This is a genomic window from Acinetobacter sp. OYA S30, from assembly GCF_033599315.1.
Classification (GTDB): domain Bacteria; phylum Pseudomonadota; class Gammaproteobacteria; order Pseudomonadales; family Moraxellaceae; genus Acinetobacter; species Acinetobacter baumannii.
Map to the genome: position 1 here is coordinate 57,672 of NZ_JAWVAV010000008.1, position 57,671 is coordinate 115,342.

The 57,671-nt window shown below is 38.5% G+C and carries 51 protein-coding genes and 1 pseudogene (1 of these 52 only partly in view); 36 read left to right on the forward strand and 16 right to left on the reverse strand.

Annotated elements, in window-relative coordinates; genetic code table 11:
* From R5R67_RS06225 to aroC, 4 genes are all read left to right on the forward strand, one after another.
* Positions 1-517 carry the 3' portion of a vWA domain-containing protein gene (locus tag R5R67_RS06225; protein WP_000498051.1) on the forward strand. The gene continues 671 nt to the left of window position 1, outside the view, so the window shows 517 of its 1,188 coding nt (coding positions 672-1,188); the start codon falls outside the window, past its left edge; its stop codon occupies positions 515-517.
* Positions 518-553: 36 nt separating this feature from the next.
* Complete coding sequence (gene trpB / locus R5R67_RS06230; protein ID WP_001164634.1) at positions 554-1,759, forward strand: tryptophan synthase subunit beta; 1,206 nt, start codon at positions 554-556, stop codon at positions 1,757-1,759.
* 236 nt (positions 1,760-1,995) lie between these two features.
* Positions 1,996-3,000, forward strand: a complete 1,005-nt coding sequence (gene prmB, locus R5R67_RS06235) for a 50S ribosomal protein L3 N(5)-glutamine methyltransferase (RefSeq protein WP_000441019.1) — start codon at positions 1,996-1,998, stop codon at positions 2,998-3,000.
* Positions 3,001-3,012: 12 nt separating this feature from the next.
* Positions 3,013-4,104, forward strand: a complete 1,092-nt coding sequence (aroC, locus tag R5R67_RS06240) for a chorismate synthase (RefSeq protein ID WP_000918444.1) — start codon at positions 3,013-3,015, stop codon at positions 4,102-4,104.
* A 98-nt stretch (positions 4,105-4,202) separates the two neighbouring features.
* Here aroC and R5R67_RS06245 read toward each other — a convergent pair whose 3' ends face one another.
* Positions 4,203-5,432 (reverse strand): GGDEF domain-containing protein, encoded by a 1,230-nt coding sequence (locus tag R5R67_RS06245; RefSeq protein WP_000775753.1) that lies wholly within the window; start codon positions 5,430-5,432, stop codon positions 4,203-4,205.
* A gap of 320 nt (positions 5,433-5,752) precedes the next feature.
* Between R5R67_RS06245 and R5R67_RS06250 the strand changes: the two genes are divergently transcribed.
* Positions 5,753-6,505 (forward strand): TenA family transcriptional regulator, encoded by a 753-nt coding sequence (locus R5R67_RS06250; RefSeq protein ID WP_000126114.1) that lies wholly within the window; start codon positions 5,753-5,755, stop codon positions 6,503-6,505.
* Positions 6,506-6,551: 46 nt separating this feature from the next.
* Here R5R67_RS06250 and R5R67_RS06255 read toward each other — a convergent pair whose 3' ends face one another.
* Entirely contained in the window at positions 6,552-7,691 is a 1,140-nt protein-coding gene (locus R5R67_RS06255) for a helix-turn-helix domain-containing protein (RefSeq protein ID WP_000367591.1), read from the reverse strand.
* 157 nt (positions 7,692-7,848) lie between these two features.
* Complete coding sequence (gene lipA, locus R5R67_RS06260; protein ID WP_000364555.1) at positions 7,849-8,835, reverse strand: lipoyl synthase; 987 nt, start codon at positions 8,833-8,835, stop codon at positions 7,849-7,851.
* Between the two features lie 364 nt (positions 8,836-9,199).
* Between lipA and R5R67_RS06265 the strand changes: the two genes are divergently transcribed.
* The 6 genes from R5R67_RS06265 to R5R67_RS06290 are packed head-to-tail and all read left to right on the forward strand — an operon-like array spanning position 9,200 to position 16,049.
* Positions 9,200-10,162: a thiamine pyrophosphate-dependent dehydrogenase E1 component subunit alpha gene (locus tag R5R67_RS06265; RefSeq protein WP_318754785.1), complete on the forward strand. Its 963-nt coding sequence runs from the start codon at positions 9,200-9,202 to the stop codon at positions 10,160-10,162.
* Positions 10,163-10,175: 13 nt separating this feature from the next.
* On the forward strand, positions 10,176-11,195 hold the full coding sequence (locus R5R67_RS06270) for an alpha-ketoacid dehydrogenase subunit beta (RefSeq protein ID WP_001133053.1): 1,020 nt from the start codon (positions 10,176-10,178) through the stop codon (positions 11,193-11,195).
* Between the two features lies 1 nt (position 11,196).
* Entirely contained in the window at positions 11,197-12,735 is a 1,539-nt protein-coding gene (locus R5R67_RS06275) for a 2-oxo acid dehydrogenase subunit E2 (protein ID WP_016654118.1), read from the forward strand.
* A 10-nt stretch (positions 12,736-12,745) separates the two neighbouring features.
* Complete coding sequence (gene lpdA, locus R5R67_RS06280) at positions 12,746-14,149, forward strand: dihydrolipoyl dehydrogenase (RefSeq protein WP_001287529.1); 1,404 nt, start codon at positions 12,746-12,748, stop codon at positions 14,147-14,149.
* A 26-nt stretch (positions 14,150-14,175) separates the two neighbouring features.
* Entirely contained in the window at positions 14,176-14,961 is a 786-nt protein-coding gene (locus tag R5R67_RS06285) for an acetoin reductase (protein WP_000238436.1), read from the forward strand.
* A gap of 29 nt (positions 14,962-14,990) precedes the next feature.
* A complete protein-coding gene (locus R5R67_RS06290) occupies positions 14,991-16,049 on the forward strand; it encodes a 2,3-butanediol dehydrogenase (protein WP_000642313.1) in 1,059 nt (352 codons plus the stop codon).
* 51 nt (positions 16,050-16,100) lie between these two features.
* Here the strand turns inward: R5R67_RS06290 and R5R67_RS06295 are convergent, their stop codons facing one another.
* Complete coding sequence (locus R5R67_RS06295; RefSeq protein WP_000637008.1) at positions 16,101-17,012, reverse strand: bestrophin family protein; 912 nt, start codon at positions 17,010-17,012, stop codon at positions 16,101-16,103.
* 69 nt (positions 17,013-17,081) lie between these two features.
* Positions 17,082-18,353 carry a sigma-54 interaction domain-containing protein gene (locus R5R67_RS06300; RefSeq protein ID WP_001096456.1) on the reverse strand — a complete coding sequence of 424 codons (1,272 nt, stop codon included), beginning with the start codon at positions 18,351-18,353 and terminating at the stop codon, positions 17,082-17,084.
* A 191-nt stretch (positions 18,354-18,544) separates the two neighbouring features.
* Between R5R67_RS06300 and R5R67_RS06305 the strand changes: the two genes are divergently transcribed.
* The 4 genes from R5R67_RS06305 (at position 18,545) to R5R67_RS06325 (ending at position 22,927) form a co-directional block, all read left to right on the forward strand.
* Complete coding sequence (locus tag R5R67_RS06305; RefSeq protein ID WP_000465459.1) at positions 18,545-19,240, forward strand: MBL fold metallo-hydrolase; 696 nt, start codon at positions 18,545-18,547, stop codon at positions 19,238-19,240.
* A 9-nt stretch (positions 19,241-19,249) separates the two neighbouring features.
* Positions 19,250-20,905, forward strand: a complete 1,656-nt coding sequence (locus R5R67_RS06315) for a bifunctional protein tyrosine phosphatase family protein/NAD(P)/FAD-dependent oxidoreductase (RefSeq protein WP_000421184.1) — start codon at positions 19,250-19,252, stop codon at positions 20,903-20,905.
* Between the two features lie 116 nt (positions 20,906-21,021).
* Complete coding sequence (locus R5R67_RS06320) at positions 21,022-21,813, forward strand: sulfite exporter TauE/SafE family protein (protein WP_000925653.1); 792 nt, start codon at positions 21,022-21,024, stop codon at positions 21,811-21,813.
* A 109-nt stretch (positions 21,814-21,922) separates the two neighbouring features.
* Positions 21,923-22,927 (forward strand): homoserine dehydrogenase, encoded by a 1,005-nt coding sequence (locus tag R5R67_RS06325; protein ID WP_000822388.1) that lies wholly within the window; start codon positions 21,923-21,925, stop codon positions 22,925-22,927.
* A gap of 32 nt (positions 22,928-22,959) precedes the next feature.
* Here R5R67_RS06325 and R5R67_RS06330 read toward each other — a convergent pair whose 3' ends face one another.
* Positions 22,960-23,877: a DMT family transporter gene (locus tag R5R67_RS06330; protein ID WP_001023744.1), complete on the reverse strand. Its 918-nt coding sequence runs from the start codon at positions 23,875-23,877 to the stop codon at positions 22,960-22,962.
* Between the two features lie 166 nt (positions 23,878-24,043).
* Here R5R67_RS06330 and R5R67_RS06335 point away from each other — a divergent pair, with 166 nt between their 5' ends.
* Entirely contained in the window at positions 24,044-24,898 is an 855-nt protein-coding gene (locus tag R5R67_RS06335; protein ID WP_000331404.1) for a helix-turn-helix domain-containing protein, read from the forward strand.
* Here the strand turns inward: R5R67_RS06335 and R5R67_RS06340 are convergent.
* Positions 24,895-25,290: a winged helix-turn-helix transcriptional regulator gene (locus tag R5R67_RS06340; protein WP_001983845.1), complete on the reverse strand. Its 396-nt coding sequence runs from the start codon at positions 25,288-25,290 to the stop codon at positions 24,895-24,897. The genes R5R67_RS06335 and R5R67_RS06340 overlap by 4 nt on opposite strands.
* Positions 25,291-25,385: 95 nt before the next feature.
* Here R5R67_RS06340 and R5R67_RS06345 point away from each other — a divergent pair, with 95 nt between their 5' ends.
* Positions 25,386-25,994: an FMN-dependent NADH-azoreductase gene (locus R5R67_RS06345; RefSeq protein WP_000771646.1), complete on the forward strand. Its 609-nt coding sequence runs from the start codon at positions 25,386-25,388 to the stop codon at positions 25,992-25,994.
* 83 nt (positions 25,995-26,077) lie between these two features.
* Here R5R67_RS06345 and chrA read toward each other — a convergent pair whose 3' ends face one another.
* Positions 26,078-27,427 carry a chromate efflux transporter gene (gene chrA, locus R5R67_RS06350; protein WP_001186397.1) on the reverse strand — a complete coding sequence of 450 codons (1,350 nt, stop codon included), beginning with the start codon at positions 27,425-27,427 and terminating at the stop codon, positions 26,078-26,080.
* A 241-nt stretch (positions 27,428-27,668) separates the two neighbouring features.
* Between chrA and R5R67_RS06355 the strand changes: the two genes are divergently transcribed.
* Genes R5R67_RS06355 through R5R67_RS06390 form a run of 8 tightly spaced genes read left to right on the forward strand, consistent with a single transcriptional unit; the run spans position 27,669 to position 34,880 of the window.
* The gene (locus tag R5R67_RS06355; RefSeq protein WP_000080814.1) at positions 27,669-28,412 is read left to right on the forward strand and encodes a GntR family transcriptional regulator; all 744 of its coding nucleotides are present in this window, start codon (positions 27,669-27,671) and stop codon (positions 28,410-28,412) included.
* Between the two features lie 28 nt (positions 28,413-28,440).
* Positions 28,441-30,174 carry a fumarate reductase/succinate dehydrogenase flavoprotein subunit gene (locus R5R67_RS06360; protein WP_000428985.1) on the forward strand — a complete coding sequence of 578 codons (1,734 nt, stop codon included), beginning with the start codon at positions 28,441-28,443 and terminating at the stop codon, positions 30,172-30,174.
* A gap of 20 nt (positions 30,175-30,194) precedes the next feature.
* Entirely contained in the window at positions 30,195-30,440 is a 246-nt protein-coding gene (locus R5R67_RS06365; protein WP_000864074.1) for a ferredoxin family protein, read from the forward strand.
* A gap of 19 nt (positions 30,441-30,459) precedes the next feature.
* Positions 30,460-31,890, forward strand: coding sequence for an ABC transporter substrate-binding protein (locus R5R67_RS06370; protein WP_001249633.1), 1,431 nt, complete (start codon positions 30,460-30,462; stop codon positions 31,888-31,890).
* Positions 31,891-31,924: 34 nt separating this feature from the next.
* A complete protein-coding gene (locus tag R5R67_RS06375) occupies positions 31,925-32,779 on the forward strand; it encodes an ABC transporter permease (RefSeq protein ID WP_000097139.1) in 855 nt (284 codons plus the stop codon).
* 1 nt (position 32,780) lies between these two features.
* Positions 32,781-33,620: an ABC transporter ATP-binding protein gene (locus tag R5R67_RS06380; protein WP_000117516.1), complete on the forward strand. Its 840-nt coding sequence runs from the start codon at positions 32,781-32,783 to the stop codon at positions 33,618-33,620.
* Positions 33,617-34,615: a HEAT repeat domain-containing protein gene (locus R5R67_RS06385; RefSeq protein ID WP_000011844.1), complete on the forward strand. Its 999-nt coding sequence runs from the start codon at positions 33,617-33,619 to the stop codon at positions 34,613-34,615. Before R5R67_RS06380 ends, R5R67_RS06385 begins: the two co-directional genes overlap by 4 nt.
* Entirely contained in the window at positions 34,599-34,880 is a 282-nt protein-coding gene (locus R5R67_RS06390; protein ID WP_001167101.1) for a gamma-butyrobetaine hydroxylase-like domain-containing protein, read from the forward strand. The genes R5R67_RS06385 and R5R67_RS06390 overlap by 17 nt, the downstream gene beginning before the upstream one ends.
* 39 nt (positions 34,881-34,919) lie before the next feature.
* Here the strand turns inward: R5R67_RS06390 and R5R67_RS06395 are convergent, their stop codons facing one another.
* On the reverse strand, positions 34,920-36,206 hold the full coding sequence (locus R5R67_RS06395) for an MFS transporter (protein ID WP_000222732.1): 1,287 nt from the start codon (positions 36,204-36,206) through the stop codon (positions 34,920-34,922).
* 519 nt (positions 36,207-36,725) lie between these two features.
* Between R5R67_RS06395 and R5R67_RS06400 the strand changes: the two genes are divergently transcribed.
* Positions 36,726-38,936 (forward strand): TonB-dependent siderophore receptor, encoded by a 2,211-nt coding sequence (locus R5R67_RS06400; RefSeq protein WP_000546103.1) that lies wholly within the window; start codon positions 36,726-36,728, stop codon positions 38,934-38,936.
* A 57-nt stretch (positions 38,937-38,993) separates the two neighbouring features.
* Here R5R67_RS06400 and R5R67_RS06405 read toward each other — a convergent pair whose 3' ends face one another.
* Positions 38,994-40,412, reverse strand: coding sequence for an aspartate ammonia-lyase (locus R5R67_RS06405; RefSeq protein WP_000980436.1), 1,419 nt, complete (start codon positions 40,410-40,412; stop codon positions 38,994-38,996).
* 413 nt (positions 40,413-40,825) lie between these two features.
* Here R5R67_RS06405 and R5R67_RS06410 point away from each other — a divergent pair, with 413 nt between their 5' ends.
* The 4 genes and pseudogenes from R5R67_RS06410 to R5R67_RS06425 all read left to right on the forward strand — a co-directional run bounded on the left by R5R67_RS06410 (position 40,826) and on the right by R5R67_RS06425 (position 43,868).
* The gene (locus R5R67_RS06410) at positions 40,826-41,011 is read left to right on the forward strand and encodes a hypothetical protein (RefSeq protein WP_000922092.1); all 186 of its coding nucleotides are present in this window, start codon (positions 40,826-40,828) and stop codon (positions 41,009-41,011) included.
* A 91-nt stretch (positions 41,012-41,102) separates the two neighbouring features.
* Complete coding sequence (locus R5R67_RS06415) at positions 41,103-41,324, forward strand: hypothetical protein (RefSeq protein WP_000668585.1); 222 nt, start codon at positions 41,103-41,105, stop codon at positions 41,322-41,324.
* A 777-nt stretch (positions 41,325-42,101) separates the two neighbouring features.
* A pseudogene (locus R5R67_RS06420) lies at positions 42,102-42,680 on the forward strand (LysR family transcriptional regulator); the annotation flags it as partial.
* Positions 42,681-42,971: 291 nt separating this feature from the next.
* Positions 42,972-43,868: a LysR family transcriptional regulator gene (locus tag R5R67_RS06425; RefSeq protein WP_001983834.1), complete on the forward strand. Its 897-nt coding sequence runs from the start codon at positions 42,972-42,974 to the stop codon at positions 43,866-43,868.
* A 60-nt stretch (positions 43,869-43,928) separates the two neighbouring features.
* On the opposite strand, the gene R5R67_RS06430 is transcribed toward R5R67_RS06425, so the two are convergent.
* From R5R67_RS06430 to R5R67_RS06450, 5 genes are all read right to left on the reverse strand, one after another.
* Positions 43,929-45,101: a thiolase family protein gene (locus R5R67_RS06430; RefSeq protein WP_000095308.1), complete on the reverse strand. Its 1,173-nt coding sequence runs from the start codon at positions 45,099-45,101 to the stop codon at positions 43,929-43,931.
* A gap of 65 nt (positions 45,102-45,166) precedes the next feature.
* Complete coding sequence (locus R5R67_RS06435; RefSeq protein ID WP_000414929.1) at positions 45,167-46,576, reverse strand: short-chain fatty acid transporter; 1,410 nt, start codon at positions 46,574-46,576, stop codon at positions 45,167-45,169.
* A 116-nt stretch (positions 46,577-46,692) separates the two neighbouring features.
* Positions 46,693-47,334, reverse strand: a complete 642-nt coding sequence (locus R5R67_RS06440) for a 3-oxoacid CoA-transferase subunit B (RefSeq protein WP_000312583.1) — start codon at positions 47,332-47,334, stop codon at positions 46,693-46,695.
* Between the two features lies 1 nt (position 47,335).
* Positions 47,336-48,040 (reverse strand): CoA transferase subunit A, encoded by a 705-nt coding sequence (locus R5R67_RS06445; RefSeq protein WP_001045563.1) that lies wholly within the window; start codon positions 48,038-48,040, stop codon positions 47,336-47,338.
* Positions 48,041-48,285: 245 nt separating this feature from the next.
* Entirely contained in the window at positions 48,286-49,167 is an 882-nt protein-coding gene (locus R5R67_RS06450; protein WP_000172956.1) for a LysR family transcriptional regulator, read from the reverse strand.
* Between the two features lie 226 nt (positions 49,168-49,393).
* On the opposite strand from R5R67_RS06450, the gene R5R67_RS06455 reads away from it, so the two are divergent.
* The 4 genes from R5R67_RS06455 to R5R67_RS06470 all read left to right on the forward strand — a co-directional run bounded on the left by R5R67_RS06455 (position 49,394) and on the right by R5R67_RS06470 (position 53,866).
* A complete protein-coding gene (locus tag R5R67_RS06455; protein WP_001121559.1) occupies positions 49,394-49,906 on the forward strand; it encodes a hypothetical protein in 513 nt (170 codons plus the stop codon).
* A 408-nt stretch (positions 49,907-50,314) separates the two neighbouring features.
* A complete protein-coding gene (locus tag R5R67_RS06460; protein WP_000263716.1) occupies positions 50,315-51,736 on the forward strand; it encodes a GntP family permease in 1,422 nt (473 codons plus the stop codon).
* A 33-nt stretch (positions 51,737-51,769) separates the two neighbouring features.
* Entirely contained in the window at positions 51,770-52,555 is a 786-nt protein-coding gene (locus R5R67_RS06465) for a 3-hydroxybutyrate dehydrogenase (protein ID WP_000163846.1), read from the forward strand.
* A gap of 324 nt (positions 52,556-52,879) precedes the next feature.
* On the forward strand, positions 52,880-53,866 hold the full coding sequence (locus tag R5R67_RS06470; RefSeq protein ID WP_001987950.1) for an AraC family transcriptional regulator: 987 nt from the start codon (positions 52,880-52,882) through the stop codon (positions 53,864-53,866).
* 69 nt (positions 53,867-53,935) lie between these two features.
* Here R5R67_RS06470 and R5R67_RS06475 read toward each other — a convergent pair whose 3' ends face one another.
* On the reverse strand, positions 53,936-55,279 hold the full coding sequence (locus tag R5R67_RS06475) for an MFS transporter (RefSeq protein WP_000848249.1): 1,344 nt from the start codon (positions 55,277-55,279) through the stop codon (positions 53,936-53,938).
* Positions 55,280-55,609: 330 nt separating this feature from the next.
* On the opposite strand from R5R67_RS06475, the gene R5R67_RS06480 reads away from it, so the two are divergent.
* Together R5R67_RS06480 and R5R67_RS06485 are read left to right on the forward strand one after the other, a co-directional pair.
* Positions 55,610-56,860 (forward strand): dienelactone hydrolase family protein, encoded by a 1,251-nt coding sequence (locus R5R67_RS06480; RefSeq protein ID WP_318754786.1) that lies wholly within the window; start codon positions 55,610-55,612, stop codon positions 56,858-56,860.
* Positions 56,861-56,872: 12 nt separating this feature from the next.
* The gene (locus R5R67_RS06485; RefSeq protein WP_001024684.1) at positions 56,873-57,658 is read left to right on the forward strand and encodes an SDR family oxidoreductase; all 786 of its coding nucleotides are present in this window, start codon (positions 56,873-56,875) and stop codon (positions 57,656-57,658) included.
* The last annotated feature ends 13 nt before the right edge of the window (positions 57,659-57,671 follow it).

Sequence of the window (57,671 nt, forward strand, 5' to 3'; positions counted from 1 at the left end):
CGTTCAAATGGTGCCAGAGCGTCGAAATCGAATCAAAGTGCTCATGTTGTTTGATGTAGGCGGTTCGATGGATGCACACATTGCCCAATGTGAAAAGTTATTTAGCGCAGCTAAAACAGAATTTAAAACGCTTGAATACTTTTATTTTCATAACTGTCTTTATGACTATGTTTGGAAAGATAATTACCGAAGAACAGCGACCCGCATGAATACGTGGGATTTGTTTCATACTTACGGACGTGACTATCGTGTAATTGTCGTAGGTGATGCCAGTATGGCACCGTATGAGCTGAAATCGGTAGGTGGCTCGGTTGAATATATGAATGATGAAACAGGTGAGGTTTGGTTGCGTCGCCTACGTCAACATTTTGATAAAACAGCATGGTTAAACCCTGAAACTGAAGGGTATTGGCATTACACTCAAACTATTGGTTGGATTAAAGAGATTTTTGAAAACCACATGTATCCAATGACTCTAAAAGGCATTGAGGACTTAACGCGTTACCTTTCTCGATAAACTTGATAACTTTAATAATTTAAAAAGAGGGATGATATGCAACATCAAATTAATGGTATTGCTTTACCAAATGAACAAGGATTTTTTGGTGAGTATGGAGGTCAGTTTATTCCTCCGCATTTAAAAGAAGCAATGGATGAAATTAATGTTGCTTATGAAGAAATTCGCCATACACCAGAATTTCAAAATGAATTAGCAGACCTCTTTGCAAATTATGTCGGCCGTCCAAGTCCTTTATTTCATGCAAAACGCCTTTCAGAACAGTTAGGTGGCGCACAAATTTATTTAAAGCGTGAAGACTTAAATCATACCGGTGCCCACAAAATTAACCACTGTTTAGGTGAGGCTTTACTTGCTAAGTATATGGGCAAAAAGAAAGTCATTGCCGAAACGGGTGCGGGTCAACATGGGGTTGCTTTAGCAACTGCTTGTGCTCTAGTGGGTATTCCATGTGAGATCCACATGGGTCAAGTTGATATTGAAAAAGAACATCCAAATGTGGTCAAAATGAAAATTTTGGGCGCTCATTTGGTGTCAGTAACTCGCGGTACAGCAACCTTAAAAGATGCGGTTGATAGCGCGTTTGAAGAATATTTAAAAGATCCTAAAAATTTTATTTATGCGATTGGTTCTGTGGTTGGTCCACATCCATTTCCTAAAATGGTTCGAGATTTTCAATCAATTATTGGTAAGGAAATTAAAGAGCAGACGCATCAACGATTTGGTAAAAAACCAGATTATGTTGTCGCATGTGTCGGTGGCGGTTCAAATGCAATCGGTGCGTTTACAGCTTTTTTAAACGATTCAGATGTGAAACTTGTAGGAGTTGAACCTGCTGGGCATGGGCTAGATACAAATATGCATTCGGCAACCCTAACATTAGGTAAACCAAGCCAAATTCATGGTATGGCATGTTATGTTCTTGAAAATGAGGCTGGTGAACCTTTACCTGTGCATTCTATCGCTTCAGGATTGGACTATCCTGGTGTTGGGCCACAACATAGTTTCTTAAAAGATTTAGGCCGTGTGGAATATAGCACTGCAACTGACCAAGAATGTTTAGATGCGTTTATGACCTTATCACGAGTTGAAGGTATTGTTCCTGCGCTTGAAAGCTCACATGCTGTCGCATGGGCAATACGTGAAGCGTCAAAGCTGCCGAAAGAAACCATGATCGTGGTGAATCTATCGGGTCGTGGCGATAAAGATTCTGATTATGTGGCAGAAAAACTTAAGCTTTAAACTAAATATACTTAAAGAGCGGCCCATTTCGAAAGGCCGCTTTTTTATTTTATAGACTAAATTTTACCCTACTTAAAAGTTCATTATTTCTTAATTAAAACAAAGTATTTTGTTTTTGAGCCATGACTGTTCGAGATAGATATGTAAAACACTGGTTCACAAGGCAAAGCGTTGCTTTGCACTACCTCACTCAGTAGAATAGTCACTTTGCAAAATTTGCCTTTGGAGACGCCTAAGTGGAGCGACCGACGATTAGCCCTGAACATTTACAGGAAGCTGCTGAAAATTTATCAACAATTCGAGATTTTATTCGTTTTGGGGTGTCAGCATTACGTCAATATGATGCACATTTAGGACAAGGTACTGAAGATTATTTCGCAGAAAGCTCTGCATTAGTTTTACAAACCTTATCTCTTGAATGGTCAGCAGATTCAGAGATTTTAGATGCGAAGCTTTTACCGAGTGAAAAAGCAGAATTCTTAAGCTTGTTGGAACGCCGTATTAATGAGCGTATTCCGACTTCTTATTTATTAAATTTAGCTTATTTCTTTAATAAGCCATTTTATGTGGATGAGCGCGTACTTATTCCTCGCTCACCAATTGCAGAGTTAATTGAGCAACGTTTTGCGCCATATTGTTTAGATGAAAATGGCCAAATGCGTGAAGCGCTTAATAACTTACCAGAAAATACCAAGCCTAAAACTCCACAACGTATTTTAGATATGTGTACAGGTTCTGGCTGTATTGCGGTAGCTTTAGCTTATGCTTATCCAGATGCAGAAGTAGATGCAACAGACATCTCTAAAGAAGCTTTAGAAGTAGCATCAATTAACGTTGAACATCACAATAAACAATACCAAGTTGCATTACTTGAGTCGGATTTATTTGAAAAAATTCCAGCTGAAAACCAATACGATTTAATTGTAAGTAACCCTCCGTATGTTGATGCCGAAGACATGGCTGACTTGCCGGAAGAGTTTTTACATGAACCTGAACTTGCATTAGCAGCAGGTCAGGATGGTTTAGACCTGGTTCGTAAAATGCTTGCTCAAGCGGCAGATTACTTAACGGAAGATGGTCTTATTGTTATTGAAGTCGGTAACTCTGAATGGGCAATGCGCCAAAACTTTAATACAGTTGATTTCAACTGGCTTACTTTCCAAAAAGGTGGTTCAGGTATTTTTGCTTTGACTGCTGAACAATGTCGTCGTTATAGAAAATTATTTGAAGAACAAGTTTAAGGAGTTGGACATATGGCAGGGAACAGTATTGGACAACTCTTTCGTGTGACTACATGCGGTGAATCGCATGGGGTTGGTTTAATGGCAATTGTTGATGGAGTGCCACCAGGCCTTGCATTAACCGAAGAAGATTTGCAAAAAGATCTGGATCGCCGTAAGCCGGGAACCTCGAAATTTGCGACTCAGCGTAAAGAGCCTGATCAGGTTGAAATCATTTCGGGTGTGTTTGAGGGTAAAACTACTGGTACGCCAATTGGTTTACTCATTCGCAATACAGACCAAAAATCGAAAGATTATGGAAATATTGCACAAACTTTTAGACCGGGTCACGCAGATTACACTTATACGCAAAAGTATGGTTTCCGCGACTATCGTGGTGGTGGCCGTTCAAGTGCTCGTGAAACTGCTATGCGTGTTGCAGCTGGTGCTATTGCGAAGAAATATTTAGCAGAAAAATTTGGTGTTCTGATCCGCGGTCATGTGACTCAAATTGGTAATGAAGTTGCTGAAAAACTAGATTGGAATGAAGTTCCAAATAATCCATTTTTCTGTGGCGATGTAGATGCTGTTCCTCGTTTTGAAGCATTGGTTACGTCTTTACGTGAACAAGGTACAAGTTGTGGTGCTAAGTTAGAAATTTTAGCCGAAAAAGTTCCTGTAGGTTGGGGTGAGCCTGTCTTTGATCGTTTAGATGCTGATATTGCACATGCAATGATGAGTATCAATGCGGTTAAAGGTGTTGAAATTGGTGATGGTTTTGCTGTAGCAGGACAGTTCGGACATGAAACACGTGACGAATTGACTAGCCATGGTTTTCTAGCAAATCATGCTGGTGGTATTTTAGGTGGTATTTCAAGTGGCCAGACCATTCGTGTGGCGATTGCACTAAAACCAACAGCAAGTATTACTACTCCGGGTAAAACGATTAACTTAAATCGTGAAGATACTGATGTGTTAACTAAAGGCCGTCATGACCCGTGCGTGGGCGTTCGAGCAACTCCAATTGCGGAAGCAATGTTGGCAATTGTACTAATGGATCATTTCTTACGCCACCGTGCTCAAAACGCGGATGTTGTTCCTCCATTTGCGCCAATTGAACCATAGTTAGTTCTAATCAGCGTATTAAAAAAGCCACATAATCAAAATTATGTGGCTTTTCTATTTTTATTGAAATCACATGATTACCTTAAAAAAATAAATCATTAAGTTAGATCTACAATTTGTTCTTCATTCAAGGCAATTTGATATTGATTACGGCCATTTGTTTTTGCCTGATAGAGCGCATGATCAGCACGACTAACAAAAGCAGAAATTGAATCATTTAAACGTGGAATTGTGGTCGCCACGCCAACACTAATAGTTACGTATGGTGAAACACTACTACATGGATGAACAATAGCAATTTTCTTAATTGCATTCATTAATCTTTCGGCCTGAATTTTGGCTTGTTGTACATTTGTCATCGGGAACAAAAGTAAGAATTCTTCACCGCCATAACGGGCAACCAAATCGCCACTACGAGCAGCAATTGAGGAAATTGCAGTCGCAATATCTTTTAAACACTGATCACCCTTGAGATGGCCTAAGCTATCGTTATATAGTTTAAAGAAGTCTATATCAACCATCATAATAGTAAGAGGAGTCTCATGGCGTAATGCGCGTCGCCATTCATTATCAAGTGTTTCATCAAGATAACGTCGGTTAGCAAGTCCGGTTAAAGCATCTTGTTGAGAAAGCAGTGACAGTTGTTGAGCTTGTTGCATGAGTTCAATACGGTTGAGCTCAATCATACAGTTTTGTAAATAGTTTTCACGGTGCTGACGGTCCGTAGCATAGGCAAGGGTCATGCCTAAGAAACTACTAAACGTATATGTACGGTTCAGGAAGGTCCAGTCTATGTCTCCGTTCAAATAGGTACTTACCAAAATACCAATAAGACCGCCGACCCATCCTGCAATAATGGCAGTATAAAAACGCATGCCTACCGCACCATAGATAATCACAATGGCATACATCATTGCAGCATGAAAAAGTACATTATCTTGGCCATTTTCTAAAACGTTAATTAAGATAAATGTTATGGCAACGGCAGCGGAAGAACCAATTCCTACATAATAATCAAACCACTGATTTAATTTTTTAATAAATGATAAAATCCAGGCGATTAAAACAATTATGCCTACCCAAGAATAATAGCTTAACCAGGATAAAACTTGTTCGGTTGGTAAAACTTGGTATATACCAAAGCTTAAAAATAAATATAATATTAAAATAATAGGTGCTCTATAGCGAAACTCATAGGCTGCACCATTTTGATATTGAAAACGATATATCGTTTCAAGTTGCTTTGGAAACCACACGAAATTTAATCCGCGTGTGGTTAATAAATCTATTTGTTCCTGTCCCAATATATTGGAACCTTGCAACTTCATAATTAATGCTCTCTATATTGGAAGTTGGCATAAAATGAGACTTGTTTTATTAAAGTTCCATCTAAAAGTATTGGTTATATAATGTGTGGTTTATTTAAAATAATAATACAGATTTTTTAAAAAAGTAATGATTTTTACGCCCCCTAATTGTGATAAAAATCACGACATTTCAATGATTAGCGTCACAATTATCTAAAGATTCGAAACCTTTGAGAAAAAATTACAAATGGTCGATTAAAGATTGTATCTTTATCATTTTCGGATAGACTTATAGCCGTGAAGTACAGATGATTGCTGTCATATAAATAGGAAAATTAGCAATGACTGCTCTAAATCAATATGGAATGAGTTTAGAAATTACGCCGCATAATGGATGGTCTCAGCGGTTTTGGGAGGATCTTTTACCAGTGAAGGAGCGGGTGAGTAAACATCCGTTTTTTACTGAAATGGCCAATGGGGGATTGAGCCTAGAAAGTTTCCGTTATGCTTTACTTAACTTCTATCCATTGGTAGCGCATTTCCCGTCATATATGGCTGGTGCGTTAGCTAAAGCAACTGCTTTTGCAGAACCTGGCGTTACTGAAACAAGAGATTGGTTAATTCAAAATATTAAGGTCGAAGAGCGCCATTTACAGTGGTATCGGGATTGGGCTAGAGGTTTTGGATTAACGGTAGAACAACTCGATAGTGTTCGCCCACCAGCTTCGATGAATGCGGTGAATCATTTTCTTTGGAATATGAGTCACCGTGGCAACTTGGCTGAATGTTTAGCTGCGACCAATTTGGCAATTGAATGGGCGACAGGTGACTGGTCTATTCAAGTCTATAAAGGCATACATGCTTATACGGATCATCCGGAAGTTACCATTGATAAGCGTTCTTTAGCCTGGTTACGTGCACATGCTCATTATGATGATTTACATCCTTATGAAGCCATGGAGCTGATTAAACGTTTGTGTAATGAACGTCCTGATTGGCAGCAAAAAGCATTTCATGCGGCGGAAGAAGGGCTGCGGTATTATGAATTAGCTTTAGACGATTGCTATAGAGTACAGCTTCAAGCCTCTGCTTGATCTCATCTTAAAAAGGGAGAATATTCTACATATTCTCCCTTTTATTTTATTCAAGCAATTTTAAGAGCTTTGCCCGATAAGGTGTTTCTTCAGGCAGAAGCTCAAGTAAGCGTTCAACGGCATCAACACGGTCGGGAACACGGCTAACCACACGTAATAGTTGGTCTACATCATCAATTTGATAAATCACATGACTCAAGCGGGCATCAAAGCAATCTCTCCAAGCACACAAAAATGGACTTTCTGACTTGGCTAAAAAACTACCTCTATACAGTGTTAAAGTGGTTGCAGTAAAACCTAAGTTTAGTGCTTGCTCAGCCATGAGAAAGTCACATTGAATTTCACAGTTAAGTCTATATGGTCGTGACTCGATCACATCGGGAATCAGGTTTCGAAGCTGTGAGAGCTCAGCTTTTAGTGTAGTGGTACTCACTGGTCGATCGCCATATAAGGCATAGTGAAGCTCTTCTAAGTTTATGCCTTCCGGACATAAAGCAAGAATACATAAAATTTCGATTTGGCGCTGCGTGAGTGTCAAGCCATGTTGATTGTATTGAACCTTAGGCGTGCCTAGCGCCTTAATATATAAAATGTTCTTTTGATGAAGTTGAATGGCTTGTTTTACAATATCGGCGCAGCGTTCAACAGCTAAAATTCCAAGTGAATTATGCTTTTGATATTTAGTTGATAAGTTCATAATGCCATAAAACTGGCCTGTATTTGCGTCAGTGATTGGGGCTGCATAACATACCCAGTCTCTAACGCTGTTCATCTGGTTTTCATGTGAATAAACACAGCTTGCAGAATGTGTATTTAGGGCAAGACCAATTGCATTTTGACCAACTGCTTGAGTTGACCATTGCCCACCTTCAACAAAATGGACTTGTTCAGCAGATGAACGCATAGGTGTACTACTCCATGTCCAGAGTAAAGTACCGTGAGGGTCAGTCACCCCAATTGCCATATCTGCATCTTCAGCAATGTGCATCAAATTTCTATGGCACTCTTGGATTGAACGACCAAATAAGGAATGTTGCCATTCCTGATCTAGATCAAATATAGGAGCCGCATCTAGATCGAGTGACGGCTTTTTTCCTAAACAAGGTGTTTCAGAGATTGTTTCCGGTCTAAAGAAAGACGGAAGGTTGTCTGTAGAAGGCAATAATAATTGTTTTGACATATCCATATCGAAGTTCCTTTATCGTTGAAATGGCGTATCCGTGGCCGCTCAACAGGTTTAGCTTTCTTATTGTGACTATTTCCTCGTTATTTCATTTACCTTAAATAATTTTAAACGGTTTGACTATTATCCTATTGGGTAAGTTTTGTTATTTCGCCTCGCCCTATGACAAAACATCCTCTCTTGAAAATGGCTTTGGTGCAGATTCACCGAAATATTGCCGATCGGCAAAATAGCTAGAACGGACCATTGGCGCACTCCAGATATTTTTAAAGCCTAAACGCTGGCCATGCTGAGTGTATCTTTCAAATTCTTGTAAATTCACAAACCGGTGAATAGGGGCATGTGATTTAGAGGGCTGTAAATATTGTCCAATAGTCACTAAATCTACATCATGATCTTTTAAATCGTTGAGTAGAGCAATAACCTCAGCTTCAATTTCTCCTAGCCCTACCATTAGGCCGCATTTAGTTTTGATATCAGGACAGTATTTTTTAAAACGTTTTAATAAATTTAACGAATGCTGATAGTCCGAACCGGGGCGCATCGCTTTATATAAACGCGGCACTGTCTCAATATTATGATTAAACACATCTGGTGGTGATAAGCTTAATGTAGAGAGTGCTGTTTCTAAACGGCCACGAAAGTCCGGAACTAAAATTTCAATCAGCGTATCTGGACAACGGTTTCTGATTTCTTCAATACACTTCACAAAATGTGCTGCACCACCATCGTGTAGATCATCACGGTCTACAGAGGTAATGACTACATATTTTAAGTTTAGGTTAGCGACCGTCTCAGCTAGATGTTTAGGTTCATTTTCATCTAAAGGCATTGGACGACCATGTGCTACATCGCAGAAAGGGCAACGTCTTGTACAAATATCTCCCATAATCATAAATGTTGCCGTACCACCACCAAAACATTCAGGTAGATTTGGACATGCGGCTTCTTCGCAAACACTATGTAGCTTTTGTTGGCGTAATAAATTTTTGATACGTTGAATTTCTTCGAAATCAGTTATTTTTGCTCGAATCCATTCAGGCTTTTTAGGTAATTCTTCGGTAGGTAAAATTTTAATAGGAATACGAGAAACTTTATCTATTCCTCTTAACTTAATACCTGTCTCTATTTGCCTTTTTAAGTCCATATATAAAATTCCATTTTATATTAAATAAATTTGCAACTAGACTAGTTATAATAAAAAACCTTATTTCTATAAATAAGAAATAAAGAATTTATTAATGCGTGTAGTGCACAGCAAATATTATAAATTAATAAAGGTTGGTTAAAGGTTTGTTTTACAAGTATATGAAATGAATTAAAATTTTTTAATTTTATTTTTGCGGTGTAAGTTTGTGATAAATAAAAATTAATAGCTAAAAAACTTATTTAAAACTTTTTAGTCTAATAGCATATTAAATTAAATTGAGCTTTATTATTTATAGCGAAATATATAACACTCGCTGAAACTTGGTTGATTTTTAATAATCAAGATAATAAAGGAAAAGGATATGCAATTAACGGAAGAGCAATTACTCGCAGCGTATAAACGCATGCGTGATATTCGTGAATTTGAAGATCGACTTCATGAAGAAAATACCAATGGTGATATTCCAGGCTTTATTCACTTATATAGCGGAGAAGAAGCTGTAGCAGTCGGGATTTGCGAAAACTTAACCGACAAAGACTATATCACTTCAACACACCGTGGACATGGACACTGTATTGTAAAAGGCTGTGATATTCACGCCATGATGCTGGAAATTTTCGGTAAAGATGACGGACTATGCCGTGGAAAAGGCGGTTCTATGCATATTGCCGATTTAGATAAAGGTATGCTCGGTGCCAACGGAATTGTGGGTGGTGGACCTCCTTTAGCTATTGGTGCGGCGTTGACAGCGAAAACCTTAAAGACTGGTGGTGTCGGACTGTCTTTTACAGGTGACGGCGGTTCAAACCAAGGTCTTACTTTTGAAGCAATGAACATGGCGGTTGTTCTTAAACTTCCAGTCATTTTCGTATTCGAAAATAACGGTTTTGGTGAAGGTACTGGTCATGATTACGCAGTAGGAAGTAAAGACATTGCTGGTCGTGCAGCAGGCTTTGGTTTACCGGCAGTTAAAGTTGATGGTACAGACTTCTTTGCCGTCTATGAAGCCGCTCAAACTGCCATTGAACGCGCGCGCCGTGGTGAAGGTCCAAGTGTGATTGAAACCATCACAAACCGTTTTTATGGCCACTTCGAAGGTGATCCTGGCTTGATTCGTTCTAAAGAAGAAGTCGAGTTCATCAAAGAAAATAAAGATCCTTTGAAAATTTTCCGAGAAAAAGTCAAAGGCAAAATTGATGAAGCCAAACTAGACGAGATTGATGCAGCTTCAAAGGCAAATGTTGATGATGCCGTTGCTAAAGCCCGTGCTGCGGCATATCCGAAACCAGAACAACTCCTTACTGACGTCTATGTCTCTTACTAAAGGAATAGTAAAGATGCCAAATAAAAGTTTTCGTAATGCAATTAAAGAAGCCATTGAATCAGAAATGCGCCGTGATCCAACCGTATTTGTTGTTGGTGAAGATGTTCGCGGTGGGCACGGCGGTAAAAACACTGAAGAAAACCAATTAGAAGGTTTCGGTGGTGTATTGGGCGTAACCAAAGGTTTATGGACAGAATTTGGTTCGGAACGTGTTATTGATACGCCAATTACCGAGTCTGCAATTATCGGTATGGCTGCTGGTGCTGCAGCAACAGGTTTACGTCCTGTTGCCGATTTAATGTTTATGGATTTCTATGGCGTGTGTCATGACATGCTCTATAACCAAGCCGCTAAATTCCGTTATATGTTTGGCGGAAAAGCAAAAGCACCAATGGTTGTACGTGGCATGATTGGCGCAGGTTTCTCTGCGGCAGCTCAGCATTCTCAGTCACCATATAACGTATTTGCCGCGGTTCCAGGCTTAAAAGTTGTAGTTCCATCTAGCCCATATGATGTGAAAGGGCTTTTAATTCAGGCTATTAGAGATGATGACCCTGTAGTGTTCTGTGAACATAAAATGCTTTATGACATTAAAGGCGAAGTTCCAGATGATGCATATACCATTCCTTTTGGTGTAGCAAATTACACCCGTGAAGGAACAGACGTGACCATTATTGCTTTAGGCCTGATGGTACACCGTGCCAATGAAGTAGCAGATAAACTAGCAAAAGATGGCATTTCGGTTGAAGTGGTCGACCCTCGCACAATTTCACCTCTGGATGAAGAAGGAATTTTAGAATCTGTTGCATCGACTGGGCGTGTGGTTATTGTGGATGAATCAGCGGCACGCTGTGGCTTTGGTCATGATGTTGCCGCCCTGATCGCGCAAAAAGGTTTCCACTATTTGAAAGCACCTGTTGAACTCGTAACGCCACCACATACGCCTGTTCCATTCTCTCCAGTTTTAGAAAAAGAATGGATTCCAAGTGTAGAGCGTATTGAGCAAGCTGTGCGAAAAACATTGGAGGCTTAGGATGAGCGAAATTAAAACGCTGGAGATCCCGAAATGGGGATTATCCATGGAAGAAGGCACGATCGCCCAATGGTTGATTAAAGAGGGTGATAGCTTTAATAAAGGCGATGAAATTTGTGAAATTGAAACCACAAAAATCGTCAATGTGTTAGAAGCGCCTTTTGCTGGAACGCTCCGTAAAATTTTAGCGAAAGATGGTGATACTTTACCTGTTGGTGGTCTTATTGCCGTATGTGCTGATAGTGAAGTTTCTGATGCAGAAATTGAAAAGTTTATCGCATCATTAGGTGGTTCAGCAGCTCAAGCACCTGAAGCACCTTCGGAACAAAGTAAAGCGGAAACATCTGCACCTGTTGCTGAAAAAACAGAACAACCACAGACTGTAGCAGCTAGTGCTTCAGCTCCTGCAAAGGTAGCGAAAGAGGACTACGCTGTACCAGAGTCATTACAAGGCTATCAAACATCTGATGAGTTGTTTGCAACGCCGCATGCCTTGAAGCTTGCAGAAAAACACAATGTAAACTTGGCAAAAGTCACAGGTTCTGGTCGTGAAGGACGTATTAGTGTTCAAGACATTCAGAAGGCTGTACAGGTTGCTGGTGGTCAATGGCCTGATGTTAAGCAGCAAACTCAAGCTAAAGTAGTTAAATCTACGGCCGATGATAGCCAAGTTTTAGCAACGCCTGTAGCACGTCGTTTAGCAAAGCAATGGGGCATTAACCTAAATGACTGCCGTGTTTCAGGCACTCGTGGCCGTGTCTGTAAAGAAGATGTTGAGGCAGTTTACTATCGTAATAACCCAACGTCGGTAAATGAACAATCTGCTCAATGTGCTGTTGCTCAACCACAATCAACCGTTACGACTGTGGCGATGAATGGTATGCGTAAAGCGATTGCTTCACGGTTACAGGCTGCAAAACGTAATGCACCGCATTTCCGCTTAGTGGTCGATCTCAACGTAGAGGCTTTGCAAAAACTACGTAAGCAGATTAATGAGACTGTTCCCCAAGTGAAACTTTCTATTAATGACATGCTAATTAAAGCAGCTGCCGCCGCGCTGATTAAAGTACCTGAGGTGAATGTTCAATTTGATGAGGCGACTCAATCAATTTTACAGTTCTCTCAAGCGGATATTTCGGTGGCCGTAGCGATTCCAAACGGTTTAATTACACCCATTGTAAAAGCAGCAAATCAGAAGTCTTTAGCACAAATTTCCGATGACATGCGTGATTTGGCAACGCGTGCTAAAACTGGCAAGTTACAACCTGACGAGTTTCAGGGAGGCAGCTTTAGCATTTCAAATTTAGGAATGTTAGGCATTAAACAGTTCGACGCCATTATTAACCCACCGCAAGGTGCAATTATGGCATTAGGTGCTTCGGAATCTCGCGCTGTTGTTGAAAATGGCAATGTAGTGGTTCGTGAGATTGTCACAGCGACGTTGTCATGCGATCACCGAGTTATTGATGGCGCAGTTGGGGCGAAATTCTTGGCCAGCTTTAAGCAGTTTGTTGAAAACCCTGCTTTAATTTTGGTGTAGGAGAACCCGCATGTCAGAAGCTCAATTTGATTTAATTGTGATTGGCGCGGGACCGGGTGGGTATGTGGCTGCAATTCGTGCAGCCCAGCTCGGGTTAAAAACCGCAATTGTAGAAGAGCGACATTTAGGCGGAATTTGTCTAAATTGGGGCTGTATTCCAACCAAAGCTTTGCTTGCAGGGGCAGAGCTCGCAACCCAGTTTAAACATGCCGGACAGTTTGGTTTTCAGGTATCCCAACTCGATTTTGATATCCAAAAGCTTGTGCAACATAGCCGACAAGTGTCAGCTCAATTAGTACAAGGCATCGATTACTTACTGAAAAAGAATCAGGTGACTGTTTTTAATGGTCGTGCTCAGCTTACGGCAAAAGAAAAACTTGAAGTGACAGATGCTCAAGGTAATAGTCAGGATTTGAGTGCACCACATATCATTTTGGCAACTGGGGCTAAAGCTCGACATGTTCCTCAACTTCCTGTCGATGGAATATATGTCTGGAGCTATAAAGAAGCGCTTGTTCCAGAGCAGTTACCGAAAAGTTTACTGGTTGTAGGTTCAGGTGCAATTGGTAGTGAGTTTGCTAGCCTTTATCAAGATTTGGGATGTCAGGTGACCCTTATTGATTTGGCTAAACAAATTTTACCGACCGAAGATGCGGAAGTTGCCCAATTTGTCAGAAAACAATTTGAACAAAAAGGTATGAAAGTCTTAACCGATGCTGTCGTTCAAAGTATTCAGATTGAAAATGAGCAAGTCCACTGTGTGGTTGAAACGGCAAATGATGTTCAAACTCTTGTTTTTGACCGCGTGCTTTCGGCAATTGGTGTACAGCCGAATACCACGGGGCTAGGACTAGAACGTTTAGGTGTAGAACTCAATCTACAAGGTTTTGTGGCAATTGATGACTATTGTAAAACCAACGTAGCAGGGCTTTATGCCATTGGTGATGTTGCTGGAGCGCCGTGTCTCGCTCATAAAGCAAGCCATGAAGCCATGATATGTGTCGAGAAAATTGCTGGTGTGAAAAACGTACATTCACTCGATCGTAGCCAGATCCCGGGTTGTATTTTTACACATCCACAAGTGGCGAGTATTGGTTTAACAGAAAACGCAGCAAAAGCTAAGAATCTACCTATACGTATTGGTAAGTTTTCTTTAACTGCAAATGGTAAAGCTTTGGCAATTGGAGATGCGTCAGGTTTCGTTAAAACGGTGATACATGCAGAAACGGGTGAATTACTTGGTGCACATATGGTGGGTCATGAAGTGACTGAACATATCCAAGGCTTTGCGATTGCCAAATATCTAGAAGCAACTGATGAAAGTTTAGCTCAAGTGATTTTCCCACATCCAACCTTATCAGAAGCCATGCATGAGTCCATTTTGGCCTCAATGCAACGAGCGATTCATATGTAGAAATTCTACATTTACAGGAGTTGAACATGGTTAAGGGATTAAAAAATAAAGTCGCTTTAGTGACTGGGGCAGCCCAAGGCATTGGCCGTGGGATTGCCCTGCGCTTGGCGCAAGAAGGGGCACATATTGCATTAGTTGATATGAAACAAGATCGACTGAACGATGTCCAGCAGGAAATTCAAGCTTTAGGTGTAAATGCGAGCACATTTATTGCTGATGTAAGTGACCGCGAGCAAGTGTATGCTGCTATAAATCATGCTGAGCAGACACTTGGTGGGTTTGATGTCATGATTAATAACGCTGGAATTGCACAAGTTCAAGCGATTGCTGATATCACACCTGATGAATTTCAAAAAATTGTTGATATTAATATTGGTGGAGTACTGTGGGGAATACAGGCTGCTGCTGCAAAATTTAAACAACGCGAACATAAAGGTAAAATCATTAATGCTTGCTCAATTGCAGGCCACGATGGGTTTGCTTTACTCGGTATTTACTCGGCAACCAAATTTGCGGTACGAGCACTTACCCAAGCTGCGGCAAAAGAATATGCCAGTCACGGTATTACGGTAAATGGATATTGCCCCGGAATTGTCGGAACGGATATGTGGGTTGAAATCGATAAACGTTTTGCTGAAATTACCGGTGCTGCAATTGGTGAAACTTATAAAAAATATGTGGAAGGCATTGCTTTAGGTAGAGCCCAAACACCAGACGATGTAGCCGCATTAGTTGCTTTTCTGGCAAGTGAAGATTCGGACTATATTACGGGTCAATCCATTTTAACGGACGGCGGAATTGTCTATCGCTAAAACAACATCCTGATTTGAGGGAGATAATAATGAAAGCAGCGCGTTTTTATGACAGAGGTGATATTCGTATTGAAGATATCCCTGAACCAGAAGTCACTCCCGGCACTGTAGGCATTAAGGTAGCTTGGTGTGGAATCTGTGGTACAGATTTGCACGAATTTATGGAAGGGCCAATTTTTATTCCACCGTGTGGACATCCGCATCCTATTTCAGGTGAATCTGCACCGATTACCATGGGACATGAATTTTCAGGTGTGGTTTATGCCGTAGGTGAAGGTGTTGATGATATTGAAATTGGTCAGCATGTCGTCGTAGAGCCTTATATTGTGGCCGATGATGTGCCGACTGGACCGGGTGATAATTATCATCTTTCTAAAAATATGAACTTCATTGGTTTAGGCGGTCGTGGTGGTGGTTTATCGGAAAAAATTGCAGTTAAACGCCGTTGGGTGCATCCAATTTCCAATAAAATTCCGCTAGATCAGGCAGCCTTAATTGAACCGTTATCGGTGGGTCATCATGCTTTCGTACGTAGTGGTGCAAAGGCTGGTGATATTGCACTGGTTGGCGGTGCGGGGCCAATTGGTTTATTGCTTTCGGCAATTTTAAAAGCGAAAGGTCTTAAGGTCATCATTACCGAACTAAGTGCCAAACGTAAAGAAAAAGCCAAAGAGTCGGGTGTTGCAGATTATATTTTAGACCCGTCAGAAGTTGATGTTGTTTCTGAGGTCATGAAAATTACTAATGGCGATGGTGTTGATGTTGCGTTTGAATGTAGTAGCGTTAACAAGGTATTAGATACTTTGGTTGCGGCAGTGAAACCAACAGGCGTGATCGTTATAGTTTCGATTTGGAGCCATCCAGCATCAATTAATGTGCATAGTGTGGTAATGAAAGAGCTTGATGTAAGAGGCACAATTGCCTACGTAAATGACCATCAAGAAACCATTAAACTGGTCGAAGAAGGTAAAATAAATCTGGAACCTTTTATTACACAGCGCATTCAACTTGATGATTTGATTTCACAAGGTTTTGAAACCTTAATTCATAACAATGAGTCAGCCGTTAAGATTATCGTACATCCATAAATAGACACTTAAGCCTATAAAAAAAGAGCGATGATTCGCTCTTTTTTTTTATTAAAGTAAATTGTTGTTTTTGGCTTCAATAATAGGGGGTAATGGCTGCCCTAAAGAGCTTAGAGACTCACGTTCAATCAAACGCACAATAGAATCGAGCGGTAAATCATTTTCTTGCAAACCAAAAGGTTCTTCAATTTGAGCACTTAAAGCATCTAAACCTAAAAACATATAAGCGATTAAACCCACAATAAGTGGTGTCCAAATGCCTAAAGCTGCTTCAAGGCTAAACGGTAATATGAAACAGAAACAATAAACGGCACGGTGCAAAAGTACTGAATAAGAGTAGGGCAAAGGCGTCCCAGCAATTCGGTCACAACCTGCTTGGATATTGCCTAGCTCAACAATATGTCGATTTAGCGTGCTATAGATAATGTCACTAATTTCACCATCTTTGAGTATTTTAACTAAATCTTTTTGAATATTTTCGAGTACAAATTGCGGCGCATTAATATGCTCATTTAAATAATTAAGTGAAGAGTTATTTAAATAGGCATGTTCAAGAAATTTTGTGGGTTCGACTGTTTGTTGACGCAGTCGATCACGCAACAAGTTACTAAAAATTAAGACCTGATGAATTAAATGTTCACGTTGTTCATTAGATAAAACATGGCTATCTCTAACTATATGTCTGGCATTGGCAATTAAAGCCCCCCAGAGCTTGCGACCTTCCCACCATCGATCATAACATGCGTTATTTCTAAAACCTGTACAAATCGAAAGAATCACACCAAATATTGTAAATCCGATCGCGGGTACGGTAGGAATTTGAATCCAATGATAATAAGAGAGCCAGACCACACAGGCTGAAATAAGTACAACAAAACTCAGTGCAGGCAAAACCTTCGGTAAAATTGTTCCTTTCCAAGCAAATAAGAGTTTAAATACATTGCTTTTATCACGAACAATCATATAAAGCCTTTGAACTAACGAACCTAACTAAGTGCAATATGATACGCCTTAGATGAGCTAAATACCTAGCTAAAGCTTATGCTTTTGTCTATATCGCCAAAGCGTGGTGCGGCTAATTCCAAAAATATTCGCGACCATATTCAAATTATGGTTATATTTTTCTAAAGCAGCTTGTACATTTTCAGGGGTAAGCTCTGTATTTGACTCCGGTAATTTAACGTAATCTTCAGCATTTAAGAGTTCATTTGGTAAGTCTTCGACCTCAATTTCATCTTTACCATTTGCCATGGTTAAAGCATAAAGCAGGGTGTTTTTTAACTCACGAACATTTCCTGGCCAGTCATAATTTAAAAGAACTTGCATGGCTTTTTGATTGACGTGACGAGGCATTGTGTCGAGTTGGGTTGAGCTCTCTTTTAAAATTTGATCGACAATAAGAGGAATATCGACTTTTCTCTCTCTGAGTGGTGGTATGAAAATTGGAATTACGCGTAGACGGTAGAGTAGATCATGACGGAAACGCCCAGCCTTAGCCTCTTCGCGTAAAGCTTTATGTGTTGCTGTAATAATTCGGACATTGGCCTGAATTGGTTTTTCTCCGCCTACAGGAGTAAATTCACCTGTTTCTAACACCCGTAATAATTTAGCTTGAAGCTCTAAAGGAATCTCGGCAATTTCATCTAGAAACAGTGTTCCACCTGCGGCACGTTCAAACACGCCTTTATGGTCGCGAATTGCTCCTGTAAAAGCACCTTTCACATGCCCAAATAGTTCACTTTCTAGAATATTGGCATTGAGGGCTGCACAGTTAATCGCTACAAAAATCTTATTTTTGCGTTGGCTATAATCATGAATTGCTTGTGCCACCAGTTCTTTACCGCTACCAGATTCGCCGCGGACGAGCACTGGAAACTCAGTAATTGCCACTCGTTGAATAATTGAAAACATACGAGTCATTTCTGGTGAACAACTATTGAAAACTTTAGCCAAGTCTTGCAATTTTTCTGTTAGCTCTACTTCATCAACAATATCATTCTCTATGCTAACGGGCTGTAGAATATGCAATTTCCCGATAATGCGATGCTCCGCGATGTAAATATCATGTTCTTGATAGATAAATCGCTTTCTCATTTTAGGAGTATTGATCTCAAGATATTGATTGTGATGGTCTTGAGTAAGCGCTGCCATGCTCTCTACAGAAATGTCATCTGTATTAAATTTATAGTGAATTGCTTGAGTCGTTGTGTCTGCTAAAAACAGGCTCGCATTTGGGAAAAGAGCCTTAAGCTGCTCAAATAAAATATAAAAATTCTGTTCTGACTCAAAATTTAGCTTTGCCATTTTATATGTTTCACAATCGTTTCATTGAAACATACTTGAGTTTCATAGGAACATCAAGCTGAGTTCATTTTCTAAGTTTAGTTTTACTTATTATTTTAAGTTTTTGATTTTTATATTTATTATTTAATTTTAAATAATTGGCATCTTATTTGCAAAATATAGGAAAGAAATAAATTATTAGGGTATAAATCATGTTCTTTAAGCAGTTTTTTGAGCAGGAAAGTTCGACTTATACATATATGCTTGGGTGTGAAGAAACACGAGAGGCTGTTTTAATTGACCCAGTCGCATCAGATATTGAGATTTATGCAAAAGAATTAGAGCAGCATCAATTTACGCTCATCTATACCTTAGACACTCATGTTCATGCAGACCATATTACCGCTGCAAATTTACTTCGTGAACGTTTCCATTGCAAATCGGTTTTACACCGAAACTCAGAAGTAAGTTGCGGAGATATTTTAATTACTGATGGTTGCATGCTTAAAGTTGGCAACCTCAGTATTGAAGCGCGTTACACACCAGGTCATACCAATGCTTGTACGAGTTACCTAGTTGGAAACATGATTTTCACTGGTGATGCATTATTAATTGACGGCTGTGGTCGAACTGACTTCCAGCAAGGTAATGCAGGTACACTTTATGACAGTATTCATAAGCAACTTTTCAGCCTACCTGACGACACTATTGTATATCCGGGGCACGATTATAAAGGTCGTCTATCTTCAACGATTGGTTATGAACGCTTAAATAACTCACGTCTGGGTCAGAATCGTTCACGTGAAGATTTTATTAAATTAATGAATAACCTAAATCTGCCATATCCAAAACAAATCGATAAAGCACTACCTGCAAATCAGGCTTGCGGCTCAACTTCACAATCATAAGGTGGCAATATGGAACTTAAACGAGTTAATCAAGAATTTTATGTTGCTGACCAGATTACTGCTGACGATATCGCAAAAATTGCAGACCAAGGAATAAAAACTCTGATATGTAACCGTCCAGATGGAGAAGGTGCAGACCAACCCAATGTGATTGAAATTGAAGAAGCAGCTCAGCGACATAGCCTAAACGTAATCTATCAGCCCGTTATCAGTGGCAAAATTACTGATCAACAAGTTACCGAGTTTAAGCAGCTTTATCAGAATGCTCAGAAGCCCGTTTTAGCATATTGTCGCTCTGGTATGCGTGCAATCAGTTTGTGGGCTTTGGCTGAAGTTGCTCCACAAGATGCAGCACTGTTAGTTGAGTCGGGTAATAAGCTTGGGTTTAACTTAAAAGGCTTAGTGCCACGTATTTTAAAACGTGATCATGAACCAGCCACAATTCCTTGTTATAGCGTTGTGATTGTTGGCGCTGGGGCAGCAGGAATTTCTGTAGCGTCTAGTCTTTTATCTCGTGAACCTCATTTAGATATTGTCATTATTGATCCCGCAGATACACATTATTATCAACCGGGCTGGACCATGGTTGGTGGCGGTATTTTCAAACCACAAGTAACCGCACGCTCAATGACAAATGTGATACCTTCAAAAGTAAAATGGATGAAAGCTGCGGTTGCCGGATTCGACCCAGAGCATAATCAGGTTATTTTGGAAGGATGCCAACCTATTCAATATAAAGCTTTGGTCGTGTGTCCTGGTTTAAAACTCAATTGGCATGGCATTGAAGGCTTAGTTGAAACCTTAGGTAAAAATGGGGTGACGTCTAACTATCGTTATGATTTAGCGCCGTATACATGGGAACTGGTGCAACAGCTAAACGGTGGAAAGGCAATCTTTACCCAGCCACCTATGCCGATTAAATGTGCCGGTGCTCCTCAAAAAGCAATGTACCTTTCAGCGGACTACTGGTTAAAGCAAGGCAAACTTAAAGATATCTCTATCCATTTTTATAACACTGGTGCTGTTTTATTTGGTGTGAAGGAATATGTACCTGCACTAATGCAATACGTTGAAAAATATGGTTCAGAACTTCATTTTAACCATCAACTTGTCAAAGTAGACGGGCCTGCAAAGAAAGCATGGTTCAAAGTGGTGAATGATGAAAATGCAGCATTGGTCGAGACTGATTTCGATATGTTGCATGTTGTTCCACCGCAACAAGCGCCTGATTTTATTCGTGCAAGTACTCTTACTGATGAAGCCGGCTGGGTGAGTGTGAATCCTCAAACCCTACAACACACACAGCACGCCAATATTTTTGCTTTAGGTGATGTGATGAATGCGCCTAATGCCAAAACTGCTGCTGCGGCACGGGCACAAGCTCCGATCGTTGCGGTTAATGTTATAGCCCAGCTCAAAGGTGAGCAAAACTTCTGCGAGTACAACGGCTATGGCTCATGTCCACTTACGGTAGAACGAGGAAAAATCGTTCTGGCTGAGTTTGGCTACGGCGGCAAATTACTTCCAAGTTTTCCAAAATGGGTAATTGATGGGCAAAAACCTTCTCGTTTGGCTTGGCTGCTTAAAGAGCAGATTTTACCGCCGATTTATTGGCAAGGCATGCTTAAAGGCCGTGAGTGGATGGTCAAACCTGAGCGAGGATAAACAAAGCAATGCTTTGTCCTGAGAAGCGACTAAAGCTTCGCAAGAAGACGAGATCTATTCACTCATTAACCAGCAGTCTACTGCAAACGATGTATATGCAATTTTAGGCTTTTAATATGTTATTACTTGTCGTTGAAGGCATTGTGATTGGCTTTTTACTTGGTCTTACTGGTGCGGGTGGTGGCATTCTTGCTGTACCCGCGCTTATGACCAGTCAAGGCTGGAGCGTGGCGCAAGCTGCGCCAATTGGGTTATTGGCAGTTGCGCTATCTACACTCATTGGAACTATTGAAGGCTTATTTAAAAAGATAGTTCGTTATCGTGCTGCAATCTGGATTGCCTTAATTGGTGCTCCTATGGCACATATCGGCATTTTAATAGCTAACACGATTTCACCTATTTGGCTCATGTTAATGTTTAGCTTGGTCATGTTTACAGTGGGCTATCGACTTATCAGTAACCGAGTTTCAGATTTTCATAACCCGCCGTGTCAGGTCAACCCAAGTACGGGACGCTTTATCTGGAATTTTAAAACTGGTGGTGTGCTTGCAAGCATCGGGATTATTGCTGGGCTTTTAACGGGGATGTTAGGGGTTGGAGGCGGCTTTGTAATTGTACCCGCGCTTAGAAAAGTCACAAATTTGGATATGCATAGCATTGTTGCAACCTCACTTATGATTATTTTCCTGATTAGTGGCATGAGTATTGTGATGCATATTGCAGAGGGCTTTCACTATCCAGTCGCCATTACTAGTGCGTTCGCGCTCGCATGTGCATTCGGTATGTTATTAGGACGCCGAGCTATTCGGTTTATTCCGTCTGCAATTGTACAAAAGGTCTTTGCTTTAATGGTTTTTGCTGTCGCAATTTATATGGTTATTAAGATTGTTAATCTAACAAATATCTGAGCGATATAGTATTTTAACCTTCTCTATAAATAGCAATTTTTCCAAGATGAGATATTAAAATTATCTTTGGAAAATTGATTTAAACCATTTAAATTTTTGAGAAAGTGAAATGAAGCGAATTAATGTAGCAATTTGTGGTTTTGGACGGATTGGGCAACAAATTGCAGAGCTTCTTTTAAATCGATCGACATACTATAAACAAAAATATCAAATTGATGCCCGTTTAGTGGGTGTCTGTAACTCATCATCAGGCTTAATTGATCAAGAAGGTTTACAAGCTTCAAAGTGGCTAGATAAAACACAATATCAAGCAGGCCTAACAGAGCAAAAGTTTTTAGAACAGGTTCAAGCAGATGTCATTATTGAAACTGGACCAAGTGATTATGTTACCGGTGGGAAAGGCCTATTTTATTTAAATTATGCTTTAACACATAACATGAATGCGATTGCGGTATCTAAAGGTGCTTTAGTCGTAGAAGGCAAAAAAATAATTAGCTTGGCACATCAACATAATAAAAAACTATTTTTTAGCGGTGCCACTGCTGCAGCTTTACCGACGGTTGATTTGTTTGAATATAACTTGGCGGGCTGCCAAATTTTAGAAGTTGAAGGTGTGTTTACAGGCACCACGAATTTTATTTTGAATGATATGTTGCAACATGAATGTGCATTTACAGAATCTCTTGAAAAAGCTCAAGCAAAAGGTATTGCGGAACCTGACAGTTCTTTCGATGTAGATGGATGGGATACTGCTGCAAAAATTACGATACTAGCCAATACTGTTTTAGGAGCTGATGTAAAAATTCAGGATATTCCAAGACAAGGAATTAGTCATGTTACGGCTGAACATATTCGTGATTGGAAAAAAGAAAATGTAATTCCTCGTCTGGTTGGTTTTATCCATATTAAAAATCAGCAAATTCAAACAGGTGTTGAATTAAGGTTAGTCCCAGCAAATCATCCGTTTGCTCATCTGCAAGGTTCTAATAAATGTATTCGGGTGTTAACGCAAGAAATGGGGGAATTTGTTGTCAGTGGAGGGGCATCTGCGCCCTTAGCCACAGCCGCTGCAGCTTTAAAAGATTTCGAGTTGATGCTAAAAACGGGCTGCTAAAATTAATTATGATTTATAAAAAAAGCAGGCCTTTATGCCTGCTTCTCACAATTTTTTTGACTGCTAAATAACTTCTTTCCAATTTCAAACTTACTAAACATTAAGTAGTTACCAAGTAAGATGAGTAAAATTCCAAATACAGCATTTAAAGTCCACTCATATCCTTCAAAGAAAGTAGAAACTGTTAAAGCAACTAAAGGAAAGAGCAACGTGCTATAGGCTGCTTTGGCTGCACCAATTCGTCCGACCAGAGAAAAATAAGCTGAAAACCCAATAACCGTGCCAAATACAGCTAAGTATAGTACCGAGCTTAAAAATGGGAAATTCATCGGCGGCATTAAATCTTGTCCTGTAAATAATGCCAGAATTAACATCACCAATGCACCATAAGTCATTGCATAACAGTTTGTTGAAAAGATATTTAGGCCACGTTTTTGGTGTCTAACACTAATCATGTTCCCTAAAGAAAAACCGTAAGTGCCTATTGCACATAGCCCAATACCCATTAATAGCTGCGCATTAAACTGGCTATTAATCAGGTCATGCCAAAACAGTAAAACAATACCACTTAGGCCCAAAAGTGCAGCTGGTGCAAAGTTTGGGGAAGGTTTCTGCTTAAAAAAGATAAGCGCATTAATGGCATTAAAGAAAACGGCCATCGAAAAAATGACAGACTCTAAACCGCTATTTACATATTTAACGGCGGTATAAAAACAAATAAAGTTTAGACCAAAAACACAAAGTCCTTGCAGCATACAGAACAAATGATCTTTTAAAGCAATTCGCTGTAATTTTCCTGAAAATAGTAAAACAACCCAAAGTAATAAGGCTGAAATAGCAAAGCGCCATAAAATTGCGACAACGGGTGTTGCATAATGGCTTTGAACGGCAATTCCAATCCATGTTGTTCCCCAAATCAACACCACCGCAACATAGAGTAAAATATTCATAACTTCATCCTCGATTACCAAACTTAAGTATCTAGGAATGCTTCATTTTTCACGTATATATTCTTGTGTTGTACATGCAAGATCTTGCGTTTTTTATAGATCTAAACTAGCTGAATTTTGCTGAATATGGTTAACTTAAGCTCAATCATATTCGTTTTAATTTTGCATGGCTTATCAAACTTTAGAACAGCTACAGCAGTCTAAAGCCAAGCTTCACGAAACTGTGGTGCTTGATGAAAATATGCAACTTGCATTTTGGTCTAATCAGCAAGATCGTGTAAGTGTCTGTAGCAATCACCACACTTTAAGTCTTTATATTCAAGATGGTTATGAAAGCTATCAAAAAACACCTGCGGGCTGGAAAAATGGCGGTGGACCAGGACGTTTTTGCCTATTGCCCGAGCATCAGGAGTCGACTTGGGACATACGTGGTGGGCTTAAATTTGTCCACTTGTACTACACCGATCAACATTTGCGTGATGTTGCTGAAAAAATATGGGACAAAGAGCCGAATCAAATTGAACTAAACGAAGTTGTATTTAATGATGATGAACGAATTCGGGCGTTATATCAATTTTTCTTGTTAGATTGCGATTGGCAAGATTCTTCAAATCATTTGCAAATGAGTACAACGGCAAGTTTATTGTTGAATCACTTAATTCGAAAATATAGCAGTGTTCAATGGCAACAGCCTACTATCAAGGGTGGGCTGGCACCTCATAAACTCAAATATATTCAGGAATGGATTGAAGATCATCTAGATCAGGCACTCACTTTGTCTGATTTGGCGAATGTTGTGAATTTAAGCGAATACCATTTTGCTCATATGTTTAAACAGTCCATGAATATGGCGCCTCACCAATATGTCATGCAAAGACGCTTAACCAAGGCCAAGGGGCTAATTCAGTCATCTCAGCTTTCTTTGCAAGATATTGCCCTAGTATGTGGGTTTAGTTCAGCAAGCCATTTAAGTCATCGCTTTAAACAATTTTATGGCATGAGTCCTTCGCAGTTACGTTAAGTGTCTAATGTAATTGGTTTCTCCTGAGCTGCGTCAAATGCAGCTCTTGCCGCATCAATATCTGCAATATGCTGCTGAGCCCATTGGCCTAAAGCAATTACAGGTTCTGTAAGTGAATGGCCCAGTGGAGTTAATTCATATTCAACATGAGGTGGAACTACAGGATAAACCGTACGTTTAACCAACCCATCTCGTTCTAAACCACGCAAACATAATGTAAGCATACGCTGCGATATTCCATTGATACGTCTCTTTATTTCAGAAAAGCGATGAGGATGTGATGCAAGTGTCATTACAATGAGTATACTCCATTTCTCTCCAACTCTAGCCAACACTTGACTGACTCTTTGGCAATCTGAACTCTGGATATCATGAGGTATGGTTACAGTCATATTACTTGGTTCCCTAAATGTGCCTTCTTGTACATAAGAATAATAGTAGTAACATAATTAGCTCAAGTAACAATTTTATACTGTAGGTATAAGCGATGAAACTACTTCAAATTGACACAAGTATTTTAGGTGAGCAGTCTGTTAGCCGCCAACTCACCTCATCTGTTATTCGTCAGCTCAGCACAGCTTATCCAGATGCAGAAATTATTCATCACGATTTTGCTTTAGAGCCAATTCCTCATTTGTCTGATGCTGAGTTTTTAGCATGGCAAGGTGTTGAACCTAATAATGAAACAGCGCAACAACGTGTTGCAAGAAACACCCAATATTTGGATGAGTTCTTATCGTCAGATATCGTTGTAATTGGCGCACCTATGTATAACTTTAGCTTCCCATCACAGTTAAAAGCGTGGCTTGACCGTCTATCTGTTGCTGGTAAAACATTCCGTTACACGGAAAACGGTCCTCAAGGTTTAGTAGAGGGGAAACGTGTCATTATTGCTTCTTCGCGTGGAGGTGTGTATTCAGAAGATTCACCAGCCGAAGCTTTAGACTATCAAGAAACTTATATCAAGGCGTTTTTCAATTTTATTGGGGTGACTGATATCACTTTTGTGCGCGCCGAAGGGATCGCTTTCGGCCCAGAAGCACGTCAAGCTGCCTTAGATAATGCAGCAGCGCAAATTGCCCAGTTAGCGGGTTAAAAATATAAATAGCCGAACAGTAAAGGAACTGTTCGGCCTTATTGAGATTATGATTTTGAAAAATCAATTCAATCAGTAAATAACTAAAAGAAAGTGACTGCGAGCCCAACCAGTGCCGAAGCAAAAATGACATACAGCACGTTAATGTTAAATCGGAATAAAGCAATAAATGCAGCTACAGTAATGAGGGCCGCGACAATATCAAAATGGCCTGAAAAACCCTGTGGCCATAACACATGGTAACTAAAAAATAGTGCTAAATTTAAAATGACACCGACCACAGCTGCAGTAATGGCGGTAAGGGGTGCAGTAAATTTAATTTCGTTATGTGTAGATTCAATAATCGGTGCACCCGCAAAAATAAAGACAAATGAAAATAGAAAGGTAAACCAAGTCACAATAACTGCACCGAGTGCTCCAGCAAAAAATAAATGCTCAGAGCCAAGTAATGAATGATTAACGCCTCCTAAAAAACCAACAAAGGCAACGACCATAATTAGTGGACCGGGTGTAGTTTCACCAAGTGCCAATCCATCAATCATTTGTGTAGGTGAAAGCCATCCAAAATGATTGACAGCCCCTTGATAGACATAAGGTAAAACCGCGTAAGCGCCCCCAAACGTAAGCAGCGCAGCTTTAGTGAAAAACCAAGCCATTTGGGTATAGGAATGATGCCATCCAAAATATGCGCCTAAAGCTAAAATTGGCAATAACCATAAAGCGATTGCCACAAAAATAAGTCTGGCTAACCGTGACCAATGGAATTTAGCGTGCTCTGGTGTTGGGGTATCATCATCAATATATGCCGGACCATAATCTTTTTGACTAGCTTTATGCCCACCCGCGGAGGAAAATAGTTCTGGGTACTTTTTACTCGCTAAATAGCCAGCAATACCTGCTGATAAAACGATAAGCGGGAAAGGAAGCTTTAAGACAAAAATGGCAAAAAACGCTGCAATTGCGACGACCCATAAAAACTTATTTTTAAGCGAACGACTGCCTATGCGGTAAGTTGCATGAAAGACAATTGCAGTGACGGCAGGCTTTATCCCGTAAAAGATACCTGCAATAACAGGCACATCTCCAAATTTTATATAAACCCAAGATAGTCCAATTAAAATAAATAAAGAGGGCAATACAAATAGAATACCTGCAACCAATCCTCCCACAGTTCTATGCATAAGCCAACCAATGTAGGTTGCTAACTGCTGCGCTTCAGGTCCGGGTAACAACATGCAGTAGTTCAGTGCATGTAAAAATCTTTTTTCTGATATCCAGCGCTTTTGTTCAACCAGTTCCTGATGCATCACAGCGATTTGTCCAGCTGGCCCCCCAAAGCTAATAAAACCAAGCTTGAGCCAAAATAAGAAGGCTTGCCAGAAGGTGACTTGTTCCACTGAATCATCAGGGGTATTTAATTGTTTTTGTTGCATATTATCCCCTAAAAAATAATATTAATTTTTACGTTTATGGCATAACGGAGTATGTTTTATAGCATAACAAACACAAATGTATTTTTTATGATAACCATTCAACTTTTATAGATAACTATTTATTAATTTATTGATATTAAAAGAAATTATTTTTTTAACTAAAGTTATCGCTTTAAATTATTTCCAAAGCTGAAACATTTTAAACATTATTTGCTCAAGTTGTTATAACAGGTTGTGAGCCGTGAGCCAGCTACCCCAAGATCCCAAAAATCATAAGCCTCTTTACGATCAATTAAGGGAACTCATCCTTAATAAAATTGTAAATGGTGAATATGCCGTACTGAGCCAAATTCCATCTGAAAACGAGTTTGCTGAACAATTTGGTGTAAGTCGAATTACAGTTCGCCAAGCGCTCAACCAATTACAGTTGGAAGGCTATATTTTTAAGGTGCCAGGTAAAGGGACCTTTGTAAGCAAGCCAAAAACGTTCCAGAACATCTCAAGTTTGCAGGGTTTTGCAGAAGCAATGTCATCTGCTGGTCACGAAATTTTAAACCGTGTCATCTCGGCCGAGCTTAAGCAGATCCCGATGCACGTTGTGCCCAAATTGAAGTTACCTGTTAAAGCCAATGTGTATGAAATTCAACGTGTCCGTTTACTCAACCGTCAGCCAGTGTCGTATGAGTTGACTTATTTGCCTGAACATATTGGTCTGAAGCTTAAAGAGAAAGCGATTGATTTACGTACAACCGATATTTTCAAGGCATTAGAACAAGAGTGCGATATTCCTTTGGGACATGCGGATTTAAGCATTGATGCCACGGTAGCGGATGAAGAATTAGCGGCTTTGTTGCAAGTCGAAATCGGAAGTCCGGTATTACGGGTCGAACGTTTGACTCATGACGCAAATGGCCAACCGATTGACTATGAATATCTCTATTTCTCGGGCGATACCTTCCAGTACCGTTTACGTATTCATCGTTAATAACTCAAATAAAAATAAGGAATATTCAATGGAAAATAAATATCTTGAGTTCGATATTGTGGTGATTGGTGGTGGAACTGCAGGGCCAATGGCTGCGATTAAAGCCAAACAAGAAAACCCGAATTTAAAAGTCTTGCTCATTGAAAAAGCGAATGTAAAACGTAGTGGGGCGATTTCAATGGGAATGGATGGACTGAATAATGCTGTTATTCTGGGCTACGCAACACCTGAGCAATACACCAAAGAAATTACCATTGCTAATGATGGGGTAGTTAACCAAACCACTGTATATGCATATGCGAAGCATAGTTTCACAACCATTCAACAGCTCGATCAATGGGGTATTAAGTTTGAAAAAGATGAGACTGGCGAATTTGCAGTAAAAAAAGTACATCACATGGGGGCATATGTTTTACCAATGCCCGAAGGCCATGACGTTAAAAAAGTTTTATATCGTCAGTTAAAGCGTGCTCAAGTCAAAATTAATAATCGGATTGTCACTACGAAGCTTCTAAAAAATGAGCAAGGTGCAATCAATGGTGTACTTGGTTTTGACTGTCGTAGTGGTGACTTTTATGTCATTAAAACGAAAGCTGCCATTTTATGTTGTGGTGCCGCAGGGCGTTTAGGTTTGCCAGCTTCCGGCTATTTAATGGGCACTTATGAAAACCCAACCAATGCAGGTGACGGCTATGCAATGGCATACCATGCAGGTGCTGAGCTTGCTAACTTAGAATGCTTCCAGATTAATCCATTGATTAAAGACTATAACGGCCCAGCTTGTGCCTATGTGACTGGTCCTTTAGGAGGTTATACCGCTAACAGTAAAGGTGAACGTTTCATTGAATGTGACTACTGGAGTGGTCAAATGATGTGGGAGTTTTACCAAGAACTGGAAAGTGGTAATGGTCCTGTTTATTTAAAAGTAGATCATCTGGCCGAAGAAACCATTCAAACCATCGAAGAAATCTTGCATACCAATGAGCGCCCAAGCCGTGGACGTTTTCATGAGGGGCGAGGAACCAATTACCGTCAAGATATGGTGGAAATGCATATTTCAGAAATTGGTTTCTGTAGCGGGCACAGCGCTTCTGGCGTATGGGTAAATGAAAAAGCTGAGACTTCAGTTAAAGGATTATACAGTGCTGGTGATATGGCTGCTGTACCTCACAATTATATGCTTGGTGCATTTACCTACGGATGGTTTGCAGGTGTAAATGCTGCGCAATACGTGAATGCAGTTGAAGATAGTGAATTAAACCAAAGCGAAATAGAAGCAGAAAAAGCTCGAATATTTGCGCCACTGAATTGCTCAGAAGGTTTACCTCCAGAGCAAGTGGAATATAAGCTGCGCCGTTTTGTAAATGACTATTTGCAGCCCCCTAAAACTCGCCAAAAAATGCAAATTGGGCTCAAGCGTTTTGAAGAAATTAAACAGGATATTAAGCGAATTTCTGCAAGAAACCCTCATGAGCTGATGCGTGCCGCTGAAGTTTCTTTTATTCGAGACTGTGCGGAAATGGCAGCAAGAGCTTCATTGTTTAGAGAAGAAAGCCGCTGGGGACTGTACCACTATAGAGCAGATTTCCCTCAAAAAAATAACTCGGATTGGTTCTGTCACGCGCATTTGAAAAAAGATGAACACGGCAATATGGTCAGTTTCAAAAAGCCAATCGAGCCTTATGTAGTTCCGATTAATCAAGATGAAGCTGTGTCGTATGACCGTTTACGTATTCAAAAAGATGTTGCTCTAGCAGACTAAATAAATCAGGAACTCAAATCATGGCTTTTATTTTTAAAGAAGTACAGCACCGTACTGTCGCACCCGTCATTATCGATGAAGATAAATGTATTGCTGATAAAGGATGTACTGTCTGTGTAGATGTTTGTCCAATGGACTTATTAGCAATCGATCCAACAACCCAAAAAGCTTATATGCAATTTGATGAATGTTGGTATTGCATGCCTTGTGAAAAAGACTGCCCAACGGATGCAGTCAAAGTAAATATCCCATACCTACTCAAATAATTAATTTGGAATACTCAACATGAGACAAAATAAATTGATCAATAAAAAACTATTACTCAGTAGCTTAATTGGTGCCATGGTACTCGGCACTTTGGGGTGCGGCAGTAAAACAGAAACTGTGCGTGTCGCCATTGGTACACAAGACACGACCATTAACTGTGCAACAGGTGGGTTGCTCATTCGTGAATTGAATTTATTACCAAAATATTTGCCTAAAGATGGTAAATACAAACACGTTAAATATGATATTCAATGGAAAAACTTTACCTCTGGTGCACCACTTACCAGCGAGATGGTAGCTGGGCGTCTAGATTTGGGAGCAATGGCTGACTTTCCTGCGGTTAATAATTTAGCGGCATTTAAAAAAGCTGGGAAAGAAAGCATATTTTTAGCACCTTTGTCAGGCAGTATTAATGGTAGCGGTAATGCGATTGTTGTTCCAATTGACTCAAAAGTAACATCACTGAAAGAACTAAAAGGACAAACCATTTCCGTACCTTTTGCTTCAACTGCTCATGGACTATTGCTACGAGCGATTCAGGCTGAAGGCTGGCAACTTGATAAAGATATTAAAGTGATTGCTCAGGCGCCAGAAGTGGCGGGACCTGCATTAAAAAGTCATAAGATTGCTGCACATGCTGACTTCGTACCATTTGGAGAGTTATTTGCTTACCAAGGTTTTGCTAAAAAAATCTATGATGGTTCACAAGCAAAATCACCTACATTTCATGGATCACTTGCGAGCAAGGATTATGCACAGCAGCATCCAGAAGTTATAAAAGCCTATTTACAAGCAACTATTGAAGCGAATCGTCTGATTCAGGAACAGCCAGAAAAATATAGTGAACTTATTGCTGAAAAAACAGGTATTCCTGCCGAAGTTGTTTATCTATTTCATGGCCCTTTAGGTCTGCAAACTCGTGACTTAACGTGGAAACCTGAATATCGAAAAGCGACTCAAATTGCGATAGATACCTTAAAAGTTTTAGGAAAAAACGACGGTACGCTTGATGTAAATAAATTTATTGATGACCAATATATTAAGGATGCATTTCAGGCATCTGGACTTAATTACAGCCAGCAATTGGCTGACTATACAAAATCACCTTTGGTTGCCAATGACGCTTTAACAGGCCAACCCATCAAAACATTTGATCGGGTGACTCAAATTTGGGTAACGGGTGAAGAAAAAGTTCGTAGCTACGAAACGCCTGAGCATGCTTTTTCTGATTTAAAGAAAATACAAGCCGATGGAAAAACGGTGCGTGTGGTTTATAGCCAAGATCATCAGTCCGACATTAAGTTACTTGCTAATTTAGCATGGTATGCCACAGACAAAGCAGGACAAATTCAAGCCTTTTTATTAAAAGATGATGCTGAAAAATGGGCTAAACAACAGGGTGGAAAAGTATATGACTTTAAAGCTATTCAGCTTGTAAAACAGAGCTGATGTGTTGTCTTACCTAATGAGCAGGAGGTGACGAATGAGTAGTTTGGTCCAAACAAAACCTAAAAACCAAAGTACATTTTTGACTAAATTTTTTCAGCAGTTGAGATCATATCCAGCGCGTTTAAAAAGCCATGTGATTGCTTTCACATCTATAGCTTTTTGGATAGTCATTTGGCAAGGACTTGCTCAGTTTAAAATAAATTTAGGCTTTGTGAACTTTAGCAATGTCCCGACACCTTTAGATGTCATTCATGCGCTATGGGCTTTTTTTCAACTCAGCGCTGCATTTGAACATGTTGAATCTAGTGTGTTTCGTGTAGTGATTGGTTTTGTGCTTGCGGCTCTAATTGGTGTAGGTATTGGTTTGTTGGCAGGACGTTATCAAAAACTGGCTGCCTTTCTAATGCCACCATTAGAAGTATTACGTCCAATACCAGCAGTTGCATGGATTCCTTTAGCAATTCTGATTTTTCCATCCTCAGAAGCTTCCATGATTTTTATTACCTTTATTGGGGCTTTATTTCCAATTTTATTAAACACCGTACATGGCGTTGGTGCAGTTGATCCAAGACTCGTTGCATCTGCAAAAAGTCTAGGTGCTTCTGATCTTGCCATTATTCATGAAGTCATTATTCCGGGGGCATTACCGAATATTATTACTGGTTTATCCATTGGAATGGGTACTTGCTGGTTCTGTTTAGTGACTGCCGAAATGATTTCGGGGCAACATGGAATTGGATACTTCACATGGGAGTCTTTCACCTTGCAAAACTATAGCAATATCGTGGTTGGCATGGTGCTAATAGGAGCATTAGGTATGTTTAGCAGTACATTGGTGCGTGTGATTGGAAACCGATTTACTCCATGGTATCAACTAAGGAAGTCTTAAAATGTCAGTTACACAAGGCCATGTGCGTATTCAAAATCTATCTCTACATTTAGGGCAAGCTAAAAATCGTTTTCAGGCATTAGATCGGGTTAATTTCGAAATACAACCGGGCGAGTTTATATGTCTACTTGGCCCGTCGGGTTGTGGTAAATCCACATTATTAGGCGCTTTGGCAGGGCATTTACCGATTAGTTCTGGGTCTTTAACGGTCGATGATGAATCGATATTTGAACCGCATCCAGATAGAGGTTTGGTGTTTCAGCAACATACCTTATTTCCGTGGAAAAGCGTGCTCGAAAATATAGCCTTTGGTTTAAAAATGAAAGGCATCGCTAAACAAAAGCGTATTGAACAAGCTCAGAAAATGATTGATCTGGTCGGACTTAAAGGTTTTGAACATAAATTTCCAGCTGAACTTTCTGGTGGCATGCAGCAACGGGTTGAAATTGCGAGAGTACTGATTAATCAACCTCGCATTTTATTAATGGATGAGCCGTTTGGTGCGTTAGATGCTCAAACTCGTTTAAAAATGCAAATGCTATTACTCGAAATTTGGCAAGAAATTCAAACGTCGGTTTTATTTATTACCCACGATATTGATGAGGCACTTTTTTTAGCCGATCGAGTGTTGATTATGAGCCATCGACCAGGGCGAATTATTGAAGAAATTCCACTTAAGTTTGAACGTCCACGGGATGTTGAGCTTGTAACGAGTAGTGAATTTACAGCCATTAAAAAACATTGCATCCAGACTTTAAAAGAAGCCACTCAACAAGAAGAGTTAAGCCGTTTAAATCCATTAGGGCTTGGAAAGAAATCACAAATTAAGGAATACGAATGAGTTTTTATTATCAAGCTTTAGATGATATCGATGAATATAATCAGGAATTTCTTGCGCAGCTCAATCATGCAGATGAAAAGATCCGCTTTGTCGCTTTAATGAATATTGGTGATGAAGAAAATCCGGATTTACTTCCTTGGTTGCATACAGCACTACAACACGACTCTTCAGCTTTAGTTCGTGAAGAAGCAGCAAAAAAACTAGAAAGCTGGGAAGACCCAACCAGTTTGCAGGTATTAGCTCGAGCCTTATTTGATGCTGATCTGAATGTGAGACAAGCTGCCAGCCAGAGTTTAAGTGAAGTTAAAAATGCGGCATCAGCCCAGATACTGGCACCGTATTTAAAGCATACGGATACTTTTGCTCTTAGTGCAATTCTGCGTGCTTTAAAACCTTTACGACCACAGCAATTATTTGAAGAGATATCTGCTTTGGTACACCACGAAGATGCATTTGTACGCCGTGAGGCAGTCAGTGCATTAAGTTGGTTACAACAAGACCAAGCAATTACGATATTGGCAAAAATTGCCGAAACAGATACAGATGATGAGGTCCGCCGTATTGCAACAGGTGGTTTGGCTTATAGTCAGAGTATATCCGCAGAGGTCATCCAAGCACTTCAACACTCTTTAACTTCGGAAAGTTGGCAACTAAGAGTGGAAGCTGCTCTTACGATTGGAAAATTACGTATTGTTCAGCTCGAAGCTCCTTTAATTCATGCTGTATCAGACTTGTATTGGCAAGTACGTATTGCAGCAGTACGGAGCTTGGGACTACTTAAATCACATCTGGCAGTTGCTCATTTGACTGATAACTTTAAGCATGAAATTAGTAACTTGCGTAAAGAAGTCGCTTTAGCACTCGGTGAAATTGGTACAGCAGAAGCTCAGAAGCTATTGGAACAACATCAAAATGATCCAGATCCTGAAGTACGAAAAGCGATTCGTATTGGATTAAATCAAATTGGTGAGGTGAAGTATGCAAATCAGACCTGATATCCGTGTCGACACTATAAATAAGCAGGTTCACTTTATATGGACCGATGGCTCAAGCGTATGTCTGAGTCATCAAAGTTTAAGGGAAATTTGCCCATGTGGCTTTTGCCGAGCGAAGCGGATTAAACAAATTAAAATAGAACATCAAAATGTTGAAGTGACAGCTATGTTTGATCAAGGTTATGGTGCCCAAATTTGCTTTAGCGATGGGCATGATAAAGGGATTTTTCCGTGGGCTTTTTTAAAAGAATTTGCTAAGGGCTAAAAGATGCCTTCTGCTTTGGACAGAAGGCATCTTATTTAATTAATGATCATGTTCTAAATAATCTGGTTTTTTAGGAAGCGCAAGGCTACATAAGAAACAGATAATCAGCATGACAATCACATAAATAAAGAAGGTGTTTTCAATTCCAGCGGCTTTGAACTGTAAGGCAACCGAAGGCGCAGAACCACCAAACAGTGCATTACCTACTGCATAAGAGAAACCTACACCTAAAGCTCGCACATGAGGTGGGAACATTTCAGCTTTTACCAAACCACTAATAGAAGTATAGAAGCTGAGTAACATCATCATAAAGATGAGTAGCAAGGTAATGATGATCGGAGAATCTATATAGGCACGCATCCCGATCACCATGACGGGATAAATAAAAATGGCGGACAATAAGCTAAATGCCAACATTGAAGAGCGTCGCCCAATACGGTCTGAAATTGCACCAAATACAGGTTGAGCACACATATAGACAAATAGGGCGAAGGTCATGATATAACCAACGGTTTTTCCATCCATCCCTAAGTTGGTTAAATAGGTTTTTGAATAAACAGTCTCTACATAAAACGTTAATGAACCAGCAGAAGTGTATCCAACCACTAATAAAAAGGTTTTCCAGTGCTTTTTAAAGAGTTCTCTTAAGCTACCAGACTCTTTTCGTTCGCTGTCTTGATGAGAAAGTGTTTCTTCTAAACGACTACGTGCAAGCAAAGATAAGATTGCTGCGATACCACCAATAACAAATGGAATACGCCAACCGCCATCATGTAATTGTTGTTCACTTAAGAACGTCAATAAAATAACGCCCAGTAAGCTTGCAAGCAATTGACCACCAGAGAGGGTGACATATTGGAAAGATGAGTAAAAACCACGCTGACCTTTTAAGCCTAATTCACTCATATAAGTGGCAACGGCGCCATATTCACCACCCACTGATAAGCCTTGAAGTAAACGAACAAGGAGTAACAGAAAAGGGGCAAATAAACCGACTTGATCATAAGTAGGCAAAGCTGCAAACAAAAAGGAGCTTAAAGCCATCAGACAAATTGATATGATCATCGACTTCTTTCGGCCATGTCGATCTGCAATACGACCAAATAGCCAGCTTCCAATCGGACGCATAAAGAAGCTTGCTGCAAACACCCCCCAAACATAAATAGACTTGGTTGTGCTATCCATATCTGGCGCGGTTAAAGCTTGAGTAAAGTAAGCAGCAAATACTGCATAAATATAAAAATCAAACCATTCAACTAAATTACCAGAGGCTGCGCCTACAATCCCACGTATCCGGCTACGTTTTTCTTCCTGAGTATATGTCATATTACTTCCATCATTTTGTAGACAAAAACTAGGAACTTTTTAGGTGAGCTAAACAGAAAATAGAATGAACTTTTTAAAAATCACTCAACCCTGAGCACGTCCTTAGAATTCCTAACCATTCATTTTTTCTAATTTTAAAATTCGATTCTAGTGAGATTACTTCCTTTTGTTCGATTTAAAGAGTTTTTTACCAATGATCGAACACTTCCTTTTATTTAACTGAATAATTAATTATTTTTAAAATCAGTAAGCTAATTTAATACCAGTATTTTTCTATTCTGTTTCTCCTTTTAAGTGCCATTTTGAGCTTAAGTGTATTTTGAATATTTGATAATACTTAAAAAGTTATAGTATCAATTCCTAAGAAAATAAATGAAATTTATAGAATGATAAGTTGAAAAAAGTCGGACTAAATTCACTTAATCGAAAAAATACAGAATATGTTGTTTCTCAATATATGTAGCTGTATTCTTGCGTGGCTAAAAATCGGCTCAGCACTTATTTCTAGCGCTTCAAATTATGCACGGTATGGCAGGTAGTTATTCAATGGAAAGACGTTCGTTAAATCTTCACTTTATGACATGCTCTAAAACAGCATTGGCTTCATCTATTGCACTCATAACATCTGTCGTCTATGCAAATGAAGCGGAGGTTTCGCAGCTCCCAACCATTACTGTGAACGCTACACAAAATAGTGATGCACTATACACATCAAAAAAAGTGAGTTTATCTGGTTTTCAAACTGGTGATTTAAAGAAAGTACCTGCATCTATTACAACCATTACATCTGAACGTATAGCAGATCAACACGCAAAAATACTGACCGATGTGATTAAAAATGATTCATCCTTAGGCGATGGTTATGCCGCTATTGGTTACTATCCAAACTTTGTAGCACGTGGTTTCGCACTCGATTTAGGCTCAAGCTATCTCATTAATGGCCATACCATACGTGGCGAACAAAATGTAGCTTTAGAAAATAAAGAACAAGTTGAAATCTTAAAAGGCATTTCTGCAATTCAAAGTGGAATGTCGACACCAGGTGGTGTGGTTAACTATGTAACCAAAAGACCAGCCGATGTTAAAAACATTACTGTAGATGCAAATTCAGAAGGCGGCTATACACTGGCAACAGATGTTGGCGGCTTTGTTAATGATAGTTTTGGTTATCGAATCAATTTAGCCCATGAAAGCATCCATCCAAATGTTCATCATGCAAATGGTAAGCGTGAGTTTGGTTCAGTAGCTTTAGACTGGAAAATTAATGAGCGTTCTAAATTATTGTTCGATATTGAAGCCCAGCATCAAAGTCAACGTTCAGTACCCGGTTATCAACTGCTTGATGGGCAAGAAGTACCAACAAATGTAGATCAAGACCGTTTATTGGGTTACCAGTCTTGGAGTAAGCCTGTTGTAAATAACAGTCTAAATGCGAGTTTGAAATATCAATATGCATTTAACGATCAATGGAATGGTAGCTTAAGTGCGTCTCAAAGCCGTGTTGTGATTGATGATTATATTGTATTTCCTTATGGAAGTTATTACTCATCAGGTAATGAACTTGCAGTATTCTACAAAGATGGCAACTATGACATTTATGATTATCGCAGTCCAGATGATGCACGTATAACCAATCAGTTTGCTGCTGGGTTAAATGGTCAATTCAATACTGGCAATATACAGCATCAAATCGCTTTCGAATTACAACATACTTATAAAACTCTAAAACACCATACACCACTTAATGGATTTATAGGAACAGGCAATATCTATGAAAATACGGTCGACTACAATCCGTCATTGGAAAGTCCAGGCGATCGTTACAAAGCTCTACAGAGTGATCAGACTGCATTTACTGTATCTGACCGAGTTCAATTTAATGATCACTGGTCAACCTTATTCGGTGGGAAACTGATTCATCTTGATGAGCAAGCTTATAATTCAGATGGGCAGCAAAGCCGTGATACGGATTTAAACAAGTTCTTGCCACAATTAGCGCTCATGTATAGCCCAACTGCTACGACTAATCTATATGCTTCATATGCTAAAGGTTTATCAGACGGTGGCGAAGCTCCGTGGTATACAAATAATATTAAAAATAATATAGGCCCTTCAGTACTATCACCTAGAAGCTCTGAACAATATGAACTTGGTATTAAGCAACAAATTCGGAACTTCTTGTTAACAGCAGCTATTTTTGATTTAAAACAAGACAATCAATACAGCAAGATTAATATTGATAGTCCTCCAGATTTTATTGAGCAAGGCGAACAACACAATCAAGGTATTGAGTTAGGTTTAACAGGTGCCTTAACCGATACACTTGACGTAAGTTCTGGCATTACCTATACCAAATCTCGTCTTGTTGATATTGATACTGACAGCTACAAAGGTCATCAAACTCAAAATGTGCCGAAAGTACGTGCCACAGCCCAGTTATCTTATAAAGTACCGTCAGTTGAAGGTTTAAGATTACTCAGTGGTATGCAATACAGTAGCAGTAAATATGCAAATAAAGAGGGAACTGCAAAAGTAGGCGGATATAGTGTCTTTAATATTGGTGCTGCCTATAAAACAAATTTTGCTGGGCATGACACAACTTTTAGATTCAATATTGATAACTTGTTTAATAAGAAATATTGGCGTGATGTAGGGGCATTTATGGGTGATGACTATTTATTCTTAGGCAATCCACGTACAGCCCAGTTCTCTACAACTTTTAGCTTTTAAAAGTTATAGAACAAATAAAAAAGGAGCTTATAAAAGCTCCTTTTTTATTTTCAGGAATTAAGCCGAAATTTTTGGTTTAACCATATTATTAATCGACAAGATATCATCAAGCACTTGTGCCGATAATAAACCTTCATTTTGAACTAAAGCCAATACGCTTTGCCCAGTTTCGTTTGCTGTTTTAGCAATACGAGTTGTAGTTTCATAACCTAGGTATGGGTTAAGTGCAGTCACAATACCAATTGAATTTTCAACCAAAGCTTTACAGTGTTCAGGGTTCGCCGTAATTGTATCAATACATTTGGTTTGGAACATTGCCATTGCTTTACCAAGCAAGTCCATCGATTCAAACAGTTTGAATGCAATAAGTGGTTCCATTGCATTTAACTGTAATTGACCAGCTTCAGCAGCTAAAGTTACAGCCAAATCATTTGCAATAATCTGGAAGCAAGCAAGGTTCATTGCTTCAGGAATAACTGGGTTTACTTTACCTGGCATGATCGAGCTACCAGGTTGACGTGCTTCTAAATTAATTTCATTAATGCCAGTACGTGGACCACTTGAAAGTAAACGCAAGTCATTGGCAATTTTTGAAAGTTTAGTTGCAGTACGTTTTAATAAACCAGATAAAAGAACAAAGTCACCCATATCAGAAGTGGCTTCAATCAAATCTGGAGCTGACTTAATTTTCTTACCAGAGATTTTTCCAAGTGCTTGAATCGCGAGTTCACGGTAACTATATTCAGTGGTAATTCCCGTACCAATCGCTGTACCGCCAAGATTCATATAAGCTAAAACATTTGGAATAAGCGTATTAATTTGCTCAAGGTCTTTTTGTAGAGTTACCGCAAAAGCACCAAACTCTTGACCTAATGTCATAGGCACAGCGTCTTGTAACTGAGTACGACCCATTTTTAAAATGTGTGCAAACTCTTGAGATTTATTCAAGAAGCTAAGAATCAAATTGTTAAATGGAAGATTTAACTCATCTAGGCTAAGTAATAAACCTAAACGAATTGCAGTAGGGTATACGTCATTTGTTGACTGCGACATATTAATGTCGTTATTTGGATGCAAGTATTGATATTGACCTTTAGAATGGCCCATATATTCTAAAGCAACGTTTGCCAATACTTCATTTGCATTCATATTGGTTGAAGTGCCAGCACCGCCTTGCATCATGTCGATTGGGAACTGGTCATGGAAATTACCACGAATAAGCTGATTACAGCTGTATTCAATCGCTTCAAATTTAGTTTGATCTAAGTTTTTAAGATTATAGTTTGCTTCAGCACAAGCTAGTTTAACCATAGCTAATGCTTTAATTAAATTAGGGAAATTTCCAACTTTGCTATTTGTTAAGTTGAAATTTTCTAAAGCACGTAATGTTTGAACTCCGTAATAATGGTCATTGTTGATTTCTCGATGACCAATAAGATCCTTCTCAATACGGGTAGTAATATCAGCGTTCATCATTAAACTTCGAATTAGTTAAGATGATTCATCTTAGAATTCGAAATGCTTCACTTCTAATGCATTTATTAAAGCAATTATGCATTTTTTGCATAACAAAAAAGACGGTAGTCGAGAAATAATCGTTGGTATATGAGCGTATATAGAATGAATACTTGTTCTAAAGTTTAATATATTCAAATATTTATTTAATTTTATAGATTGGTCAAAGGTGTGAAAATGTAAGTAAATCAAAATTTATACAGAAAACTAAGCAATCATTTCCGTGTATTAAAATCAAAAAAATATTTGATTTTTCATGTGAAAGTTAATTTATATAAGCAAATAATGAGTTTTGTTTAATAAATTTTAATAAAATTGTGATGCATTTCACATAAAAATACTTATAATACAGAAAATTTTGATTTATTAAGTTTATGTTAAAAGTAACTGCTGCTTTATTAATATTGGGAAGTTTTGCTTGTTATCTCCTTTGGGGTAATGAAGAAAAAGCTGAAACTAAAAGTTCGCACATGCTTAAAGAAGCTGAGCAATCAATTAAGAATGCTGAGTTATCTATTCAAAAAGCTAAACAAAATATCCCTACTGCATCGTATCAATAATTTAGGCATTCAAGATTATTGTCTGTTAAATAATCTTTTGACTGAAATTTTATAAGGTGTAAGCACGCTGTAAAGAGACAAATGCATGAGAATGAAGTTTATTGCATATGACCCTAACTCTGGTGAGAAACTCAGCTTGAAAGAGCATATTCATCACATGGATAAATACACAACTTATGTTTTTTTTAGTGATGAAAAAGACAATATGGTTTTCAATCCACAGAAAAAACAGATATTTGAAATCAGTCAATATACTTCTAATATGATGGTTGAAATTTCAAGAAAGTTATACTACTTGATTGGTGAATATTAGGTCATTTTGATCAACCCGTCTGCGAAAATCGTCACCGCTTTTAAAGGGGACTCCATACGTTTGTGTACACCCAAATAGATACTTTAGTATAATAGTCGGGATTATCTTTTTATCTTATACTCTTTTCAAATATTGTATTTAAATACAATCAATTATTATGACTGCTTAAATCCTGAAATGAGGTAAGGTAATCATTTTCTTATCAATTATTACCTTACCAACCCATTGAGTGAGTAAAAAATCATTTTTCATATTTTTTGGATTAGGCAAAGTAAAAAGGGTATGAAAATAGATTTTTTAACTACCTTTTATAGTGGAAAAGTATCTTAATTAAGATTCTGAAAAATTTAATCAATAACATAAGGATCGGTTATTGAAACAGTTTACAGTCCGCATTCTTCCCCAAGGTGCGGACTTTTTTTATCAATAAAATGTACAAATATTAGTTCTTGCTTATTTCTAAAAGTTATCTTGTTAAGATCGCTTATTTATTTTTATGATGGGTTTTTATTGTTTGATTTAAATAATTTTTTTAGCTGAATTGTACTTATGTTCATCTCTTGTCTCGTGAAAACAAAACCTATTATTTTCTTATCTTCTTTTCTATGTCAGAATTATTAAATACTTAATTTTATAGATTGGCTTTGTCCTTTCACTTCTCGCATTTTTGCAGGTACTCCCTATGTTTTATCATTCTTTCTCATCACTAAATTTATTTATGCTACTTCCCAAAAATATCAATTAATAAAATTACAAATCTAAAAGGGAATAGATAAGATGAATTTAGAAGTCCGTTGGGTAGAGGATCTCCTCACATTAGAACGCGAACGTTCAATCTCAAAAGCAGCAGAGAAAAGATTTATTAGCCAGTCTGCATTTACTCGAAGAATTCAACAAATTGAAGAAATGATTGGTGCTGAAGTCATTATTAGGAACAACAAAAACAACATCGAATTTACAGACATTGGTCGAATTTTATTAGTGATGTCTAAAAATATTGAAAAACAGGTAGAGGAGACCGCAAAACTCATTAAAAATATTAAAAATGAAACTGAATCGACCATTCGTTTCTGCGTTGTTCATTCTTTAGCTTCTGGATTTTTAACTACTTTTTTAAAGAAATTTCCTACACTTATTCGTGATTTAAAAATTGAAATTGTCGCAACGAATAGTGGAGAAGGCCTGTCTTTGTTAAAAGAAGGTGCTTGTGACTTTATGATTTGCTATGCAGATAAAAGCAATATTAGAAAAGTGGGGGATGATATTTTAAGTGGGATTAAAATTGCTGAAACGGTTATTGTACCGGTTTCTGCAACTGAACCCGACCACAGCCCTAAACATACAATTTTGAGTGATAATAAGTCGGTACAGAAAATATGGAATGGTTTCAAAGGCCAGCAAGACCTATAACGTCTACTCATTTGAAATGATGAAGTACACGATATTTATATATAAATTAAGCAAATAAGTAGATTATGCTTTGGTCTTTACGATGAAAGGCAGTATAAAGCATTGCCCCTTGTCTAAATTCTTTGATAATTTAGAGTAAATTTCAATAAGTCAAAAGTAGAGTATAGGAGTATTTATCTCTTTCATACCTACTTTGAACTTATTTCAATGGATTATTGAGTCCAAGCGGAGACAATTTTGTTTGATCTAGACAGTAGATTATTAAATATTTTTTATCATATTTATCGGTTCAAAAGTGTTTCAATGGCTGCAGATGCTATTGGTTTGACACAGCCGAGCGTTAGTAATGGTCTAAACAAAATCCGCCAACATTTTAATGATCCTTTGTTTATTCGAGTCGGTAATGAAATGATTCCGACTGAACTGGCAAAGCAAATTTTTCCACTCATTAGCGAAGTTATTGATAAGGTTGAAAGCATTAATAATTTTAATGTGAACTTTGATCCGTTGACCTCAGATCAGTTGTTTACGATTGCGATGACTGATGTATCTCATTTGGTTTTATTGCCGCAACTGACCAATTATTTAAAAGAAAAAGCTCCTTTGATTCGTTTAAATATTAGGCCGATTACACCAGAAACTAGCTATCAAATGGCAAACGGTGAAATTGATCTAGCCATAGGTTTTTTACCGCAGTTAGAAGAAGGTTTTTATCAGCAGAAGTTTTTTCGTCAACACTATGTCGTAATTAGCTCAAAAAGCCATCCACGTTTAGACCCAAATAATTTCACTTTAGAGGATTATATGCGTGAATCTCACATCGATATTGATGCGGGTATTGGGCATTATCACATTAAAAATGAGCTGCAGAATAAAGGGCTGGACCGAAATATTTTAATTCGCTTACCAAGTTATTTAGGTGTGGGATTGGTCGTTCAGGAAACAGATGCTATTGCCACTGTGCCATATTATTTAAGTCAGGTTTTATTGGTTAGAGAGAACTTACAGATTTTACCGGCACCGCTTGATTTTCCAACTTATGATGTTAAGCAACATTGGCATATGTCTTGTCACCACAAGAGTAGCCATAAATGGTTCCGTCAAACCTGTTATGAACTATTTAAAACTGCTTAAGAGTTTTAATTATAAAAAAGAAGATGTAAGAAAATCCTTACATCTTCTTTTAATTTTAAATTAAATTTCAATCGCAACGGCTGTTGCTTCACCACCACCAATACAAAGGGCAGCGACACCTTTCTTTTTACCTAAGCGTTTTAATGCATAAATAAGAGAAAGAATAATTCTTGAACCTGTAGCACCAATTGGATGGCCCAATGCACATGCACCACCATGGACGTTTACTTTTGCTTCATCAATTCCTAGCTCATGAATTGGTGCCATTGCCACCATTGCAAAAGCCTCATTAATTTCCCAAGCATCTACTTCATCAACAGACCAACCAGCACGCTCAAGTACTTTTTGAATTGCACTAATTGGAGCAATTGTGAATTCGCTTGGATGCTGAGAGTGAGTCGAAGTTGCCACAATTTTTGCTAAAGTATTTAACCCGTGACTTTGAGCATATTCTTCAGTGGTAAGTACTAATGCAGCAGCACCATCAGAAATAGAGCTTGAGTTAGCGGCTGTAATTGTGCCGTCCTTGCTAAAAGCAGGGCGTAAAGTCGGAATTTTCTCAAGATTTGCTTTTAATGGTTGCTCATCTTGATCAATAACTTCGACACCTTTACGGGTTTTTACTTCAACAGGAACAATCTCTTCTTTGAAATAACCTTCCGTAATCGCAGTTTGCGCTTTTTTAAGTGAAGAAATTGCAAAGTCATCCATTTGCTCACGGGTAAAGCCTTTGGTATTTGCCATGTCTTGAGCAAAAGACCCCATTAAACGACCTGTTTCTGCATCTTCGAGGCCATCTAAAAACATATGATCCTTAATTTCGCCGTGTCCCATACGATAACCACCGCGAGCTTTAGGCAAAATATAAGGTGCATTCGTCATAGATTCCATGCCGCCAGCCACAATAATATTGGCACTGCCTGCTTTTAAGGTATCTGATGCCATTAACACCGCTTTCATTGCAGAGCCGCAAAGTTTATTAATGGTCACAGCTCCGACATGATCAGGCACGCCAGCTTTACGCATGGCTTGACGAGCAGGGCCTTGACCAATACCTGCACTGAGTACACAACCGAAAATCACTTCATCTACTTGTTCAGGCTTAACACCTGCACGTTGGATCGATTCGCGGATGACAGCAGCGCCAAGTTCTGGAGCAGTTAGAGAAGATAAACTACCCTGAAAACCACCCATTGCAGTACGGCTACCTGAAACTATAACAATTGAACTCATCTTAATATCTCTTATTGGTGTATTTGCTAAATTTGCCTTTAGCATAAACTAAAGGCGCCACTAAATTAAAAAGTTGGAGGGGTATAGCTGAGCGTTCTACCAAAGAACCACAGCAAGAATAAAACTAAAGGAAAATGCACAACGAGTTGTGTCACTGTAAAACCAATCACATCTTTTGCTTTTAGTTTTAAAATGCCTAACATTGGAAGCATAAAGAATGGATTGATTAAGTTTGGTAAAGCTTCGGCTGCATTATAAATTTGTACAGACCAACCCAAATGAACCTTTAAATCATTTGCTGCTTGCATTACATATGGGGCTTCAATGATCCATTTTCCACCACCTGAAGGTACAAAAAATCCAAGTACCGCAGAGTAAATTCCCATCACAATTGCAAAGGTTTCTTTTGAAGCGATTGAAACGAAAAACTCGGCAATATAATGTGACAGCGATAAGTCTTGGCTATTTAAAGCTTGCGTCATAATAAAGGCGATACTTCCGTACAGTGGAAATTGAATTAAGATGCCCGATACTGCCGGAACTGCTTTTGCAACAGCATTTAAAAAGTTCCGTGGTGTGCCATGTAAAGCTAACCCAAGCATTAAAAACACGAAGTTGTAGGTGTTGAGACTTGAAATGGCAATGATGGGATTGCTTTTTGAAAATTCAAAAAACATCCAGATTAAGCCTAAAACCACCACAATAATCGTTAAGATAGGCGAATTTTCTAACCAGTCACCTGGACGAGTAGATTTTGCTTCATTTGTTTTTTCTTCTTCAAATTGCACATCAAAACTATCAATGGTTTTAACGCTATTGCCTTTTGGGGCAGACCAATATGCAATAGCGATTGAAACAATCACTAAAATAATGGTCATTGCAATTGATTGCCAAAGGAAAATCGTTTCGGTAAATGGAATAACACCAGTTAGGTTATAAATTGACTCAGGTAAACTGGTTTTATTTGCCTGAAGCTGTGCTGCTGATGAACTAATTCCAAGAGCCCAAGTTGCTCCCATACCAATGATTGCAGCTGCCGCAGCAGCACGATAATCCATATTCAGCTCTTTACGTTTTGCTAATGCAATCACTAAAAGTGCAGTAAGAATCGTACTTATTGCCCAATTGACTAGTGAAATTAATAAACTAACGGTTGCCACCAAAACAATAGCACCACGTCCAGAACTTGGAATACGCGCCATTTTTTGGATCAGGAATTTTACGGGCTTAGATACAGAAACAACATAACCTACAATAATGAGCATAGTCATTTGTAGGGTAAAGGGAATAAGACTCCAGAAGCCATTACCAAATGAGGTCGCTACATCATGGATTGGAGCACCAATACCCAAGGCGGCAACAGAGACAATAATGACGCCAAGCAGAGCAAAAATATATGAATCAGGAAACCATTTTTCAGACCAGTCACTAATCCGAAGAGCAAATCTTTCAAAAATTCCTTGCTGTTTTTCCATAGCTGAAAAAATCCTTCTCATTCTTATTTATAGACAGCACATCCGGTGCTTGATAGGGCTAAGACTCAAGCTCACTTACTAACTTGAGTCTTGTACAGCTAACTAAGCCTTAGAATTTACGCGACTAAGGTTTTATAAAACTCGACACCTGTAGCAGCTTGAATTTGTTCGAGCGTTACGTCTTTAGCAAGTTCAATGAGCTCTACACCTTGTGGCGTAATATCCATTACGCCTAAGTCTGTAATTACGCGATGAACAACACCTTTACCTGTTAAAGGTAAACTACAGTTTTTCACGATTTTTGGTGTACCGTCTTTTGCGCAGTGTTCCATTAGAACAACAACTTTTTGAACACCAACAACCAAGTCCATTGCACCACCCATACCTTTGACTTTTTTACCCGGAATCATCCAGTTCGCTAAGTCTCCTTTTTCAGAAACTTCCATTGCACCTAAAATTGCAATGTTGACATGGCCACCACGAATCATGGCAAAAGATTCTGAGCTTGAGAAAAAGGCTGCACCAGGGCGAGCAGTAACCGTTTGTTTGCCGGCATTAATTAAATCGGCATCGACAGTTTCTTCAGTCGGGAATTCACCAATACCTAATAAGCCATTTTCAGATTGAAGCCAAACATTAATATTCTCAGGAATATAATTGGCAACAAGGGTAGGTAAGCCAATACCTAAATTGACATAAAAACCATCTTCAAGTTCTTTTGCAGCACGCTGTGCCATTTCATTACGTGACCAAGCCATTTTATACTGCCTCCGTGCTTAAAGTTTTATGCTCAATGCGTTTTTCAGGTGATGCGTTTAATACAATGCGGTTCACATATATACCTGGTAAATGGATTTCATCCGGATCCAATTCACCAATTTCAACCACCTGTTCAACTTCTGCAATTGTAATTTTTCCAGCCATTGCGCATTCGGGATTAAAATTCTGAGCAGTTTTACGAAATACTAAATTACCTGCCTTGTCTGCCTTATATGCTTTAACAAGAGCTACATCGGCTGTTAAAGATTCTTCTAAAATGTAATTTTTGCCGTTAAAAATACGTTCTTCTTTACCTTCAGCAATGAGTGTACCTACACCAGTTTGTGTGTAAAATGCTGGAATTCCAGCACCTCCAGCACGTAACTTTTCAGCTAAGGTGCCTTGTGGGGTTAGTTCAACTTCTAATTCACCATTTAAATATTGGCGCTCGAATTCTTTATTTTCACCCACATAAGAAGAGATCATTTTTTTGATCTGTTTGGTTTGAAGCAATATACCTAAACCGAAATCATCTACACCTGCGTTATTCGAAATACATGTGAGACCAGTCACACCACTTTGCTTCACTGCAACAATTAGTTTTTCCGGAATTCCACACAAACCAAAACCACCAACAGCAAGTGTTTGATTGTCTGCAATTACATCTTTCAGTGCTGCCTCTGCGTTGGCATAAACTTTATTCATTCTGTTGTTTTCCTATATCCCTTAGTGTTTCTAGTTTTAGCATCACATTTTGTGTTATAGAAGTTAATTTTTTTAAATGATTAATAAGTATAATCAATGAATAATATCAAATTAAGAACAAAACTTAAGACGCATACAAGCTAAAAAATTTAAAAATTACTCTGCAACATATTGAAACTTATAAAAATTAAAGAATTTAACTTATCCATAAGCTTAACTTATACTAAAAGACAATCTTTAATTTTTTAAAATTTATATTGAACCAGTGCCTCAATAAATTGAGCAGAAATATTTGAAATTTCAAAGTTCTTCTTATAAACAATTCCTACTGTTTTATGAATGGCTTCGTCTTTTAAATCAATCAGTACGTTATGTTCTTTATCAATGTGTTTAGCAAAATGCCTTGGAATTGCACTTACCCCAATTCCATAAGCAACGAAACTTGAGAGAGATGAAATTTGGTGGCATTCAACTTTTAAATCAAGCGTTATATTATTTCGCAAACAATTTTGCTCAACTAAATATCGAACAATTGAGGGTTTTTGCAAGGTTACAAATGGATTTGAACAAAGCTCATGCCATGTAATAGAAGATGATTGAGCGAGTGGGTGACTCTTAGGTAATAGAGCTAAGAAGTCTTCTTCAAACAACGGTTTAAACTCTAAACCTTCGGTGAGATCCGGTTCAAAACAAATACCAAGCTCAAAAATACCATCTTGTACTTTTTCTATAATGGTCTCATTTGGAATATCGTGAATCGAAAAATTAAGATTGGGGTGGACTGCTAAAAATTGATGAATCACCTCTGGCAAAATGGCATGGGTCACAAAGGGCATTGAGGCAATACTTAATGTTCCACGATTGAGCTTAAACCGTTGTTTAACATCGTTTTCCATTTCATCCCAATTGGCGAGTAATTTTTTAGCGTACGGAATGAGTGATTTGCCTTCTTGAGTAAGTTCAACACGGCGTGTATTACGGTTAAACAGTTTACCGCCTAATTCTTCCTCTAAGCTTTTGATGGTGAGACTTAAAGCAGATTGGCTGAGATGTAACTCTAAAGAAGCATTGGCATAGTTGAGTGTACGCGCAAGGGCCAAAAAAGCTTTTAGTTGTTTAAGCGTCATTTCTTTCCTTTAAATTACTCAACTTACCTAGAAGAGTAATTTATACGAAAATTTGCCTAATATGATGTTTTTTGACAAAAAATTATGAAAAAGCAAGTAGAGCTCAATGTGCTGAATTATTTTAGTAAATTTTTCTAGCTGAATTAATCAGTGTTTTTAGCAAAGTATGATGAAACGCAGGATCCAGCCGCTACTATTTGGAAATATCAGCTAAGGAAGGTTTAGGTTGCCAATTATTATTAATCTAATAAAATTTAGCTTTTTATTTTGTAATAATATTATGTCTTATACAACAGTACATATGCGTCATACGAGTAGTGGGTCAAGTAGTTCTAGAGATGCCAAAGATGTCTTTATATCTGGTTGCCGTAATGATTTTGATTTTAGTCAAATTACTCCTGAAAAAATCAGTAAATTAAGTAAAGAAAATCAAAATTATTTTCATAAATGTGATGATGCGATCAATAATAAATTGTCAGTAGATTCATTAGTTTATTACTCATCATTTATTTTACCTATTATTTGTATCCTTATTTTTATAAGAATAGGTAAAAAGCATTATCGAATTGCTGAAGAAAAAATTAAGAATGCAAAATACCCGGTAATTTTTGCTAGAAAACCAGAAAATAATCCCTCTAATTCAATGGAGATCGCACTAGTAATCGGTGGGGTACTGGCAGCGCTAATCTATATATTAATTTATATTGTTTATATTATTATAGTAGAAATTAAATATTAAAAGTACATAGTAGAAAATCTTTAGAGAGATAAAAAATTACTGATCTCAACTAATAAAATATTTATTAAATTAATTTAAAAAATATATTATTCAATTGGCTTTATTAAATAATATAGAAACATTAATTTAATTTACTCAATAATTAATAAGTTTTATAAAACAATAATATTTTTTTAATAATTAAATTTTACTAAGAGAGCCAAATAAGTGTTTGTATTTTATTGGTATTTAAAAATTTAAATAAATTACATTGTTTTTAAATATTTTAGTGATATTTTATTTTTAAGCTCATTTACCTATTACCACACATAGATATTGTGATTTTTATCATTATAGGTTTGGGATAACCTAAATATCTTTTGGTAATTTTATTGAACCTAATATCTATTCTTTAGGGAGAAAGAATATATGTGGGAATTATTTGTAATTCTACTTTCGCTTGGGCTGTTGATGTATACAGCTTACAAGGGCTTTTCTGTCATTCTCATGGCACCAATTTGTGCCTTACTTGCAGTTTTACTCATTAACCCAGCCAATGTTTTGCCGTTTTATTCGGGTGTTTTTATGCCCAAAATGGTGAACTTTATTAAAGATTACTTTCTTGTGTTTTTGCTTGGCGCAATTTTCGGTAAAGTCGTTGAAATGTCAGGAATTGCTGAGTCTATTGCTAGAACCATTGTAAGATGGATTGGGGCAAAAAAAGCAATTTTAACGGTTGTATTACTAGGTGCAATTTTAACCTATAGCGGTGTAAGTTTATTTGTTGCTGTATTTGCAATTTATCCCTTTGCAAACCAGCTTTTTAGACAAGCGAATATTCCAAAACGTTTAATTCCAGGAACCATCGCGCTGGGTGCATTTACATTTACCATGGATGCATTGCCTGGTACACCACAAATTCAAAACGTAATTCCAACCACATTCTTTGGCACCAATATTTATGCCGCACCATTTCTAGGAATTATTGGTGCTATTTTTGTTCTATGCATGGGTTTGGCTTACTTAGAATGGCGTCGCCGTGCAGCTGCAAAAGCTGGCGAAGGTTTCTTGGGTTTTGGCGTAGACAATACGCCATCTCAAGAAATTGAAGCCGATATGAACTTGCAAAATAATGGAAGTACGGCTCGTCAGTTTTTAGCGTTTGTGCCTCTCATTCTTGTTGCCGTAATGAACAAATATTTGTCTAAAGCAATCAAAGAGTGGTATCCAAATGGTTTTGATTTTGCTGCAGTTGGATTAGCGGATTACACCGTAGACGTTGCAAAAACCGGTGCGATCTGGGCAGTTGGTCTTGCGTTGATTGTCGGGATTATTACTGCAATTTTGTTTGATTATCAACGTGTAGTGACGAACTTCAAAGAAGGCATTAATGCCAGTATTGGTGGCTCACTTTTAGCAGTGATGAATACCGCATCTGAGTATGGTTTTGGTGCAATTATTGCGTCATTACCGGGTTTTGCCATGATTAGTCATGCAATGAGCAGTACTTTTACAAATCCATTAGTCAATGGGGCTGTGACAACAACTGTTTTAGCAGGTATTACCGGTTCAGCTTCTGGTGGTATGAGTATCGCTTTAAGTGCGATGGCTGAACAATATAACGCCGCGATTTTAGCTGCGGGTATTCCACCAGAAGTCATGCACCGTGTGGTTGCAATGGCATCAGGCGGTATGGATACCTTACCGCACAATGGTGCTGTTATCACTTTACTCGCTGTTACAGGTTTAACCCATAAACAATCGTATAAAGATATTTTTGCAGTCACGGTAATTAAGACATTAGCGGTATTTGTGGTGATTACGGTCTTTACCGTAACGGGTATTGTTTAAATCAGCACGATATAAGTATTAAGGAGTAAATAAATGACAAAACTTTTAGACGGTAAGGTCGCTTTTATTACAGGTTCTGCAAGTGGTATCGGTCTAGAGATTGCTAAGAAATTTGCTCAAGAAGGTGCCAAAGTTGTTATTTCTGATATGAATGCCGAAAAGTGCCAAGAAACGGCAAACTCACTTAAAGAGCAAGGTTTTGACGCATTATCTGCACCATGCGATGTGACCGATGAAGACGCTTATAAACAAGCCATTGAGCTTACTCAAAAGACCTTTGGTACGGTTGATATCTTAATTAATAATGCTGGTTTCCAACATGTTGCATCTATTGAAGAATTTCCAACGGCTGTTTTTCAAAAGTTAGTTCAAGTCATGTTAACTGGGGCATTTATTGGTATTAAACATGTTTTTCCAATCATGAAAGCCCAAAAATATGGTCGTATTATTAATATGGCTTCAATTAATGGCTTGATTGGTTTCGCTGGAAAGGCAGGTTATAACAGCGCTAAACATGGCGTAATTGGCCTAACAAAAGTTGCCGCATTAGAATGTGCACGTGATGGTATTACGGTAAATGCTTTATGTCCGGGGTATGTAGATACACCATTGGTTCGTGGGCAAATTGCAGATTTGGCTAAAACCCGTAATGTAAGTTTAGACAGTGCACTTGAAGATGTTATCTTGGCAATGGTTCCTCAAAAGCGTTTGCTATCTGTTGAAGAAATCGCTGATTATGCAATTTTCCTTGCGAGTGAAAAAGCAGGTGGGGTAACAGGCCAAGCTGTCGTGATGGATGGCGGTTATACGGCCCAATAATTTAATTGTTTTATAAAAGCCGCTTATTTTATATAAGCGGTTTTTTATTCGTTAAAAATTTACGATCGCCTACTATTCTAAATAATGCTTTATCTCTACTCTATTTCTTTATAAAAATCTAATAAAATAAGTTTGTTAAGGTATGAAATTATACTTTAAAGGTATTTAACTTATTTCTATTTTTAAAATCTAATAGAGTGTGAGAAAGTAATCTTTACTCTCTTTCTTGATTAGATATTTTTCAGGAAAACTCGTCAATTAAAGGGTATTAATTGGCATACAAGTTGCTTTTTTAGCAATAAGTTTTAGCTAGGTGAAAAGGATATGATATCACTCAGCCAACAGATGGAACTCAATCATTATTCACGCAAAGCTGAATTTGCGCAGAATCTAATGTCCACAATTTGTGGTGAACACCGTCTAGACACAATTTACAAAGATAATCTCGATTTCCACTATGACGGAATGCGTTTGCCCAATAAAAAAATGGCAATCGGCACAATCAGTTATGGTGCAAATGTTGCCATCAACATCTCAAATTTAAAAGCTTATAGCATTAGTTTACCTATACAAGGGCGACAAGCTCTCAACATTCGTGGTGCACATTATCAATCTGATGAAAACAGAGGCCTAATTGTTTCAAATAATGATCAACAAGATCTGATTATCGATAAAGACTGTAGAAAATTTCAGGTGGTTATTCCTGAGCGAAGTATGCAGATTGTCCTTGCAGATTTACTGAATAAACCTATAGAAACGCCTATCATTTTTAACCCTGAAATGCACTTAGACTCTGAGCAACTGATTGGAGCGTGGTGGAAGAATATTCAGAATTTTTTGCAGCTAAAATCACAATATAGCAATTTTTATGGTTTACAGATGTTATCTGAAGACTATGAAAATTTTGTAATTAAAGCCTTACTATTATCTCAAGAAAACAACTACTCTGAAGCTTTAAAGTCACTCTCACATCAAGATGAGCCAGCTTATATTCGAAAGGTTCGTAATTTTATTATTGAACATGCTCACGAAGAAATCTGTGCAGAAGACTTGCAGCGTCTGGCTGGGGTTTCAAAATCAAAATTGTATGATGAATTTCAACAATACTACGGCACCAGCCCAATGTCGTATTTAAAAAAATATCGTCTCCAACAAATTTATAAGATTTTGAGCACTACAGGAGCAGATAAAAAGGTTTCTATTTCAAAGCTTGCGTATGACTGGGGCTTTAACCATTTAAGCCGTTTTTCTCAAGAGTATCGTGAAGAATTTGGAGAAAACCCAAGTGAGACCAAAGGCAAAATTTTCTGATATTTAATTTTCCAAATAAAAAAACTGATTTAGGCAACTAAATCAGTTTTTTTATTTATCGATTAATATTTATAGGCTTTCCTCAAACTTTAACACTTGTTTGTGTTTAGATTTTTCATAGATCACTTTGAGACTAAGTGCAATAAATGAGATGAAAGTTGGTATTGCTAGAATAAAGAAAATACCGCTTAAGCTTAAGTTAAAAGTAAAAATGAGCGAGCCAAAGAAAGCACCTAAAATTGCACCGATACGACCAATACCATGCATCCATGAAACACCAACCGCGCGACATACTGCCGGATAGAACATAGCTGCAAGTGGCAGTAATGAAGACTGTGCACCAGCGAGTAATGCACCAATTAAGAAGATAGTAAGACCTAATAAGAAAATATTTGAGCTCACCAAACCTGCAACAATGAATAGGACGAAAGCAATCAGATATGAATATTTAATCACTGTGGTTGGGTTCAGTTTATCCATGTACCATCCCATAATGGTTGCACCAATTACACCACCAAAAGGGAAAATCGCGGCAATTAAACTAAACTGTTGGGTACTGAAACCTGCTGTTTTTAAAATCGTTGGCATCCAGCTTGTTAAAAGATAGAACACCAAAAGACTAGTAAAACAGCAGAGCCAAAGCATGCTTGAACCCCAAAGATATTTTCCTAAAACTACTTTAACCGGATTTTCATCCGATGCAGTTTCTGCTTGAGTTAAAACAAGTTTTACAGGCTCTTGAAAAGAATGACCTTGAATGTTTTCTAAGATACCCTGTGCTTTATCTTGTTGATGACGTGTAATTAAGTATTGCGTTGATTCAGGTAATTTAAGTAATAAAGCAACCACTAAAATTAGGGGAATACTCCCGCCAATAATAATAACCTTAGCCCAGCCATAGCTTTCTAATAGATAAGCTGACAGCACACCGCCGCACGAAATACCTAGCATAAATCCACAGCCAGCAAGACCTGTAAGGAATGCTTTACGTTTTACAGGCATATATTCTGAGACAATAGTACTGATATTCGGCATAGCTGCCCCTAAACCAACACCTGTAATAAAGCGATAAATCATTAAGTCTTGGGTTGAATTAGCAAAGCCACACAAAATCGTAAATATTGAGAACAAAAGACTTGTAAAAACAATAACGCCTTTACGGCCAAACTTATCGGCTAAAGGTCCCGAAATAATTGCACCGATCGACATGCCAACTAAGGCAGCACTTAAAACGGGAGCAAGTTGAGGTTTGGTAATTCCCCAGTCATCCAGTAATGCAGGAGCAACAAAACCAATAATTCCTGTGTCTAGACCATCACAGAAAAAGACAAAAAAACCTAGGATAAAAACCATCCACTGTAAAGGAGACAGTTTTTCGCGATTGATAATCGTATTCGCATCTATCGTTTTCATATGTATTCCTTCTTAAAATTATTTAATTCCCTGAGTAATTCAATGTATTCGTTACAAAACCTGTATCTTTGATTGAACTATTTTTAGCCAGTCTTCACTATCCAATAAGTCCTAATCTTCATCCATATTTTCCAAATTAGATAAAAAGCAGTAATTTAATTTTTTAATTTAAGTTTTTGAAATATAGATGTTTCTTTGTTTTTGATTTTTTATCCAGTTTAATTGATTTTGATAATTGCGTCGAGATTGGATAATGCTTGCAGCTTTTGGACAGTCTAAAAAAAATTTCAGATAGAAGATAAAGCCATAACAATGTCAGGAGTTGACACTATGGCTGGTCAAACCATTCAAATTAAAACTGCATCTGGAAAGCAGTTCAGTGCATATCTATCGACACCAGAAACAGGAAAAGGACCTGGTGTGGTGCTTTGTCAGGAAATCTTTGGGGTGAATGCAGCAATGCGGGAAAAGGCAGATTTTCTTGCAGAAGAAGGCTATACCGTTTTAGTTCCTGATCTATTTTGGCGTGTAGCATCTAATATTGAACTCGGTTATACACCAGATGATTTTCAAAAAGCTTTTGAACTTTATCAGCAATATGACGAAAACCTCGGTGTTGAAGATATTCAAGACAGCTTAGCTTTTTTAAAGACACGACCAGAATGTGATACCTCTACAGGTCTCGGCGTGGTGGGCTATTGTTTAGGTGGAAAGCTAGCTTACTTGGCAGGCTGTCGACTTTCTGAAATAGCATGTGCCGTAGGTTATTACGGTGTAGGTATTGAAAAAGCCTTAGATGAGTTAGCTAACGTAAAAGGGCGTTTGGTTTTACATATTGCAGAACTGGACCAATTTACACCGCCAGATGCGAGACAAGCGATTGTCGATGCAGCTAATCAATATTCAAATGTACAAGCTTATGTTTACGAAGGCGTTGGTCATGCCTTTGCACGACCAAAAAGCAACCATTACCACAAACCTTCAGCACGCTTTGCTCACGAGCGTACAGTAACAGCTCTACATGAAACGATTGGACCGAAATATGACCTAGTCGCACTCTGGGAAGAGCATATCCGTCATGAGTTCGATACGCGTGACGTCCCCGCAACTATGGCAACAATGGTCGCAGAACCTTATGTCAACCATATTCCAACGTTAACTGGTGGGGTAGGCCAAAGCCAGCTTGCTCGTTTTTATCAGTATCACTTTGTTCATCAAAACCCGAAAGATATGAAGATCACTTCGATCTCTCGTACGGTTGGCTCAACGCAAGTGGTAGACGAGTTCATTATGAGCTTTACACACGACGCTGAAATTGACTGGTTATTACCAGGTGTAAAACCAACTGGTAAATACGTCGAAATTCCAATGTTAGGTGTAATTCAGTTCAGAGGTTCAAAGCTGTGTCATGAACATATTTACTGGGACCAAGCATCGGTGCTCGTTCAAATTGGTTTATTAGACCCGACAGGCTTGCCAGTTGCAGGTGTCGAGACAGCGCGAAAACTTCTTGATGAAGATATTCCTTCCAATACGTTGATGCCATCTTGGTCAAGTAGTGAAGGCAAGCCAGTTAGTTAAGGAGTATTTGCAATGAATATAAATTTAAAAGGAAAAGTCGCTGTGGTGAGCGGTGGTGCAACACTCATTGGTAAAGCTGTTGTGCAAGCCTTAGTCAGTGCAGGTGCTCATGTCACTATCTTAGATATTGATGCAAAAGGCAAGGCGATTGCCGAAAGCTTTAACCATGGTGTGATGTTTATTCAAACCGATTTAACCAGTGATGCGGCTATCCACCAAGCCGTGGCGGATATTCACCAACATTTAGGTGAAGTGAGTTACTTGGTCAATCTGGCATGTACCTACTTAGATGACGGTTTTAAATCTTCACGTCAGGATTGGTTACAAGCACTCGATATTAATCTGGTCTCTACAGTTGAGCTGAGCCGTGCTTTATACAATGACCTAAAAAAGCAACAAGGTTCAATTGTTAACTTTACTTCCATTTCAGCCAAAGTGGCACAAACAGGACGCTGGTTATATCCGGTTTCTAAGGCCGCGATACGTCAACTCACACAAAGCATGGCAATGGATTTTGCTGCCGATGGTATTCGCGTCAATTCGGTTTCTCCGGGTTGGACATGGTCTCGTGTCATTGCAGAAGTCAGCGGTAATAACCGTGAAAAAGCCGATAGCGTGGCAGCCGATTATCACTTACTAGGTCGATTGGGTCATCCCGAAGAAGTCGCCAATGTTGTTTTGTTTTTATTGTCATCCGCTGCGAGCTTTGTCACCGGAGCAGATTATGCGGTCGACGGTGGCTATTCAGTGATGGGCCCTGAAGGATCACAGCCCGCTATTCCGCGTTTAGCTGAATAGCACAGCGTTTTAA

Excerpts from the sequence above, each read along its gene's own strand:
- trpB (WP_001164634.1), top strand. The coding sequence starts at position 554 with ATGCAACATCAAATTAATGGTATTGCTTTACCAAATGAACAAGGATTT.
- aroC (WP_000918444.1), top strand. The coding sequence starts at position 3,013 with ATGGCAGGGAACAGTATTGGACAACTCTTTCGTGTGACTACATGCGGT.
- R5R67_RS06245 (WP_000775753.1), bottom strand. The coding sequence starts at position 5,432 with ATGAAGTTGCAAGGTTCCAATATATTGGGACAGGAACAAATAGATTTA.
- R5R67_RS06250 (WP_000126114.1), top strand. The coding sequence starts at position 5,753 with ATGACTGCTCTAAATCAATATGGAATGAGTTTAGAAATTACGCCGCAT.
- R5R67_RS06255 (WP_000367591.1), bottom strand. The coding sequence starts at position 7,691 with ATGGATATGTCAAAACAATTATTATTGCCTTCTACAGACAACCTTCCG.
- lipA (WP_000364555.1), bottom strand. The coding sequence starts at position 8,835 with ATGGACTTAAAAAGGCAAATAGAGACAGGTATTAAGTTAAGAGGAATA.
- R5R67_RS06265 (WP_318754785.1), top strand. The coding sequence starts at position 9,200 with ATGCAATTAACGGAAGAGCAATTACTCGCAGCGTATAAACGCATGCGT.
- R5R67_RS06270 (WP_001133053.1), top strand. The coding sequence starts at position 10,176 with ATGCCAAATAAAAGTTTTCGTAATGCAATTAAAGAAGCCATTGAATCA.
- R5R67_RS06275 (WP_016654118.1), top strand. The coding sequence starts at position 11,197 with ATGAGCGAAATTAAAACGCTGGAGATCCCGAAATGGGGATTATCCATG.
- lpdA (WP_001287529.1), top strand. The coding sequence starts at position 12,746 with ATGTCAGAAGCTCAATTTGATTTAATTGTGATTGGCGCGGGACCGGGT.
- R5R67_RS06285 (WP_000238436.1), top strand. The coding sequence starts at position 14,176 with ATGGTTAAGGGATTAAAAAATAAAGTCGCTTTAGTGACTGGGGCAGCC.
- R5R67_RS06290 (WP_000642313.1), top strand. The coding sequence starts at position 14,991 with ATGAAAGCAGCGCGTTTTTATGACAGAGGTGATATTCGTATTGAAGAT.
- R5R67_RS06295 (WP_000637008.1), bottom strand. The coding sequence starts at position 17,012 with ATGATTGTTCGTGATAAAAGCAATGTATTTAAACTCTTATTTGCTTGG.
- R5R67_RS06300 (WP_001096456.1), bottom strand. The coding sequence starts at position 18,353 with ATGGCAAAGCTAAATTTTGAGTCAGAACAGAATTTTTATATTTTATTT.
- R5R67_RS06305 (WP_000465459.1), top strand. The coding sequence starts at position 18,545 with ATGTTCTTTAAGCAGTTTTTTGAGCAGGAAAGTTCGACTTATACATAT.
- R5R67_RS06315 (WP_000421184.1), top strand. The coding sequence starts at position 19,250 with ATGGAACTTAAACGAGTTAATCAAGAATTTTATGTTGCTGACCAGATT.
- R5R67_RS06320 (WP_000925653.1), top strand. The coding sequence starts at position 21,022 with ATGTTATTACTTGTCGTTGAAGGCATTGTGATTGGCTTTTTACTTGGT.
- R5R67_RS06325 (WP_000822388.1), top strand. The coding sequence starts at position 21,923 with ATGAAGCGAATTAATGTAGCAATTTGTGGTTTTGGACGGATTGGGCAA.
- R5R67_RS06330 (WP_001023744.1), bottom strand. The coding sequence starts at position 23,877 with ATGAATATTTTACTCTATGTTGCGGTGGTGTTGATTTGGGGAACAACA.
- R5R67_RS06335 (WP_000331404.1), top strand. The coding sequence starts at position 24,044 with ATGGCTTATCAAACTTTAGAACAGCTACAGCAGTCTAAAGCCAAGCTT.
- R5R67_RS06340 (WP_001983845.1), bottom strand. The coding sequence starts at position 25,290 with ATGACTGTAACCATACCTCATGATATCCAGAGTTCAGATTGCCAAAGA.
- R5R67_RS06345 (WP_000771646.1), top strand. The coding sequence starts at position 25,386 with ATGAAACTACTTCAAATTGACACAAGTATTTTAGGTGAGCAGTCTGTT.
- chrA (WP_001186397.1), bottom strand. The coding sequence starts at position 27,427 with ATGCAACAAAAACAATTAAATACCCCTGATGATTCAGTGGAACAAGTC.
- R5R67_RS06360 (WP_000428985.1), top strand. The coding sequence starts at position 28,441 with ATGGAAAATAAATATCTTGAGTTCGATATTGTGGTGATTGGTGGTGGA.
- R5R67_RS06365 (WP_000864074.1), top strand. The coding sequence starts at position 30,195 with ATGGCTTTTATTTTTAAAGAAGTACAGCACCGTACTGTCGCACCCGTC.
- R5R67_RS06370 (WP_001249633.1), top strand. The coding sequence starts at position 30,460 with ATGAGACAAAATAAATTGATCAATAAAAAACTATTACTCAGTAGCTTA.
- R5R67_RS06375 (WP_000097139.1), top strand. The coding sequence starts at position 31,925 with ATGAGTAGTTTGGTCCAAACAAAACCTAAAAACCAAAGTACATTTTTG.
- R5R67_RS06380 (WP_000117516.1), top strand. The coding sequence starts at position 32,781 with ATGTCAGTTACACAAGGCCATGTGCGTATTCAAAATCTATCTCTACAT.
- R5R67_RS06385 (WP_000011844.1), top strand. The coding sequence starts at position 33,617 with ATGAGTTTTTATTATCAAGCTTTAGATGATATCGATGAATATAATCAG.
- R5R67_RS06390 (WP_001167101.1), top strand. The coding sequence starts at position 34,599 with ATGCAAATCAGACCTGATATCCGTGTCGACACTATAAATAAGCAGGTT.
- R5R67_RS06395 (WP_000222732.1), bottom strand. The coding sequence starts at position 36,206 with ATGACATATACTCAGGAAGAAAAACGTAGCCGGATACGTGGGATTGTA.
- R5R67_RS06400 (WP_000546103.1), top strand. The coding sequence starts at position 36,726 with ATGCACGGTATGGCAGGTAGTTATTCAATGGAAAGACGTTCGTTAAAT.
- R5R67_RS06405 (WP_000980436.1), bottom strand. The coding sequence starts at position 40,412 with ATGATGAACGCTGATATTACTACCCGTATTGAGAAGGATCTTATTGGT.
- R5R67_RS06410 (WP_000922092.1), top strand. The coding sequence starts at position 40,826 with ATGTTAAAAGTAACTGCTGCTTTATTAATATTGGGAAGTTTTGCTTGT.
- R5R67_RS06415 (WP_000668585.1), top strand. The coding sequence starts at position 41,103 with ATGAAGTTTATTGCATATGACCCTAACTCTGGTGAGAAACTCAGCTTG.
- R5R67_RS06430 (WP_000095308.1), bottom strand. The coding sequence starts at position 45,101 with ATGAGTTCAATTGTTATAGTTTCAGGTAGCCGTACTGCAATGGGTGGT.
- R5R67_RS06435 (WP_000414929.1), bottom strand. The coding sequence starts at position 46,576 with ATGGAAAAACAGCAAGGAATTTTTGAAAGATTTGCTCTTCGGATTAGT.
- R5R67_RS06440 (WP_000312583.1), bottom strand. The coding sequence starts at position 47,334 with ATGGCTTGGTCACGTAATGAAATGGCACAGCGTGCTGCAAAAGAACTT.
- R5R67_RS06445 (WP_001045563.1), bottom strand. The coding sequence starts at position 48,040 with ATGAATAAAGTTTATGCCAACGCAGAGGCAGCACTGAAAGATGTAATT.
- R5R67_RS06450 (WP_000172956.1), bottom strand. The coding sequence starts at position 49,167 with ATGACGCTTAAACAACTAAAAGCTTTTTTGGCCCTTGCGCGTACACTC.
- R5R67_RS06460 (WP_000263716.1), top strand. The coding sequence starts at position 50,315 with ATGTGGGAATTATTTGTAATTCTACTTTCGCTTGGGCTGTTGATGTAT.
- R5R67_RS06465 (WP_000163846.1), top strand. The coding sequence starts at position 51,770 with ATGACAAAACTTTTAGACGGTAAGGTCGCTTTTATTACAGGTTCTGCA.
- R5R67_RS06470 (WP_001987950.1), top strand. The coding sequence starts at position 52,880 with ATGATATCACTCAGCCAACAGATGGAACTCAATCATTATTCACGCAAA.
- R5R67_RS06475 (WP_000848249.1), bottom strand. The coding sequence starts at position 55,279 with ATGAAAACGATAGATGCGAATACGATTATCAATCGCGAAAAACTGTCT.
- R5R67_RS06480 (WP_318754786.1), top strand. The coding sequence starts at position 55,610 with ATGGCTGGTCAAACCATTCAAATTAAAACTGCATCTGGAAAGCAGTTC.
- R5R67_RS06485 (WP_001024684.1), top strand. The coding sequence starts at position 56,873 with ATGAATATAAATTTAAAAGGAAAAGTCGCTGTGGTGAGCGGTGGTGCA.